This is a genomic window from Streptomyces incanus (genome assembly GCF_042656345.1).
Classification (GTDB): domain Bacteria; phylum Actinomycetota; class Actinomycetes; order Streptomycetales; family Streptomycetaceae; genus Streptomyces; species Streptomyces incanus.
Map to the genome: position 1 here is coordinate 102,369 of NZ_JBHSPC010000073.1, position 55,280 is coordinate 157,648.

Sequence of the window (55,280 nt, forward strand, 5' to 3'; positions counted from 1 at the left end):
CACACCCGTGGGGACCGGGCCGTCTGTGTGTTCCGGCAGGCGTCGCCCGGCAGCGCTTCACCCGGCAGGCATGACCCCCACCCGCGATCTTGCGCCAGCTACCCTCACCCCGTGACCAGCCACCCCGCCCCCGCTTCCCCTCCTTCCCTCCTCCCTCCTGCTTCTTCCTCTCCCCCTTCCGCTCCCTCCTCCGTCCTGCCGGCCGGCGCTCGGGCGTACCGACTCCGCACCTCTCGTGGGGAGTTCGCCGTCGTCGACGTTCCGCCGGCCGGCGGGGTCGAGCCGAAGGGGGTCGCGCTGTCGTTGCCCGGGTTCACGGGGAGCAAGGAGGACTTCACGCTGGTGCACGGGCCGCTCGCCGCACGCGGGTACCGCAGCGTCGCCGTGGACGGGCGGGGGCAGTACGAGTCGGACGGGCCCGTGGACAACGAGTCCGCTTACGCGCGGGCCCGGTTGGCGCGGGACGTGCTCGCCCAGGCGGAGGCGCTCGGCACGGACCTACCGCTGCACCTGGTCGGACACTCGCTGGGCGGCCAGATCGCCCGTGCGGCGGTGCTCGAGGACCACTCCCCCTTCCGTTCGCTCACCCTGATCTCGTCCGGCCCCGCCCGGATCTCCGTCTCCCAGGAGCAGCGTGTGAAGCTGCTGCGGGACGCGCTCTCCCGGATGACGATGGCGCAGTGCTGGGAGGCGATCCTGGCCATGGGCCCACCGGAGGAGGTCGGCGGCCCCGCGCGCGGGCCAGGCAGTCAAGATCATTTGCGCCGCCGCTGGTTGGGCACCAGCCCAGCTCAACTACTGGCTACTGGGCGGCAGTTGTGCACAGAGCCGGACCTGGTCACCGAACTCGCCGCCGTACCGCTGGCATTCCACGTGCTGTCGGGTGCGCACGACGACACCTGGCCGGTGCCGGACCTCGACGCCATGGCCGTACGCCTGAACGCGCACCGCACGGTCGTCGCCGGTGCCGAGCACTCCCCCACCGTCGACCGGCCCGAACCCACCGCACACGCGCTCGCCACCTTCTGGGACGGCCTCCAGGCCCACCACAACGGCACCGGCACCGGCCCTGGCACCGGCCCCCGCCCCCTCGCCTAGTACTGCGCCTGGAGGTGGGCCCAGAAGCCGTCGCGCAGGGCACGTCGCAGGTCGGCCTGGCCGCGCAGGGAGTACTGCAGCAGGCCCTCGGCCTCCACCAGCAGGTCCTGGTCGACCGAGCCGGGCAGATAGGGATGGCCGGGCAGCAGTTCCACCAGCGAGTCCCGGCCGCGTTCGGCGAGCCACTTCGCGGCGATCTGCGCACCGACGAAGCGGACGTCCTCGCGGGCGGGCCGGCCCGTCGTCGGCTCGTACCCGGGGGCCGTGCGCCGGGAGACGTACGGCTTGAAGAAGTCGAGGTCGAAGGTGCGCTGGCTGTCGACTTCCCAGAGCAGGGGCTCGGCCTGGTTGCGGCCCTCGGGTGCCTCGATGCCCCAGAGGTGGACGCGGGCGCCGTACCCCTGGGCGGCCTCGACCGCCGAGACCAGGTCCTCGTCGCCGCCCAGCAGGGCCGCGTCGCTGATGGCGCGGTGGCGGGCCAGTGACTCCAGGTCGGAGCGGATCAGGGAGTCGACGCCCTTCTGCTGGTTGTTGGCGTTGAGGTTGCCGAGGCGGACCTTGACGTCGGGGAGCTCTGCGATGGTCTGCTGCTCGGCGGTGTGGATGCGGCGCCTGGCGCCGTCGTACCAGTAGACGCGCAGCAGTCTGCTGTCCGCGAAGATGGTGCGGGCCCGGTCGATGAGCGCGTCGATGAGTCCCTCGGCGTCGAGGTCGAAGGCCCGGCGGTCTTCCGTCCCGGCCACCAGCCGCCCCGCCGCCGCGTACAGATAGCCCGCGTCAACGAAGATCGCGTGCGTGGAGGGCGTCTTCGCCACCTCGGCGAGCATGCGCTGGAGCAGCTCGTTCGTGCGGTCGATGCGGGAGTTCAGGTCCGCCAGGTCGTCGTTCATCTCCTCCATTGTCCCGGCGGTCACTGTGCGAATACAACCGGTCCCGATCGGTCTCCTTCGAAACATTCGACCGTCAGCATCCCGTCAGTATCCCGTCAGTGATTAGCCAATCGAAGAATTTCCTTAGCATAGGGAATGTTTGCAGCAGGCAAACCGTTGACCGTTGATGGAACACGGGTCGGACCGGCCCGTGGCCGTCCACCCAGTAGTTCTCCTCCAGGAGGATGACCAGACGAAGGGAGAAGCCCTTGCGCTTCGAAATCATGCGACTCGACGACGTCGACGGCACCGCCGTGGACACGACCGTCGTGGACGCCGCCTCCGTCAACCGCATGGTGCAGCAGGCCGCCGCCATCGGGCAGCGCCTGTGGATCCGCCCGGCCGACACACCGGCCTCGTAACGCAGGACGCCGGGTCCCGTACCGCTTGTTCCGAAGCCCTCGTACCGCCTCGACGGGTGCGGGGGCTCCGTGCGTCCTGTGTGGTGCGTGGCGGCGTGGTCAGCTGCCCCGGATCACCTGCGTAACCCCGTTGATGATCTGCTGCACGGCGATCGCGGAGAGCATCATGCCCGCGAGCCGCGTCACCAGGACCACCCCGCCGTCCTTGATGACCCGGATGATCAGCAGCGAGTACCGCATCACCAGCCACAGCACCACATGGACGGCGAGGATCGCCACCCACACCGACACCTGGGCCGAGGTGCTGTCGGCCTTCTGCACCGCGAGGATGACCGACACGATCGCGCCGGGCCCGGCCAGCAGCGGCATGCCGAGCGGGACCAGAGCGACGTTGACGTCCTTGGTCTGCTGGGGCTCGTCGGTCTTGCCGGTGAGCAGGTCGAGCGCGATCAGCAGGAGCAGCAGCCCGCCCGCGATCATCAGCGCGGGCATGGACACATGCAGGTAGTCGAGGATCTGCTGCCCGATCAGCCCGAACAGGACGATCACGCCACCGGCCACGCAGACGGCCTGGAAGGCCATTTGCTTCTGCACCTTGGCGGGCCGGCCCGCGGTCAGGGCCAGGAAGATCGGGGTGATCCCGGGGGGATCCATGATGACGAAGAGGGTCAGGAAGAGGGAGCCGAAGACGGCGACGTCGAACATGTCTGCCTTGCTGGGAAACGAAACAAAACGAAACGAGCGGAGAGGGGTGGGGGGAGTGGGGGAGAGCAGTGAGCAGGCGGCACCGGGGAAGGCGCGTGCTCAGGAGTGCTCGACGAGCAGGCTCAGGGAGAAAGCGGGCGACGCCCCGGCACGGGGCGGGCCCGAGGAGGTACGGGCCCCAGGAGGTACGGGCCCGAGGAGGTACGGGCGGCTCAGGCGCCGCCGGCCCCCGGCACCGGGAACGCGCCGGTCGCACGGCGCGTGATCTCGCCGTACACCTCGGGGTCCGTGGTGAACTCGCCGGGCACGCAGCTTTTCCGGCTGCCGTGGTAGTCGCTGGACCCGGTCACGAGCAGTCCCAGTTCCTTCGCGAGGCCCCGCAGCCGCGCCCGGGTCTCGGGGTCGTGGTCCATGTGGTCGACCTCGATGCCGTCGAGACCGGCCTCGGCCAGTTCCGCGATGCCCGACTCCGGTACGGTCCGGCCGCGCTTGCTCGCGGCCGGATGGGCGAACACCGCCACCCCGCCCGCGCCCTTGATCAGCCGGAGCGCTTCGAAGGGGTCGGTCTCGTGCTTCGCCATGTGGGCTCGGCCGCCGTCCGCCAGCCACTCCCGGGTGAAGGCGTCGTTCACTGTCTCCACCACACCCAGCTCGACGAGTGCCGTGGCGATGTGCGGGCGGCCCACCGAACCGTCGCCGGCGATCCGGGCGACCTGCTCCCAGGCGACGGGCACGCCCAGGCCGTTCAGCTTGGCGACCATGCCCCGGGCCCGCGGCACGCGGTCGTCCCGGACCAGTTCGCGCTCGGCGAGCAGCGCCGGTTCCTCGGGGTCGAAGAGGTAGGCCAGCATGTGCATGCTGATGCCGTCGTACCGGCAGGAGAGCTCGGCGCCGGTCACCAGTGTGAGCCCCGCGGGGAGTGCGGCGAGGGCCTCGGCGTGGCCGCGGGTGGTGTCGTGGTCGGTCAGCGCGACGACGTCGAGACCGGCAGCGCCGGCCGCGCGGACCAGGTCGGCCGGGGAGTCCGTACCGTCGGACGCGGTGGAGTGGGTGTGCAGATCGATACGCACGACGCGTTGCTCCAAGCGGTGACGGGCGGACGGGGGCCGGGAGGGACACTTCAGGATAACCGCACTTCCGTGCGCTTCCGTCACACCCGAACCCGCCCGGCGCCCCCTACACGCGCATCCCGTGCCTCTCCACGCGCACTCCGCACCGGCGCTCCGCGCCGGCCCTCCCTCCGCCACCCGTCACGGCGTCTCCATCAGCCGCGGCGACAGCGCCCCGCAGGGCACCAGCTCCACCTCGGCCCCGGCGTCCCGGAGGTCGGTGAGGACCAGCTCGTCGTACATCAGGAGCCCGGACTGCTCGGGCCACACCACCGCCCACAGCCACATCCCGAGCGCCTCGCCCGCGAAGACGGCCCGGTCGTCCGGTGTCCCGGAGACGTGCCAGAGCGGGGTCGGGCGACCGGCGGCCAGCACCTTGGTGTCGGCGGGCTTCTCCACGTCCAGGTAAGGCCCCGGGTCCGGGCCGTCGACGCCCGCGTACCGCGCGCCGAGCCCGACGCCGAGTTCCTCGGCCACGAGGATCAGCTCGCCCATGCCGCCGAGCGGTCCGGGTCCGGTGCACGCGACGGCGGTGGCACGACCGCCGCTGCGGTCGTCACCCGCGCTGGCCACACCGGTGAACAGCCAGCCCACCGGCAGCGGCCACGGCATCCACACCGGCACCCGGGTACGGTGCACGACGACGTCGAGAGCCTCGACGCTCGGCGGTATCACGGGCTGGACCGGATGCACGGGGCCGTGCGCATCGCACTGCCAGGCATCGGAGAAGAGGCCGGGAGCCCTGACCCGGCCACCACACTTCGGGCAACTGGGTTCGCCCCTCATAGGGCCCCACGGTCCTACCCTCGACCCGCCACGTCAAGGACGATCACCCGTCCGGACCGAACCGGTCACCCGGGAACCGGAAACGGCGCACACCGATCGGTTCGGGCTACGGCACCGTGCGTCCGAGGCCGCATCCGGTGCCCGCATCCGTGGCGCGCGCCCCGCCACGACCGACCCGGCCGCCCCCGGTCGGCACCCGGCCGCCGTCACCCTCACCGGTAGCCCTCGCCAACTGAGGCGCCACGGCTCACCGTTGACGGCCCGGTGCAGGTGAGCTTGCTCACTTCGGCGAGCGGCCGCCCATCCCGGCGGGGAACACGTCAGTCCAGCGCGACGGAGGCGCGGGTGGGGTGCCTCAGATCCGTTCCCCGGGTCAGCCAGCGCTCCTGCAGTGCCTGGGCGCCGTGCACCCGCTTCCAGGCGGCCTCGTTCGGCGTCATGGGCAGCAGCGGCAGGAACCGTACGGACTCCATGGGCTCGTCGAGCTCCAGGTCCTCCACCAGGCCGCCCGGCTCGGCGACCAGCACCGAGGTGAACGGGGCTCCGGGCCACAGCGGTTCACCGACGTCGAGGGAGGCGCCGGGGGCCACGACCACGCCCTCGACCTGCGGGGACGCGGCGAGCACGGCGAGCGGCCGGAGCACCTTGTCGGTGTCGGCGAGACCGCTCCGTACCGACAGCACCAGTTCCGCGCGCGGGCCCGCGACCGGATCCGCGATCACCGCCGTGGGGTCGGCCATGGGCTGCGCGGACATGCCAAGGGTGGCGTAGCGCACGATGTCGCCCTCCTGGAAGCGCAGCACCTCGACGCGGTCCGTACCCAGAAAGGTGACCGCCGCGCGCGCGTCCGGCTCACCCAGAGCCGTAACCAACCGGGCTTCGACCAAAGGAAGAACATCTGCCATGCGGCGAGCATAGAACTCGTCGGTAGCAGGCGAAGCGGCGCCTTGACACACGGTCGGCTGCTAGTGTGGCCCGGTGGTTCGGGGTAGCACGCAGTAGGCCCCCCAGGCAACGCCCAGGCCCGGCAGGGCATTTTCAGGGCACTGGGAGAGTCCGCCGGAGCCCCGGGACCGCTGTGACACTCCCCCTACGGGGGAATCCCCTCAGGGGATGAGGATCGTCCCTTACGAGGGACCGGCCGGAGGAGGTGGGGCTGGCATGGACCGAAGTCGACCGTGCAGTAGCACCCGCTCTTCCACCCGTTGAGGTAGCTGCTCCGTTCCGGCTGTCACCTCGCATCATCGCGTCTTCATCGGAAGAGCGTTTCGTTTCGTTCCGACTGATCTGCCCCAGTAGCTGCATCAGCGACGAGACTCGCCACCGCGACGGTGCGGTGCTCCCCGCTTTGTGGACGTGCCAAACATCCCTTGCCCGGGCTTTTCCCGGAGGCCGGGTCATCTCTGGTCAGGACGTCCTCATTCCGGGTGGTTCCACCCGTCGCACCGGCGCCTTTCGTTGCCCGTTTCGCGAAGGAGCCCGCCATGTCGATGATCCGCGACCTGCGCGCCGTGGTCCGTCCCTCCCGTGTCTCGCTGCGCAAGGAGAGCAGCGCCCCGTACGACACCACCCGTGACTCGGCGACGACCACCGCGGTCGTCGACTGCGCCGTCTACCGCGACGGCCGCCGTGTGGAGACCGAGAGCCCCCTGACCCCTCAGGAGGCGATGCGCCTGGTGCGCCGGGACTCGGGCTTCGTGTGGATCGGCCTGCACGAGCCGACCGAGGACGAGTTCGCCGGTATCGCCCGCGAGTTCGGGCTGCACCCGCTGGCCGTGGAGGACGCCGTCCAGGCCCATCAGCGGCCCAAGCTGGAACGTTACGACGACTCGCTCTTCACGGTCTTCAAGACCATCCACTATCTCGACCACGACCGGCTCAACTCCAGCAGCGAGGTCGTCGAGACCGGTGAGGTGATGTGCTTCACCGGCCGGGACTTCTTCATCACCGTCCGGCACGGCGGCCAGGGCTCCCTGCGGGGCCTGCGGCACCGCCTCGAGGAGGACCCCGAGCTGCTGGCCAAGGGGCCCTCGGCGGTCCTGCACGCCATCGCCGACCACGTCGTCGACGGTTACATCGCGGTCGCCGACGCGGTGCAGGACGACATCGACGAGGTGGAGACGGAGGTGTTCTCGCCGGGCCGCGGGGGCACCCCGCGCGGCACCGACGCCGGGCGGATCTACCAGCTCAAGCGGGAGGTGCTGGAGTTCAAGCGGGCAGTGTCGCCGCTGCTGCGTCCCATGCAGTTGCTGAGCGAGCGGCCGATGCGGCTGATCGACCCGGAGATCCAGAAGTACTTCCGTGACGTCGCCGACCACGTGGCCCGGGTGCACGAGCAGGTGATCGGCTTCGACGAGCTGCTCAACTCCATCCTCCAGGCCAATCTCGCGCAGGCCTCCGTAGCGCAGAACGAGGACATGCGCAAGATCACCTCGTGGGCCGCGATCATCGCCGTACCGACGATGGTCTGCGGGGTGTACGGCATGAACTTCGACTACATGCCGGAGACGGAATGGAAGTACGGCTACCCGGTGATCCTCAGCGCGATCGTGGCCCTCTGCCTGGGCATCCACCGCATGCTGAAGCGCAACGGCTGGCTCTGACACCAGCTCCGGGATCGGCTCCGGAATGGGCCCCGGGATCCGGAATCCGGCTCGGAGGCCCTGGATAGGCTGGGCCCATGACAAGTGCGACCAGTGCGGCGCTGTTCGACCGGGCCCTCGTCGAGGAGGCCACCAAGAAGTCCGGCCTCGTCTGGGTCCGGGGGCCCGGTGGCCCGGCCCGGCCGCTGTGGCACGTGTGGCACGAGGGTGCGATGTGCCTGGTCGGCGACGGGCCCGGGGAGCAGCCGCTGCCGGGGCTGGCGGACGGCGGGCCGGCCGAGGTGACGGTGCGCAGCAAGGACAAGGGCGGCCGGCTGGTCTCCTGGGCCGCGACGGTCGTGGAACTGCCGTCCGGGTCCGAGCAGTGGGACGCCGCGGTCGCCGTGCTCAAGGGCAAGCGGCTCAACGCGCCCGACGGCGAGGCGATGACGGAGCGCTGGGCGCGTGAGTGCCGGGTGCTGCGCCTGGAGCCGACCGGGGCGACGGCACCGCTGCCCGAAGGTTCCCTGGCCGAGCCCCCGCTGCCGACCCCGGTGACGACCCGGCACCCGGCCCCCGCGGGCCTGCCCCGACTGCTGGCGGGGCGCAGGAAGCGCCGCTGACCGGTCGCCCCGCCCGCTCCTCCTACGACGTCGGAAGCTGCCCCTCGTAGTCCAGCGTCTCGTCCTCGGCCGGTTTCTCCAGGGCGAAGTCGGCGCCCCAGGCCGAGAAGGAGAGGGTGCCCGCCTTGCCGGCGCGCACCAGGCGCAGTGGATACGGCTTGCCCTCGAGGGAGACGTCCAGGGTGCCGCCGGAGCCCTTGTCGCCGGTGATGCGGATGCTGCGGACGCCGCCCTGCTCGTGGTGGCCGTCCGTGGCGAGGGTGCCGTGCAGGGTCAGCAGACCGTTGAGGAGGACGTCCTTGTCCGCGAACCCGATGAACTTCTTGTACGACGGGTCGCCTTCCGGCACCTTCACGTACTTCTCGGCGAGCTTGCCGGCCGCCGCCGCGTCCGACGCACTCTCACCCTCGCCTTCGCCCTTCGCGCCGTCCTCGCCGGCCCTGCCGTTCGCCTGGCCCCAGAACTTGGCGTCGGCCTTCAGGAAGAGCTCGTCGTCGACCTTCAGCAACCGGAACGTCTGCCCCCCGGCGGTGACCGATCCGATGCCGCCCTCGGGCTTGAGCCGCATGTCGAGCGTGTACGTACGCCCACTGGTGACGACGTTTCCGTGCAGCCGCACGGTGTCGACCGACTTGGCGGCCGTCCGCGTTCTGTTCTGGATCTCGGCGGCGGACAGCTTGCCGACGCCGTTGGTGCCCTCGTTCGGGTCTACTTCCTCGGAGCATCCCGTGAGCGCCATTCCGGTCACGAGCAGCACGCACACGGCACCCGCCAGCGTGGCTGTGCGGGAACGGCCCGGGGAGATCGGAGTCACAGGTTGCGCTGCCTCTCTGATGGGGACCTGAACGGAGTACCGCAGATTACCGGGGCCGTACCGGCCGGCCGGAGGCAGTCCGTCCGGACCGACCGCGGGAGCACCGCTGATCGGGACGGGCTAGCCTGAAGTCGCCCGAACGGGCCATCCGGACAACCGAGGCAGCAGGCAGGACAGGACAGCAGGAGCTGAGCAAGCAGCAGCACACACGCACGGCAGCACCGACCCGTACGAAAAGGAGCCGCCGCCATGGCAGCGGGCGCCCCCCGGTTCTTCGTCTCGCACATCTCCGGCGTCGCCGCCTTCGATCCGGCCGGTGATCAGGTGGGGCGTGTGCGTGATCTGGTCGTCATGCTGCGGGTGGGCGGGCGCCCGCCGAGGCTGCTCGGTCTGGTGGTCGAACTCCCCAACCGGCGCCGCATCTTCCTGCCCATGAACCGGGTGACCGCCGTGCAGTCCGGCCAGGTCATCACCACCGGGGTGCTCAACGTCCGCCGCTTCGAGCAGCGGCCCACCGAGCGGCTCGTCTTCGGCGAGCTCCTGGACCGCAGGGTGACGCTCGTGGAGACCGGTGAGGAGGTCACCGTCCTCGACCTGTCGGTGCATCAGCTGCCGGCCCGCCGGGGATGGGTGATCGACCGGGTGTTCGTCCGCAAGGGCAAGAAGGGTGGAACGTTTCGGCGGGGCAAGGGGGAGGCGCTGACCGTGGAGTGGTCGGCGGTCACCGGGTTCTCGCTGGAGGAGCAGGGGCAGGGCGCCGAGAGTCTGCTCGCCACGTTCGAGCAGCTGCGTCCCGCCGACCTGGCCAACGTCCTGCACCACCTCTCCCCCAAGCGTCGCGCCGAGGTGGCCGCCGCGCTGGACGACGACCGCCTCGCGGACGTGCTGGAGGAGCTGCCCGAGGACGATCAGGTGGAGATCCTCGGCAAGCTGAAGGAGGAGCGCGCCGCCGACGTCCTGGAGGCGATGGACCCGGACGACGCCGCCGACCTGCTCTCCGAGCTGCCGGAGGAGGACAAGGAACGGCTGCTGAGCCTGATGCAGCCCGGTGACGCGGCCGACATGCGGCGCCTGATGGCGTACGAGGAGCACACCGCGGGCGGTCTGATGACGACCGAGCCGATCGTGCTCAGGCCCGACGCGACCGTCGCCGACGCCCTGGCCCGCATCCGCAACCCGGACCTGTCCCCGGCGCACGCGGCCCAGGTCTACGTGTGCCGTCCGCCGGAGGAGACCCCGACCGGCAAGTACCTGGGTACGGTCCACTTCCAGCGGTTGCTGCGCGACCCTCCGTACACCCTGGTCGGCTCGATCCTCGACGACGATCTGCAGCCGCTGGAACCGCAGGCGGCACTGCCCGTGGTCGCCGGGTTCTTCGCCACGTACGACATGGTGGCGGCGCCCGTGGTCGACGAGGTGGGCGCGCTGCTGGGCGCGGTGACGGTGGACGACGTACTGGACCACATGCTGCCCGACGACTGGCGGGAGACCGAGTTCCATCTGAACGACGACGTCCCGGACGGCACCGGGGGCCCGGAGGACACGACGGGCGCGGACCGTACCGATGACGCGGACGGCAGGGACGTCAGGGACGACGACGAGGGGGTGGTGACCGATGGCGCCTGAGCGCGACGGAGTGCGCGAGCAGCGGCTTCCGGCGGGTGCCACGGCCGCCGGCCGCCCGCGTACGCCCCGGCTGGACCAGCCGCGCCCGCCCAGGCGCCGGCTGCTGCCCGAGTGGGACCCGGAGGCCTTCGGGCGCTTGTCGGAGCGGATCGCCCGTTTCCTGGGGACCGGCCGGTTCATCGTCTGGATGACGGTCGTCATCATCGTGTGGCTGGTGTGGAACGTGTCCGCGCCGCAGGAACTGCGGTTCGACGAGTACCCGTTCATCTTCCTGACCCTGATGCTGTCCCTCCAGGCCTCGTACGCCGCGCCGCTGATCCTGCTCGCGCAGAACAGGCAGGACGACCGCGACCGGGTCAACCTGGAGCAGGACCGCAAGCAGGACGAGCGGGTGATCGCGGACACCGAGTACCTGACCCGGGAGATCGCCGCCCTGCGGGTCGGGCTCGGGGAGGTCGCGACGCGCGACTGGATCCGCTCGGAGCTCCAGGACGTGATGAAGGAGCTCGAGGAACGGCAGAACGGACACCGGGACCATCACGGCTCCATCGCGGCAATGCGGGCGCAGCGGTCTCCGGGACGTGACGCAGACGACCAGTAGCGGGCTTACCCGGGGACGCACCAGGCGCCGTACCATCGACACCATGGCTACGGACGACGCGGTGCGCGAGGCACTGGCGACAGTGAACGACCCCGAGATCAACCGGCCCATCACCGAACTCGGGATGGTCAAGTCGGTCGAGATCGGGGCGGACGGGGCGGTCGCGGTCACCGTGTACCTGACGGTCTCCGGCTGCCCGATGCGGGACACGATCACACAGCGGGTGACGGACGCGGTCTCCCGGCTCGAGGGCGTCACCCGGGTCGACGTCACGCTGGACGTGATGAGCGACGAGCAGCGCAAGGAGCTGGCGAACGCCCTGCGCGGCGGCCAGGCCGAGCGCGAGGTGCCCTTCGCGAAGCCGGGCAGCCTGACCCGGGTGTACGCGGTCGCCTCCGGCAAGGGCGGTGTCGGCAAGTCGTCGGTGACGGTGAACCTGGCGGCGGCCATGGCGGCCGACGGCCTGAAGGTGGGCGTCGTGGACGCCGACATCTACGGTCACTCGGTGCCGCGCATGCTGGGCGCCGACGGGCGTCCGACCCAGGTCGAGAACATGATCATGCCGCCGTCCGCACACGGCGTGAAGGTCATCTCCATCGGCATGTTCACCCCGGGCAACGCCCCGGTGGTGTGGCGCGGCCCGATGCTGCACCGCGCGCTGCAGCAGTTCCTGGCGGACGTGTACTGGGGCGACCTGGACGTGCTGCTGCTCGACCTGCCGCCGGGCACCGGCGACATCGCGATCTCGGTCGCGCAGCTCGTGCCGAACGCCGAGATCCTGGTCGTCACCACGCCTCAGCAGGCGGCGGCCGAGGTGGCCGAGCGGGCGGGCTCCATCGCCGTGCAGACCCACCAGAAGATCGTCGGCGTGGTCGAGAACATGTCCGGTCTGCCCTGCCCGCACTGCGGCGAGATGGTCGATGTCTTCGGGACCGGTGGCGGCCAGTCGGTGGCCGACGGGCTGACCCGGACCACGGGCGCCGGCGTCCCGGTGCTCGGTTCCATCCCCATCGACATGCGCCTGCGCGAGGGCGGCGACGAGGGCAGGCCGGTCGTCCTGTCCGATCCGGAGTCCCCCGCGGGTTCGGCACTCCGCTCGATCGCCGGCAAGCTCGGCGGGCGCCAGCGCGGCCTGGCGGGCCTGGCGTTGGGCATCACGCCCCGGAACAAGTTCTGAGCGCTCCAGGCGCCCGTACGGGGCCCTGAGAGCCGCCGTGCCGCGTCCGGCCGGGGCGCCGTCCTTCGGGGCGGCGCCCTTCTCCGTACGGGGACGGCGGTGCGCTCCGCGGCTCGGGCCGGGTCGCCTGCTCCCCCCGAGCCGTACGCTCCCCGCTCAGGACACGTAGGCGGTGATGTCCTTGACCACGGCGAAGCCCAGGCCGTACGCGCTCATGCCCCGGCCGTACGCGCCGACGTGCACGCCCGCCCGCGTCGATCCCGCGAGCACCCAGCCGAACTCGGACTCCCGGTAGTGGAACGGTGTCGGTACCCCGTCCACGGGGAGGGACAGCGTCGACCAGTCCGGTCCGTCGAGGTCGTCCGCCAGCACCCAGGCCGTCTCCGTCTGCTGCTCCAGCCAGTCGTCGCGCAGGGAGTGGTCCATCTGGCCCGGCCAGGTGAACGACAGCAGCCCCACTCCGGCGAGCCAGGCCGCGGAGGACACGGAGGTGGCCTCCAGCAGGCCGGTGCCGTCCGCGCTGCGGCGCACCGGGTTGGCGGCCACCGTCACGGCGACCGCGAACTTCTCCTTGGCCTCCTGGCCGCTCTGGGCCGTGTACTCGCTGCGCACCGAGGGCTCGTCACCGTGCCCGATCGATCCGTGCTCGACGGCCCCGTCCGCCGCGGTGCCGACCTGCATCAGCCAGCGCCGCCCCGTGAACGCCTCGTCGAGGCCGTACCACGGGAAGGGCGCGCTCAGGTAGCCGTCGACCGTACGCCGGACGGAGGGGACCGGTCGTCCGTCCTCCGCGGCCGGCGTCTGCCCGACTGCCCGACTCGTCGTCTCCATGCCCGGACGCCTCCTCGCTCTCGTCGGACCGGGGGCGGCCCGCCCCCCTTCGGGCGTACTCGTCCGGACCGCACAACAACTGGGGCAGCATAGCCACCTCGTGGGCGCGCACCCGGGAAACCGCCCGGCGCGCGGTCGCGTGAACGTCCGGTTCGGGCTGTACGGGGCTCTGACGGAGTATGAAACGCGTCACGTACACGGGGGCGTACACCCCCCGTGCACCCGACTGCGGCTGCGCCGGGCGAGGCTCAGGTGGCGTCCGCGTCGAAGGGCGGACGGTCGTCGACGGCCGCCTTCTCGGGCTTCTTCGTCATGTCGAGGCGACCGCCCGAGGGGGCCGCGGAGGAAGCCGAGGAAGCCGCGGAGGACTCGGGGTCGCGGCCATGGACGGCGTCCGTGACCTCGGCCATCTCCTTCTTCAGGTCGAAGCCGCTGCGGATCTCCTTGAGCCCCAGGTCGTCGTTGTCCAGCTGCTTGCGGAGGAACGTCTTGGGGTTGAGGTCCTCGAACTCGAAGTCCTTGAACTCCGGGCCGAGTTCCTCGCGGATGTCCTGCTTGGCACTGTCCGAGAATTCACGGATCTTCCGGATCGTCCTGGTCACGTCCTGGATGACCTTGGGGAGCTTGTCCGGACCGAAGACGAGCACGGCGAGGATGACGAGCGTCACCAGCTCGAGCGGTCCTATGTCATTGAACACCTGAAGCTCCTTGCGATGTCCTCGGCCCTCGGCCCTCGGTGGTCAGTGCGTCGACGTGTCCGTACGTCCGTGCGGTCTTCCGTGGTCCGGGCCGGGTCCACGGTACCCGGCCTCCCCGTACGACCGGTACTGTGCCGACGCCTTTGGCTGCGCGGCGGGTACGGTCTTCGCCGGCTGTTCGCCTTCCCGTGCCCGCCGCGCCTCCCGCGCCTCCCGTGTCCCCCGCGTCTCCGTGCCTTCGTGCCTTCGTGCCGCCCTCTGTCTAGTCTCCGCCGGAGGAGCCGAGGACCAGCGAGATCTCCCGCTCCTCGCCGTTCCGCTCCAGGGTGAGCTCCAGTCGGTCTCCGGGGCGGTGCGCGCGGGTCTTGACGATGAGTTCCTCACCGGAATGGACACGCTGCCCGTCGACCTTCGTGATGACATCGCCGGCCTTGATCCCGGCCTTGTCCCCGGGCCCGCCGGAGCTGACCGGGGGCCCGCCGTCGCTGCCCCCGGTGCCGACGCGTGCGCCGTCGCCGGCGTAGTCCATGTCCAGGGTGATGCCGATCACCGGGTGGGTCGCGCTGCCGGTGTTGATCAGTTCCTCGGCGACGCGCTTGCCCTGGTTGACCGGGATGGCGAAGCCGAGGCCTATGGAGCCGGCCTGGCCGCCCTCGGCCTCGCCGCCGCTGTCGCTGCCGGCGGAGCGGATGGCGGAGTTGATGCCGATCACACGGCCCTCGGCGTCGAGCAGGGGGCCGCCGGAGTTGCCGGGGTTGATCGGCGCGTCGGTCTGCAGGGCGTCGACGTACGACACGTCGCTGCCGTCGCCCTGTCCACCGCCCGCCGTGATGGGGCGTTCGCGCGCGCTGATGATGCCGGCGGTGACCGTGCCGGCCAGGTCGAAGGGGGCGCCGATGGCGACGACGGGATCGCCCACCTGCACGTTGTCCGAGTTGCCGAGGGGCAGGGGAGTCAGCCCGCTGACCCCCTTGACCTTCACCACGGCGAGGTCGTAGCCGCTGTCCCGGCCGACGACCGTGGCCTCGGCGGTGTCGCCGCTGTGGAAGGTCACAGTGATCTCGCCGTCACGTCCGGCGGGTTGCACGACGTGGTCGTTGGTGAGGATGTGTCCGCGGCCGTCGAGCACGAATCCGGTACCAGTGCCCGCCGACGCCGCCCCGCTGACGTGCAGGGTGACAACGCTGGGCAGGGCCTGCGCGGCGATCCCGGCGATGCTTCCGGGTTCCCGCCCGGCGGGCTCCTTCTCGGCCTGCGGGAGTTTCACCACGGCACCCACACCGCCGTCGCGCTCCAGCTGGGTGCCGACGATCCCGCCGACGCTGCCCGAGAGGAGCGCGACCAGCAGCATGAGGCCGACGAGCTTCCTCCTGGCCCGCTTGCGCCGCCGGTCCTCCGTGGCGACCGCGCCCCCGGTCTGCTGCCACGGGGCACTCGCCGCGGCGACGGCCCAGGGGTCGTAACGCTGCCAGGGGTCGGCCGGCGCCTGGGCATCCACTGCCGGAGAACCCGGGGCCGGGAGGACGGGTGCGGATGCAGCCGCGGGCGCGAGTTCGACCGCGGGTGCGGGTGCGGGGTGGCTCGCGTCCGGGACGTCGGGTCCAGGGACGCCGGGTGTGGGTACGGCCGGGACGGGGGCAGCGGCAGCGGGTTTCGAAGCGTCGTGAACAGGGGCGCCGGGCACGGGCATGCCGTGCGGCAGTGTGCCCGGCGCCGGAGGCGGTGCCGAGGCTGGAGCCGACGCGCCCTGCGCGGGTGTTGCCGCCGGATGCTGAACCGGGGGCGCGGGCGCCCAGGGTCCCGGCTCACCGTACGGCGGGGTGCTGTAGGGATCGGGGTCATGCAGCGGCCGGGGCTGCTCGGACCGGTCTCCGAAGGAACCGGGTACGACGGACTCAAAGGACTCGGCAGGCCTGACGGACTCGACGGACTCAGCGGGCCTGGCGGACTCCGTAGTCATGCCGGACCCGCGAAACTCGGCGGCTCCTGCGGGTTCGACGCCCTCCGCGGGCACGCCGCTCCCCGTCCCCTCGGTGCTCAGGGGCCGGTGCAGTTCGTAGTCGCCCCCCGTCTCGGCCGGGGCCGCGGCGGGCCGGGCGAGTTCGAAGTCGGCGTCCTCGGGTGCGTCCACCGGAGCGGGAGCCGGACCGGTACCGTCGGTGAGGTCCGCGCCGCCGGGGCCGTCGAAACCGGCCGTGTCACCCGACGGCACCGGGCGCTCCAGCTCGAAGTCCCCGTTCCCCTCCCAGCCCGGCTCGGCCGGCTGTTCCTGCTCCTCCGATGGGCTCGCCTTCGGGGGCTTCCCCTCGTTCATGCTCTCCCCACAGCTGGCCGCAGATCCTCGACTCCGTGGCTCCGTACGCCTTTGCGCCTCGGAGCTCTTGGTCCGGCACCCGGCTCCATGGGCCTGGGCGCGCCACCTGGATTCAATCAGGTTCGCACGCCCGTGCGCAGCGGACGGGGTCGGTGCACCGGCCGGTGCACCGATCAGCGGATCATGCGGGAGGAAGCGGCGGGGCGGGAGCCGCGGTCGCGTCGACGGAGGGCGCGGAGGCCGGGGACGGCGAGACGGTGGCGGTGGGAAAGCCGCCGGGGGTCCTGAGCCCCGGTGTCGTCTCCCACTCCGTCAAGGACAACGGCGGTATCAGCGGGGCCAGGCCGGCCATGACGGGGGTGACCGCCAGAGGGCTGTGGTGGCGGGGGGCGGGCGGAGGGACCCCGGGGAGCAGCGGTGCGGACGCCTGGGTCGGGGCGACCGGGGCGTCACCCCGCGCGCTCTGGCCCTGCGGGGGGGTGGAGCCCCGGCGGCGCTGGGAATCGGGCGTCGTCGCCGCCGTGCTGCCCTGGGTGCGCAGCGGGGTCACACTGCTGCCGCTGCCCGAGCCTCGGACCTCCGTGTCGGTGAGTGTGACGGTGGCGACACCACCGAGGGCGATCGCCGCGAGGGACACCGCCCCCGCCGCCGCGGCGGCGAACCGCATCCCGCGCGAGGAGGACCGGTCCTGCTCGTGCCGCCTGACGTCATGGACACGGAAGCCCCGGTCCGCCGGGGACGGGAACGGAGGGGGGGAGGGGCGCCGGGCGGGCGTGTAGGCGAACTCGAACCGCTCACCGCGCCTGCCGGTCCCGAAGGCGCCGGGCATCCCGCCGAGCCGCACGGGCGGGTCGCCCGGCAGCCCTCCGCCGCCCAGTGGCGAGCCGCCGCCGAGGTCACCGTCCGCCGGAAGGCCCTGAAGGCGGGCCAGGAAGCTCTCGGACGGGGGCGGGGGCGCGGCTTTCGCGAAGACGCTCTTCAGGCGGCGCTGCGCGTCCAGCTCCGACTTGCACTTCGCACAGGTGGCGATGTGCGCCAGTACGCGCTCACGCGCGTCATGACCGAGCTCTCCGTCCACCAGGGCGGAAAGCCGGTCTCCCAGGTGCTGCTCTGCGAGGTGTCCCTCGGCAGGTTTCGGACGTGAACCACTCACGTGCTCGCGCCCCCTCCTCCCAGTGCGGGAACACGCGGCGCGAAGGAGCGGCGCTCCGTGCGCGCCTGGGGCGAGCGGTGAGCGAGGGCCTTGCGCAGCTGGGAGCGCCCGCGGTGGATCCGGGACCGGACCGTGCCGAGCTTGACGCCGAGGGTCGCGGCGATCTCCTCGTACGACAGTCCCTCGATGTCACAGAGGACGACCGCGGCGCGGAACTCGGGCGCGAGCGTGTCGAGGGCCTGCTGGACGTCCGCGTCGAAGTGGGTGTCGTTGAAGACCTGCTGGGGGGTGGGCTCCTTGCTGGGGAGCCGCTCGGCCGCGTCGTCGCCCAGCGAGTCGAAACGGATGCGCTGCTTGCGGCGCACCATGTCCAGGAAGAGGTTGGTCGTGATGCGGTGCAGCCAGCCCTCGAAGGTGCCCGGCGTGTACGTCGACAGCGAGCGGAAGACGCGGACGAAGACCTCCTGGGTGAGGTCCTCCGCGTCGTGCTGGTTACCGGTGAGGCGGTAGGCGAGCCGGTAGACCCGGCCGCTGTGCATGCTGACGATCTCCTCCCACGTGGGCGGAGTCCACGCTGGCCCGTCCGCGTCGGTGGAGAAGCTCGCGGTCTGGGCCGGCTCAGCGGCGTGGCTGTGGTCAGCAGCGGTGTCGTTCACAGATTTCGGCCTACCCGCCGATCCAAGGAAGCGCCTCAGCACTCCTCCCCGATCCCCAGGCGCAGCCGCACCTCCCCTATCGGCTCTGGTGGTGTCCAGTGGAGCCCCTACCATAGCCACCTCGCCCGTTAGCTCCGGATAAGCGGTTTTGCGAGAAAATGATGCGGGCTGCCACGGCTCGTGGGCCTGCGTCAGCACTTGCTCGGTGTCCTCGCCCATACGCCCACCCCCTTCACGGCACACGCCGTTCGCTCTTCCCTGTAAACGACCGGTCCCATCAGTGGGTTCCCGGTGTCAACGGATAAAGTCACGCCGAGGCAACCACGGGGACAGGAGAGGGTCATTACCGCCAACCGGCAGACGAGCTGGGCGTTCGCGGACGCCTATGTCGCCGAGGACGAGGCGCTGCACTGGGCCCGGGACCGGGCCCAGGAGGCAGGGCTGCGCTCGGTGTCGCCCGGTACGGGTGCGGCCCTGCGGTTGCTCGCGGCCACCGTGGACGCCAAGGCGGTCGCGGAGATCGGCACCGGCTGCGGCATCTCCGGGATCCACCTGCTGCACGGCATGCGGCCGGACGGTGTGCTGACCACGGTCGACCAGGAGCCGGAGCACCAGCAGTCCGCCCGCCAGGCCTTCCGTACGGCGGGCTTCGCCGCCAACAGGGCCCGCTTCATCCCCGGGCGGGCACTGGACGTCCTGCCCCGCCTCGCGGACTCCGGCTACGATCTCGTCTTCTGCGACGGGGACCGGCTCGAGTACCAGGACTATCTCGCGGAATCGTTGCGTCTGCTGCGCCCGGGAGGCCTGGTCGCCTTCGAAGGGGTCTTCGCGAACGGCCGGACGGTGGACTCCGGCCCGCAGCCCACCGAGGTGCTGCGGCTGCGGGAACTGGTGCGGGCGCTGCGCGAGAGCCAGGAGCTGGTGTCGTCCCTGCTGCCCGTGGGTGACGGGCTGCTCTGCGTGGTGAAGCGGTAGTGGGCGCCTCCGGGCACCGCTCTGACCTGGACAAACAGTCGCCCCGGTGCCGTATGCGGCACCGGGGCGACTGAAAGGGTATGGTCGCTTGCGCGTCAGCCGACGACCTTCTTGAGGGCGTCGCCGAGCGCGTCGGCCTCATCCGGGGTCAGCTCGACGACGAGCCGACCGCCGCCTTCGAGCGGAACGCGCATGACGATGCCCCGCCCCTCCTTGGTCACCTCGAGCGGGCCATCACCCGTCCGCGGCTTCATGGCCGCCATGCTCGTTCCCCTTCCTGAAACCCAGCTCAACCGTCTAGCCGACGGCCCACTGAAGGGCACCTGCGGTCCTTGAAGCAGGACACACGCCACCGGCATCGAACACATTGCTTCCAAGCCATTATCCCGCATCCCAGGACCCGATGACCAACATCAGTCGGCATCGCTTGGGCAACGCGCGCGAGCAAAACCACTCAATTCGGCGATGTGGCTGCGATACTGCGCCCCCTTACACCACTCCATCGTTGAAAATCGGACCGGAATTCTTTGACGCAGGTCACACGCAGGCTCCGCTCCAGCGCCGGGGATCTCCGTCATGCTGTCCTGCACAGGGACGTACTGACGAGTAGGTCCACGAGCCGCGACGCGGAGGGATACACCATGGCCGACACCGTGCTCTACGAGGTGGGCGACGGACTCGCGACGATCACGCTGAACCGCCCGGAGGCGATGAACGCGCTGAACGTGGCGGCGAAGGTCGCTCTCCGGGACGCGGTCCGGGCCGCCGCGGACGACGAGGGCGTGCGGGCCGTACTGCTGACCGCCGCCGGTGACCGGGCGTTCTGCGTCGGGCAGGACCTCAAGGAACACATCGGGCTGCTGGTCGCCGACCGGGAGGGCGGTGGCGAGCGCACGATGAGCACGGTGCGCGAGCACTACAACCCGATCGTGAAGGCGCTCGCCGGGGCTGCGAAGCCGGTGGTCGCCGCGGTGAACGGGGTGGCGGCCGGGGCGGGCTTCGGCTTCGCGCTGGCGGCGGACTACCGGATCGTGGCCGACACGGCGGCGTTCAACACGTCCTTCGCCGGGGTCGCGTTGACCGCGGACTCCGGGATCTCCTGGACGCTGCCACGGGTCGTCGGCCCGGGCCGCGCCACCGACCTGCTGCTCTTCCCCCGCAGCATCACGGCCCAGGAGGCGTACGACCTCGGGATCGCGAACCGGCTGGTCCCGGCCGCCGAGCTGCGCGCGGAGGCGGAGAAGACGGCGCGGGCGCTGGCCGCGGGGCCGACGGTGGCGTACGCGGCGCTGAAGGAGTCGGTGGCGTACGGACTCACCCACTCCCTGGAGGAGGCCCTGGAGAAGGAGGACGAGCTCCAGACCCGGGCGGGTGCCTCCGAGGACCACATGATCGCCGTGCAGGCCTTCGTCAACAAGGAGAAGCCGAAGTACCGGGGCCGCTGACTCCGGGACAGCGGGTCCGCAGCGGCCCGCTCGCCTTCGAGGGTTCAGGCCCGTCGGGCCGCGCAGTCCTTCAGGTGGTCGTCGACCAGGCCGCAGGCCTGCATCAGCGCGTAGGCCGTGGTCGGGCCGACGAAGCGCAGGCCCTGCTTCTTCAGGGCCTTGGACAGTGCCGTCGACTCGGGGGTGATCGCGGGGACGTCGGCGAGGGTCACCGGCGCCGGGCGGCCGGCCGGGTCGGGTGCGTGCGACCAGATCAGGGCGTCCAGGTCGCCGGGCGCCCACCCGGCCAGCACGCGCGCGTTGCCCAGGGTCGCGTCGACCTTGGCGCGGTTGCGGATGATGCCGGCGTCGGCCAGCAGGCGCTCCCGGTCGGCGTCGGTGAACTCCGCGACGGCCGCGATCCGGAAGCCGGCGAAGGCGGTACGGAAGCCCGGACGGCGGCGCAGGATCGTGATCCACGACAGGCCGGACTGGAAGGCCTCCAGGCTGAGGCGCTCGAACAGGGCGTCGTCCCCGTGGACCGGGCGGCCCCACTCCTCGTCGTGGTACGCGATGTAGTCCTCGGTGGACAGGGCCCAGGGGCAGCGCGGGGCGCCGTCCGGACCTGCGAGGGCGGCTGTCCCGGTCACAGCTGGTCGCCCTCCCGACGCGCGGCGGGCTTGTCCAGGGCGATGTGGGCCGCGACGGCACGGGCACCGGCCAGCGCGGACTCCAGGTCGGCGATCCGGGCGTCGCGCTCGGCGAGCTCGGCGCCGAGGCGGCTCAGCACGTCGTCCACGTCGGCCATGCGGTAGCCGCGGGCGGCGAGGGGGAAGCGAAGGCCGTCCACGTCCGCGCGGTGGACCGGGCGGTCCAGCGGCAGGGCGTCCCTCAGCCGGTCGGGGGCCGCGTCGGGCAGCGGGCCGCTCTCACCGCCGCCCACCACGGCGAGGGTCACCGCGGCGACCACGACGGCGAGCGCGACGACCAGGAACAAGAACATAACCATCGCTGAGGTCCCCAGGGTTGGATCGAGCCGGAGTCGGATGTGTGGCTCCGATCGTGCCATGCGAGTCTGACGGTCAGGGTCACAGGCGGCCGGGGACGGCCGGTGGACCGCACCGACGAGGAGAGGTCTTTGGGGATGCTCAGGCTGGGCAGGCGGGAATTCGCACCGCACGAGTCGGTGATCATGGCGATCGTGAACCGGACCCCGGACTCCTTCTACGACCAGGGCGCGACCTTCCGCGACGAACCGGCACTCACGCGCGTGGAGCAGGCGGTGGCCGAGGGCGCCGCGATCATCGACATCGGCGGGGTGAAGGCCGGGCCGGGCGAGGAGGTGTCCGCCGAGGAGGAGGCGCGGCGCACGGTCGGTTTCGTCGCCGAGGTGCGGCGGCGCTTCCCGGACGTCGTGATCAGCGTGGACACCTGGCGGCACGAGGTCGGCGAGGCCGTGTGCGAGGCGGGGGCGGATGTACTGAACGATGCCTGGGGCGGGGTCGATCCGCGGCTCGCGGAGGTCGCCGCACGGTACGGCGCCGGGCTGGTGTGCACCCACGCGGGAGGCGCACTGCCGCGGACCCGTCCGCACCGGGTGGAGTACGAGGACGTGATGGCCGACATCCTCGACCGGACGCTGGGGCTGGCGGAGCGTGCCGTGTCCCTGGGCGTGCCGCGGGAGTCGGTGATGATCGATCCCGGGCACGACTTCGGCAAGAACACCCGGCACAGTCTCGAGGCGACGCGGCGGCTGGACGAGATGGTCGCCACCGGGTGGCCGGTGCTGGTGTCGCTGTCCAACAAGGACTTCGTCGGGGAGACGTTGGACCGGCCGGTCAAGGAGCGGGTGCTGGGGACGTTGGCGACCACTGCGGTGTCGGCGTGGCTGGGGGCGCGGGTGTACCGGGTGCACGAGGTGGCGGAGACGCGGCAGGTCTTGGACATGGTGGCGTCGATCGCGGGCCACCGTGCCCCTGCGGTGGCCCGGCGGGGGCTGGCGTAGGGCTCCGCCCCGGGGTGACGGTTCTGCCCCTACGCCGATTGCATGGGCGCCGCCCCTGAGCCCCGGGCATGGGGCTCCGCCCCAGACCCCGCCAGGGGCTCCGCCCCTGGACCCCGGCCTATGCCCACCCACCACCCGACTCGGTACGTCAGACAGTGACCCCAGAGCCCAGCCGGTCACCCGGTGCGACGGAAAGGCCCCAGCCCGCGCACCACTCGGTACGTCAAGAAGCGACCTCACACCCCACATGGCCACTCGACGCGGCGAAAGGGCCCCAACTCACGCACCACTCGGTGGATCGGTGGATCAGAGGCGCCCCACACGGCCCGGACCGCCACTCGTTGGATCACAGGCGCCTCACGGCCCGGGCCGCCCCTCGTCGGGCCGAGAAGCCCCCGGCCCGCACGCTCCTCGTCGGGCCGGGAAGGATCCGCCGACAAGGATCCCGGCCTGTGTGCCGCTTGGTGGGGTGTGGGGGTGGGGCGCAGGGGGCTCGTCGGGTCAGCGGCCCGCTTCCTTCGACACCAGGGCCACCGCTTCGTCCACGTCGTCCGTGACGTGGATGAGGAGGAGGTCCTTCTCGGCTGCCTTGCCCTGGGCGATGACCGTGCTGCGCAGCCAGTCGACCAGGCCGCCCCAGTACTCGGTGCCGAACAGGACGATGGGGAACTGGGTGATCTTCTGCGTCTGGACCAGGGTCAGCGCCTCGAAGAGTTCGTCGAGGGTGCCGAGGCCGCCGGGCAGGACGACGAAGCCCTGCGAGTACTTGACGAACATCAGCTTGCGGACGAAGAAGTACCGGAAGTTCAGGCCGATGTCGACGTAGCTGTTGAGCCCCTGCTCGAAGGGCAGCTCGATGCCGAGGCCGACCGAGACGCCGCTGGCCTCGCAGGCGCCCTTGTTGGCCGCCTCCATCGCGCCGGGGCCGCCGCCGGTGATGACGGCGAAGTTCGCCTCGACCAGGCCCCTGCCCAGCCGGACGCCGACGTCGTACTCCGGCGAGTCCACCGGTGTGCGTGCCGAGCCGAAGACGCTGATGGCGGGCGGCAGCTCGGCGAGCGTGCCGAAGCCCTCGATGAACTCCGACTGGATGCGCAGCACCCGCCACGGGTCGGTGTGCACCCAGTCCGAGGGAGCACGCCCGTCCAGCAGCCGCTGGTCCGTGGTGCTCGCCTGGACCTGGTCCCGTCTGCGGAGCACCGGGCCCAGCCGCTGCTCCTCCGGTGGGATCTGCTTGCCCTCGGGGTTGCCAGTAGCCATATGCGCTCCCTCCGTTCGCGGTCTCCCCTGCTCGGAAGATCGCCGAGATCCAGGGGAGAGGTCGTTCCACCTCAGCGTAGATCCACGCGGGTTACGTCTGGGGGACGTCAGCATGTCCGCGGGGCAGCGTTCCAAACGCCCCACAGGGGTGGCGCGCTCACGCGGTCAGCCAGGACCGCAGCCGCTCCTCCCCCGCGAGGACCTTCGCCGTCTCGACGCGTTCGTCCCGCTTGTGCGCCAGGTGCGGGTTGCCGGGGCCGTAGTTGACCGCCGGGACGCCGAGTGCCGAGAAGCGGGAGACGTCCGTCCAGCCGTACTTGGGCTGGGGAGTGCCGCCGACCGCCTCGATGAAGGCGGCCGCGGCCGGGTGGGACAGCCCGGGCAGGGCCGCGCCGCTGTGGTCGTCGACGACGAACTCGCTCACGCCGCAGTCCGCGAAGACCTCGCGGACATGGGCGAGGGCTTCGGCCTCGGAGCGATCAGGGGCGTAGCGGAAGTTGACGGTGACGACGCACTCGTCGGGGATGACGTTGCCGGCGACGCCCCCGGAGATGCCCACCGCGTTCAGGCCCTCGCGGTACTCCAGGCCGTCGATCACCGGGTAGCGCGGCTCGTAGGAGGCGAGGCGGGCGAGGATGGGGGACGCCGCGTGGATGGCGTTGGAGCCCATCCAGCTCCGCGCGGAGTGGGCGCGCTCGCCGGTGGTCTTCAGCAGCACCCGGAGCGTGCCCTGGCAGCCGCCCTCGACCTGGCCGTCGGAGGGCTCGAGGAGCACCGCGAAGTCGCCCTCCAGCCAGTCGGGGTGCTGTTCGGCGACGTGCTTGAGGCCGTTGAGGTCCGCGTCGACCTCCTCGTTGTCGTAGAAGACGAAGGTGAGGTCCCGGTTGGGGGCGGGGACGGTGGCCGCGAGGCGCAGCTGGACGGCCACGCCCGCCTTCATGTCGCAGGTGCCGCAGCCCCACAGCACGCCGTCCGCGTCGAGCCGGGAGGGGACGTTGTCCGCGATCGGGACCGTGTCGATGTGACCGGCGAGGATCACGCGCTCCTCGCGCCCCAGGTGCGTACGGGCCACGACGTTGTTGCCGTACCGGTCGACCGTGAGGTGCGGCAGGGTGCGCAGGACGGATTCGATCGCGTCCGCGAGCGGCTTCTCGGTGCCGCTGACGGAGGGGAAGTCGACGAGCTGCGCGGTCAGGCGTGCCGCGTCCAGAGTGAGGTCAAGCGGGGTGTCGGCCATGCCCACGACCCTAACGCGCTGGTCCGGGCCCACTGTCCACACCCGGCACACACACCTCCTACTCTCCAGTACCTTGTTACGCGTGTCAGAGCCACCACTTCCTTCCAAGCGTCGGGGCCGCTTCTTCCGCTTCGGAGCGGCCTCCGTGGTACTTCTCGGGGTCGCCGGCTACCTGGTGGTCCAGTACGACACGGGCGGCGGGACGAGCGGGCCGGGCTGCCGGGTCGTGTCCGGCAAGGACGACGGGGCCACGTACGAGTTCACGCCCGAGCAGGCGGTGAACGCGGCGACGATCGCCGCCGCGGGCACCACGCGCGACCTGCCTGAGCGGGCCGTGACGATCGCGCTGGCGACGGCCCTCCAGGAGTCGGCGCTGCGCAACATCGACTACGGGGACCGTGACTCGCTCGGCCTCTTCCAGCAGCGGCCCTCGCAGGGCTGGGGCACGCCGAAGGAGATCATGGACCCGGCGTACTCGGCGGGGAAGTTCTACGACGGCCTGAAGGAGGTGCCGGGGTACACCCGGCTTCCGCTCACCGTCGCCGCCCAGCGGGTGCAGCTCAGCGGCTTCCCGCAGGCGTACGCCAAGCACGAGCCGGACGCCACCCTGCTGGCCGCCGCTCTCACCGGCGCCTCGGAGGCCACGCTGACCTGTGACGGTCGTCCGGTTGCGACCCGCGCGTCGGGGACGGACGCGGTACGTGACGCGCTGGCCCGGGACTTCGGGCGGGACGCCCTGGAACCGGCCGGAGCCGAGGTCGGCGACGCGGCGAGTCCCCCGCCCTCCGCTCCCGGAAACGGCGACCCCGGCTCCGACGCCGACGCCGTCGGGCGGACCATGACGCTGCCGGTGTCCACCGAGGCGGACCCGGGCCGGAAGGCCAGGGCCCAGGGCTGGCAACTGGCGCACTGGGCCGTGGCCAACGCCTCCGAGCTGCACATAGAGCGGGTGTCGTACGCGGGGCAGGAGTGGGCCGCCGGGGACGACGGCGGCCGGTGGACCCCGCTCGACGGTGGGGGCGACGAGGACGGCAAGAACTCCGAAGGCGCGGACGGCGGTGCGGGCGCGGTCCGGATCACGACCGCGCGGTAGACCGCACAGCCACCCGCACGGTTGCCCGATGACCCACCCTCAGGGGTTGCCCTGAGGGTGGGTTCGTTGACGGTGTGAGCGGGTTCACGCGTCCTCGCCCCCAGTTCGGCGTACTCCTTGGGGCTGAGGCGCTGTAACCGTTCCGCAGCCCGTCGAGCGGCGTACCGTTCGTCCGCTTTTCGGCGCAGTCGATAATGCGACGCGTTGCCAACTCTTTACGTCGTCCCACCGCAACCTTCCCGGCCTTCGAGCGGTAGTCACTGCGTCCGGACCCGGAGACCGATCACCGGAGACCAACCAGATCGACGTGAGACCAGCCACCGGGTCCGGCTGGACGTTCACCGTTCTCTCCCGCCGAAGGAGCACCATGTCCCTCCCCCTGACCCGTCGGATCGCCCGTGCCGCGCTGCTCGTCGCCGCCGGAGCGGCCGCCGGGGTCGGTGCGACCGGTTCCGCCACTGCGGCCCCCGAGCTGCCGGCCACTCCGAACGTCGGCGGCCTGACCGCCCTGGACCAGGCCGGCGCGCCCGGCACCGTGGACGACGCGACGCACGCCGTCACCAAGACCGCGGGCGGCACCCGCGGCCGGGCACTCGGGCAGGCCGCGCCGGTGGCGGTCCAGGCCGCCGAGGGCACGCTGCCGACCGACGCCGTCCACCTGGACGGCGTGCCGACCGCCCGGACCCTCCCGGCCACGGCCCTGCCGCTCGGCTGACCCGCCCGGATCCGGGTCCACGGGGATCCAGGTCCACCCGGGCCGGCCCGGACCGGACCGTACGTACGCCGACGGGGCCCAGGAAGAACCTGGGCCCCGTCGGCGTACGCGCGGCTGCCCCGCGTCACGCCTTCAGGCGTTCCACCGCCGCCCGTACCCGCTCGTCCGTGGCGGTGAGGGCGACGCGTACGAACCGCTCGCCGGCCGGGCCGTAGAAGTCGCCCGGTGCGACCAGAATGCCGAGCTCGGCGAGGCGGGCGACGGTGTCCCAGCAGGACTCGTCGCGGGTGGCCCACAGGTAGAGCCCGCCCTCGCTGTGCTCGATGCGGAAGCCGTGCCCCAGGAGGGCCATCCGCAGCGCGGTGCGGCGGGCCGTGTAGCGCTCGCGCTGGACCCGGACGTGCTCGTCGTCGCCCAGGGCCGCCACCACGGCCGCCTGGGTGGGCGCCGAGGTCATCATGCCGCCGTGCTTGCGGATCTGCAGCAGCGGGCCGAGGACGGCCGGGTCGCCGGCCAGGAAGGCGGCGCGGTAGCCCGCGAGGTTGGACCGCTTGGACAGCGAGTGCACGGCGACGATGCCGTCGTACGAGCCGCCGTTGACGTCCGGGTGCAGCACCGAGACCGGGTCGGCGTCCCAGCCCAGTTCGAGGTAGCACTCGTCGGAGAAGACCAGGACGCCGTGCTCGCGGGCCCAGGCGACGATGCGGGTCAGCTCCGCCTTGGGGAGCACCCGGCCCGTGGGGTTGGACGGGGAGTTCAGCCAGAGGAGCTTCAGGCCCGTCGGGTCCAGCTCAGTCGGGTCGTCGTACGCCTCGTACTCCGCGCGGGCCAGGCGGGCGCCGACCTCGTACGTCGGATAGGCCAGGCGCGGGTAGGCCACCCGGTCGCCGGGGCCGAGCCCCAGCTGGGTGGGCAGCCAGGCGACCAGTTCCTTGGAGCCGACGACCGGCAACACATGGCGGTGGGTGACCTCGCGGGCGCCCAGGCGGCGCTCCACCCAGCGGGTGAGCGCGTCACGCAGTTCCGGGGTACCCCAGACCGTGGGATAGCCCGGGGAGTCCGCGGCGGCGATCAGGGCCTTCCGGATCGGCTCGGGGACCGGGTCGACGGGGGTGCCGACGGAGAGGTCGACGATGCCGTCGGGGTGCGCGGCGGCTGTCTTCTTGTACGGCTCGAGCTTGTCCCAGGGGAAGGTGGGAAGGCGGTCGGAGACTGCGGACACGGGTTCTCGCTCACTTTCTGGTACGGCAAACGCCTCGGTCCCGTGCGGCTCCGATCAGGGGGGATCAGGCCGTACGGGACCGAGGCGGCGCGGGCGCGGGCCGCTTCCGGGCCGCCCGGGTGCTTACGCCTGCGGCGGCAGCGCGGCGATGAACGGGTGGTCGCGCTCGATCAGCCCGAGCTTGCTGGCACCGCCGGGTGAGCCTAGGTCGTCGAAGAACTCGACGTTGGCCTTGTAGTAGTCCTTCCACTCCTCGGGAGTGTCGTCCTCGTAGAAGATGGCCTCGACCGGGCAGACCGGTTCACAGGCGCCGCAGTCGACGCATTCGTCCGGGTGGATGTACAAGGACCGCTGGCCCTCGTAGATGCAGTCGACCGGGCACTCCTCGATGCACGCCTTGTCCTTCACGTCGACACAAGGCTGCGCGATGACGTAGGTCACGCTGTCGTTCCTCCTCGGTAGGGCGCCGGCGGGCCTCCTCAGGCTCCGCCGCCTGGCGCGCGGGAGCGCGGCGTCGTCGATGCCCGCCCCTAGTATCTCCGTTCTTGGGCATGATCCGAACAGGAGGGGTGTACCGACCTGTGGAAATCTCCGCCGCCGGGCGTCTCGAGGTCCGCATCACCACTGCTGACGTGGGTAAACGGGTCTCCGTACGGAGCTTGATCGAACATGGCTCCCCGGGTGGGAAGTTCACCGACGTGGTCGGAGTTCTCACATCATGGGACAGCGGTGTGCTGCGGATCACACGGAAGAACGGCGAGAGCGTCCTCGTCCGGGAATCCGCGCTGGTCGCGGGCAAGGTGATTCCGGCCGCACCGGCCCGCCGGCGCGGTCCGGCCGCCTCCTACGAGGAGCTGGCGCGGGTCGCCGCGCGGGCGTGGCAGCCCGTGGAGAGCGAGCGGCTGGGCGAGTGGGAGCTGAGGGCGGCAGCCGGGGAGGGGCCGCGCGATGGGGGTCCCCCCGGGCGTTCGGCTCCGGGGGAGCGTCCGTGGGGGGCGGTGGCCGGGCCGCGGGTGGGCTTCACCCGCCGGGCCAACTCGGTGCTGCCGCTCGGCGACCCGGGCGTGCCGCTGGACGAGGCGCTGACGGCCGTACGCCGTTGGTACGCCGAGCGCGGGCTGCCCGCCTACGTGCAGACGGCGACCGGCGCCGAGGGCACGCAGGAGGTGCTGGGCGCGGAGCTGGAGCGGCGGGGCTGGGTGCGGGAGGTGACCGCCGAACTGTGGGTCGGCGGGCTCGCGTCGATCGCCGACGCGGGACCGGAGCCGTCCGGCGGCGAACCGGCCGGGGTGGACGTCCTGCTGTCCCGGGAGGCCGACGAGGCGTGGCTCGCGCGCTACCGGCGCCGGGGCGTGAGCGAGGTCGCCTTGAAGGTGCTGGGCAGCGGCCCGTCGGTGTGGTTCGCGACCGTGCGGGCGGGGGACGGTGGACCCGAGGGCGGTGCTCCGGCAGACGCCGCTCCTGCCGCGATCGGGCGGTGTGTCGTGGACGGCCGGTGGGCCGGTTTCGCCGCCGTCGAGGTGGATCCGGCGCTGCGGCGGCGCGGGCTCGCGACCGCCGTGATGGCCGCGCTGGCCCGGCGGGCGCTCGACGAGGGTGCGTCGGCCGCCTGGCTCCAGGTCGAGGAGGACAACGCGGCGGCACGTGCCCTGTACGACAGGATGGGCTTCGCCGCGCACCACGCGTACCACCACTACCGCGCGCCCCGGTCATCGGCTCCGGCCGGTGACGGGTCGCCGTGAGAGGGCACGAACCGGTCATGCGCTCCCCCCAGCCCCCGCCCCCGGAACGCTCCGCCGAGCTGCGGCGGCGGTTCTCCGAGGAGGCCCGGTCCGAGCGGCCGGATCTGGCCACGCTGTGCCTGCTGATCGGTGCGGCGGCGGACGGCACGCTGGACGAGGCCGGCATCGACGCCGCGCAGATCGAGCTGGACGCGCTGGCCGGCCGCCTCCCCTACCGGCCCGGGACCCCGCGCGCGTGGGCGTCGGCGCTGCGGGAGCTGCTGGGCGAGCGGTGCGGCTTCCACGGCACCCCGGGCGACTACCAGCGCCTGGAGTCGTCGCTGCTGCACGAGGTGCTGCGGCGCCGGCGCGGGCTGCCGATCCTGCTGTCGGTGGTGTGGCTGGAGGTCGCCCGACGGGCGGGGGCGCCGGTGTTCGGGGTCGGGCTGCCCGGCCACTTCGTGGTCGGCCTCGGCGAGGCCGGCGCGACGGCGGACGCGAAGCAGGCGGCGAAGCCGGACCCGCGGGACGAGGCGACCCCGGAGCGGCAGGTGCTCGTCGATCCCTTCGAGGGCGGCCGGGTGCTGACCGGGGCCGATACGGAGCTGCTGGTCGCCGGGGCGACGGGGGCGCCGCTGAACCCGTCGATGCTGGCACCGGCCGATCCGCTGGACGTCGTGCTGCGCATCCTGAACAACATCCGGGCGTGGGCCGAGGTGCGCCCGGAGCGGTCGGACGTGGCGCTGTGGGCGCTGGACCTGTCCCTGCTGCTCCCCTCCCGGCCGGCGAAGCTGCGGTACGAACGGGCCCGGTTGCTGGTGCGGCGCGGCGAGTTCCTCGACGGCGCGGACGAGCTGGAGGCGTACGCCGAGGTGGTGGCCGCGGTGGACGAGCCGGCGGCGGACCGGATCCGCGGCGAGGCCCGAGCGGCACGGGCACTGCTCAACTGAGGCTCGCCCCGCAAGCCCCGCCGGCCCCGTCGCGCCCCCGCAAGCCCCGCCGCACCGCCGAAAGCCCCGCCGTGCACTCTCGGTGAGGCCCACTCCACACCTTGCTTGACATGGGTATCTTTAGATACCTAATATCCACGGGTGTCCACCAGCAGTGCCTCCGAACAGCGCGTCGCACACGTGAGCTCCGAGCTCGCGGCGTGCCTTCCCGTGCTGCACCGGGCCCTGGAGCGGCGGGTGGCGAGCGAGTACCCGCACCCGAAGCCGCCCGAGGGGCAGCTGGCACTGCTGCGGTTCGTCGCTCGGCGCGAGGGCGCCACGGTCCGTGAGGCGGCCGAGGCGCTGCTGATGAAGCCGAACAACGTCAGCGCACTGGTCTCCCAGCTCACCGAGCGGGGAGAGCTGGAGCGCCGGCAGGACGGCGTCGACAAGCGGATCGCCCATCTCCACCTCACGGAGTCCTCGCGGCAGCGGATCGCCGAGGTCACCGCCCTCGAGGAGAGCCACCTCGGCCGGGCGATGCTGTCCCTCACCGACGGCGAGCTGGACGCGCTCGGTTCCGCTGTCGGCGCGCTGAAACTGCTGACCCGGCACCTTCACCCGGCAGCTCTCTGACGAGAGCGTCACGGGCCGGCGCATCGCGCGGGCTCCCGCGGTGAGCGCTCGTTCGGCGTTCCGCGCATCCGCCCCCTCCCCCTTTTCCGAAGGCAGTCCTTCCCGGGCAGCCCTGTGCACGGCCCCGTGCGTCCCGCCCTGCCCTTGACCGGCCGGGCGGACGTTGCGGGCCGGCTGCCGCATCCCGGCCCCGCCGTGCGGTTCGTTCGTCCCCCTTGAGAAAGAAACGGCTCCTTTCATGGCGTCCACACCCGTGGATCACTCCGCTCCCGACACGGCCGCCCGGTCGAAGTTCGAGCGTTTCCGGGCCAATCCCTGGCTGGCGCTGGTCGCCGTGTCGTTCGGCCTGCTCATGGTGCAGCTCGACGGCTCCGTCGTCGCCATCGCCAACCCGGCGATCGGCAAGGACCTCGGTGCCAGCACCGCGGAACTGCAGTGGGTCACCAACTCCTACCTGATCGCACTCGCCGCCTCGATGATCCTCGGCGGCAAGCTCGGTGACCGGTTCGGCCGACGCTTCCACTACCTCGTCGGCATCGGCGGGTTCATCGTCACCTCGGTCGCCATCGGCCTGGTCGGCAGCATCGAGGGCGTCATCGTCTTCCGTGCCCTGCAGGGTCTGGCGGGCGGCATCCTGATGCCCAACACCCTGGGCATCCTGCGCGCCGTCTTCCCGCCGAAGAGGTTCGCCCTCGCGGTGGGCATCTGGGGCATGGTCTCGGCCGTGTCGACGTCGCTGGGCCCGATCATCGGCGGTCTGCTCGTCGAGCGCGTCAACTGGGAGTCGGTCTTCTACCTGAACGTGCCGATCGGCCTCGTCGCGCTGGTGTTCAGCGCGGTGGTCCTCGCCGAGTCCAAGAACTCCACCGGCCGCCACCGCTTCGACATCCCCGGCGTCGTCCTGCTGGCGGCGGGCATGGTCGCGCTCGTCTTCGGCATCGTCAAGGGCGAGACGTGGGGCTGGACCTCCGCCGGAACCCTCGGCGCCATCGTCCTGGGTCTGGCGCTGCTGGTCGTCTTCGGCTGGTACGAGACCCGGCAGGAGCACCCGCTGCTGCCGATGCGTCTGTTCCGCAACCGCTCGCTGACCACCGGTGCGGTCATGACCCTGCTGAACTTCTTCGTGATGCTCGGCGGCATCTTCTTCATCATGCTGTACCTGCAGAACGTGCGGGGTTACACGCCGGTCGAGGCCGGTATCAGCACGCTTCCGATGTCGCTCGCGTCGCTGTTCGCCTCTCCGGCCGGTTCCCAGCTGACCGCCCGCTTCGGCGCGCGCGTCACGATTCCGCTGGGCCTGGCCCTCTCGGGCGCCGCCATGTTCGGCATGCTGTCGTGGAGCGTCGACTCGTCCTACGCGACGATGTGGCCGCCGTTCCTCGCGATGGGCCTGGGCGTCGGCATCGTGCTGCCCGCCACCGCCGCCACGATCATCGGCAACGCGCCCGTCAGGGACGGCGGTGTGGCCTCCGGCCTGCAGTCCACCATGCTGCAGATCGGTGGTGCCCTCGGTACCTCGGTGCTGGTCACCGTGATCGCCGGCAAGGTCGGTTCCTCGCTGTTCGGTGAGCTGACCCGCGCGGGTGTCCCGACGGGCATGGCGCACGGTCTGGAGCAGGCCGAGGACGCCGTCACGATGGGTATCGCCCCGGTCTCCGGCGACATGTCGGCGGAGATCAGGGCCGCCGTCATCGAGGGCAGCGGCCAGGCGTTCGTCAACGGTCTGCACGCCGCCGTCACCGTCACCGGCATCCTGTGCGTCGTCGGTGCCGTGGCCGCCTTCGTCTGCATCAAGAGCCGCGCCGAGGAAACGAAGGAGCTGAGCGCCCGGGCGGAGGGTGCCGACGAGCCCGTAGCGGTCGTCGCCGCTCACTGAGCGAGCCGCACACACGCGTACGCCTGCGCGGGAAGCGGCGCTGCCCGGACCTGGTCCGGTCCGGGCAGCGTCGCTTTCGTACGGCCGCGGAGGACGGCGTCCCGCCGGGTGGTGCGGCCGGTCAAGGCGCCGGAACGCGCGGGGCGGGGACGGCGGCTCCGCCGGACCGGGTGGTCACCCCGCCTCGACGGGGCGCTTCGCGGGCTTCCGCCTCCGCGGAGATCGCCGGGTGCCCCGGACCGGAACGTGAAGCCCGTGCTCGCTTGTGCACCCCTCGGCGGTACACGACCCCGCGGATGCCCCGGGCCGGTACCGCCGCGCCGCGCGGGACCGGGGGGAGGCTGGGATGCTGGTGGGGTGAAGCACTGCGCGTGACGCGGACGGCAGACGCGGACGGCGGACACGGACGGCGGACACGGACGGCGGGCGGTGAGCGCGGTGACCATCGGCAACGTCCCGGAGCCGGAGCCGGAATCGGGCGGCGCTTCCGGGCATTCCGGGGTCGATCCCCGGGGGGACCCGTTCCTGCGGACCCGGTACGCCATTCCCCCGAGGCCCGTCACCTTCCTGCGGCGGGAGCGCCTGACCCGGCATCTCGACAGCGCCCTCTCCACTCCCCTGACGATCGTCAACGGAGCGGCCGGCGCCGGGAAGACCCTGCTCGTCGCGGACTGGGCGGCCGGTCTCGAACGGCCCGTGGCCTGGTTCACCACCGACGCGGAGGAGCTGCGCCCCGGCGTGTTCTGGGCGTACGTCCTGCAGGCGCTGCGCGCCGCCGGGGTGCCGGTGCCCGCGGCGGTGGGCTCGCCCGCCGACCCGGGCCGGGTGGACGAGACGCTGCTGAACCGGCTGGCCGCGGAGCTGAGCGGCCCGATGACGGCGCGAGGGCCGGCCGTCCTCGTGCTCGACGAGTTCGACCGGGTCGCCGCGCCGGACACGGCCGCCCAGCTGGACTTCGTCCTGCGGCACGCGGGGCCGGGCCTGCGCCTGGTCGTGGCGTCCCGTACGGAACCGCTGCTTCCGCTGCACCGCTACCGGGCCGCCGGGGAGCTGACGGAGATCCGGGACGCGGAGCTGGCGTTCACCGCGCGGGAGGCCGGTGAACTCCTCGGCCGGCACGGTCTGTCCCTGCCCGCGACCGTCACGGACGCCCTCGTGGACCGTACCCGGGGATGGGCCGCCGGACTGCGGCTGTGCGCGCTGGCCGCGCGGGAGAGCCCCGACCCGGAGACGTATCTGAAGGAGTTCGAGGCCGGGCAGAGCACGGTGGCCGACTTCCTGCTGGCGGAGGTGCTGGACATCCAGCCGCCCGGTACGCAGGACCTGCTGCTGCGGGTCAGCGTCCTGGAGCGGTTCTGCCCCGGCCTGGCGAACGCGCTGACCGGGCGCTTCGACGCCGGGGCCGTGCTGGACTCGCTGCACCACCGCAACGCCTTCGTGCAGCATCTCGGGCACTCCTGGTACCGGCTGCACCCTCTCTTCGGGGAGATCCTGCGGGCGCATCTGGAGGTGCGGCGCCCCGGTCTGGCGCCGGAGCTCCACAGGCGGGCGGCGCGCTGGCTGAAGGCCGCGGGGTTCCTTCCGGAAACGCTCGTCCACGGCGCCGCCGCCGGTGACTGGGAGTTCGCCGCCGGCGCCCTGGTCGGCGATCTGGCCGTCGGCCAGCTGTTCGCCGGGTTGCGCTCGGCCGGTCTGGACGAGCTGTTCTCCCGCATGCCGCCCGGGGTCACCGGCCCCGCGCCGGAACTCGTACGGGCGGCTCGCGACCTCGCCCGCGGCGACCTGGAACGGGGCCCGGTCCGTCTGGAGCGGGCCGGAAAGCTGCTGGCCGGCGGCATCCCGGACCGGGAGGGCTACGAGAGCCCGGAGGACGACCGGGAGGCCGCGCGGCTGTGCTGGGCGCTGCTCGAGGTGTTCGCCGCCCGGCTGACAGGGGCGCCGGCGCGCGCGGAACGGGCCGTCCGGCTGACCGGGGAGCTGCGCGGTGCCGTGCCCGCCGAGCTGCTGGACCGGCATCCCGAGCTGACCGCGCTGCTGCTGGCGCATCTGGGCTCGGCCCGGCTGTGGGCAGGCCGTTTCGAGGACGCCCGGACGGTTCTGACCGCGGCCGTGGCGGGTCCCGGCGGGGCGTCGACGGCGCTGCCCAGGGAGGACGCTCTGGCCCAGCTCGCGCTGCTCGACCAGCTCAACGGCTGGCCGGGCCGGGCGGAGCGCAAGGCGTCCCAGGCGCTGGCCGAGATCGCGCGGTACAGCCTCCCCGGCCCGCCCGGAACCGGTCTGGAGCGGCTGGTGCTGGCGGCGGTGGCGGTCGACCGCGACGAGCTGGACCGGGCCCAGGGACTCCTCGACGAGGCGGCCGCGCCCGCGGAGTCCGGGCCGCGGTCGGCGCTGCCCTCGGCGTCGCGCCCCGCACCGGCTTCCGCCCCGCACGCCCCGCACGCCTCGGCCCCCTCGGTCGACCCGGTGGTCGTCGCGGTGCGGGCCGTCACCACGGCCCGGCTGATGCTGGCGCGGGGCGACGCGCACGCCGCGCTCCGGGCGGTCGCCGCCGCCCCGCCCCCCGGCGCCACCGCGGAGGCGCCCTCCCCCTGGCTGCGGGGCCACATGGCGCTGGTGACCGCCTCCGCGCGCCTGGCCGAGGGGCAGCCGGAGGAGGCCGTCGCAGTGCTCCGCGAGGTGCCCCTCGACCAGCCGGCCTGCGCCGTGGAGGCCGCCAGGATGCAGCTCGCGGCGGGCAGCGACCCCGGCGCGGCGGCCGACCTGCTCGACGCGCTGCACGGCGCGGGCCGGACCGGCCCCGGGGTGTCCGTGCGGGCCGCGCTCGTACGGGCCCAAAGCGGCCACCTGGCGGGAGACCCGGTCACCGCCCGCCGGTGGCTCGGGGTGGCGCTGCGCGTCGCCCGGCACCCGCGTCTGCGGCGCCCCTTCGTGGAGTCGGGGCCGTGGATCGGGCCGCTGCTGGACACGGACCCGCTGCGGGGCCTGGCCGCGGGCTGGCTCGTCACCGGGTCCGCGGACGTGCCGCCGCCCGGCGTGGAGGAGTCGGTGGAGGAACCGGTGGAGGAGCTGAGCGGCCGGGAGCGGGACGTGCTGCGGCGGCTGGCCCGGATGATGACGACCGAGGAGATCGCCGCCGACCTGTACGTGTCGGTCAACACGGTGAAGACCCACCTCAAGAACGTCTACCGGAAGCTCGACGTCAACCGCCGCGCCGACGCCGTACGCCGGGCCCACGCCCTGCGGCTGCTGTGAGCCCCGCCGCACCTCACCCGCGCCGCGCCGCCCCCGCCCTCCCTCACCTGCCCCGGGTGAGGGCATACGGCCGCCCGGGGTGGACGATCGCAGGGCAGGGGCGGTCTGCCGCCTGCACTCGAGCCGTGGGAGGGGAGGAGAGCCGCATGCACTACGAGATCCGCGTCGACGGGCACATGTCGGAGGCGCTGACCAAGACCTTCCCCGAGCTGGACCATGTCGTGATGTGGGGTCAGACCGTGCTGTTCGGTCATGTCGTCGACGAGGCGCATCTGTACGGGCTGCTGGCCCGCCTGCGCTCGCTGGGCCTGCGTGTGGTCGAGATGCGCCCGGCCCCCAGGTGAAGCCCGGCTCCCGGGGGTCGTGTCCCGCCGAGGGGCGCACAAGCGAGCACGGGCTTCACGTTCCGGTCCGGGGCACCCGGCGATCTCCGCGGAGGCGGAAGCCCGCGAAGCGCCCCGTCGAGGCGGGGTGACCACCCGGTCCGGCGGAGCCGCCGTCCCCGCCCCGCGCGTTCCGGCGCCTTGACCGGCCGCACCACCCGGCGGGACGCCGTCCTCCCGGGTGACACCCGACGCCCGGCACGCCGGTGAGCGGCCTGACGACGTCAGAGGCTCTCCGCGGTGATCCGCCCCGAGCGTACGGCGGCCTTGAGCTTCTTGAAGTCCCGTTCGTTGCGGTCGGCGTAGGCCTGGGCGAAGCCGGGGAGGGCGCGATCGAAACGGTCGCCGGTGCCCAGGTAGGCGGAGATCGCGACGGGATCGCCGGAGCGGGCGTGGGCGCGGGCGAGGCTGCCTCCGCACCAGCCCCCGAAGAGGGCGAGCATGCGGGGGTCCATGGTCTCCGGGCGGGCGATGCCCTTCCAGTCCCGGAGCTGGCGCACGTAGAAGTCCCGTTCCCTGCCGTCCAGGCCCAGGACGTGGGTCCAGCCGAGGAAGATGTCGCTGGATGTCTGGATCAGGCGCTGCCCGGTCACCACGCGGCGGCCCTGGTTGTCGAAGCGTTCGCCGTCCGTGTACGGCGCGAGCACCGACTCCTGCGCCTCCTTGGCCTGGAGCAGCAGCGGATCGTCGTCGTCGCGGCCGAGCAGGAGCAGGATCCAGCAGCGGGTGCCGACGCTGCCGACGCCGACCACCTTGCGTGCCGTGTCCGCGATCCGGTAGCGGCGGAACAGGTGCCGGCGCTCGGAGGAGAGGGTGCCCACGTAGCTCTCGACGATGGTGCGCAGTTCGGTCTCCTCGTTGCGGCCGGGCGTGTCGGCCAGCAGGTCCCGTAGGGGAATGATCAGGGGCGGGTCCGGGGTGATCCGCCGGCCTTCGGGGGTGACCCGGGTGAGCCGGTCGATGGCCTGGAGGTAGGTGTGGGTGCGGGCCTTCGCGGCGGCCCATTCGGTGCGGCGCCGGACGGACGGGTCCACGGAGGAGTCGAGGAGTTCGCGCATCCGGTCGACGTCGTCCTGGGCGTACCAGACGTCCAGGGTGCGCATGCCGGCGAAGCTCCGCATCCGTGCGCGGTACGCGCGGACGCAGGCGATGACCGCCTTGTTCTGCTCCCGCGCGGAGAAGCCGTTGGCACGGCCCGCGATGACGAGACTGGCGGCGAGCCGTTTGACGTCCCATTCGAAGGGGCCGGGGAAGGTCTCGTCGAAGTCGTTGATGTCGAAGACGAGGTGCCGTTCCGGCGAGGCCAGCAGCCGGAAGTTCAGCAGATGGGCGTCGCCGCACAGCTGCACCTCGAGTCCGGTGTGCGGCAGCGTCGCCAGGTCCGCGGCCATGATCGAGGCGGCGCCCCGGTAGAACCGGAACGGCGACTCCAGCATGCGCCCGTACCGGATCGGGACCAGTTCGGGCACCCGCGTGGCCGACTGGCGCGCGAGCACGTCGACCGGGTCGAAGCGGCCGGAGCCGGGGGCGAACAGTCCGTGCACCGAACGGGGGACGCGTTTGCGGGTCGCCCGGCCGTGGTCGATCCGCTCGGCCGGTGAGAGGGCCGCGGTGGCGGCGCTCGGTGCGGTCATGATCCACCCTCCTGGCTTCGGCGTACGTCCGCTCTCCAGCTCACCGCGCCCCGGCCCGTCCGGGATCACCCGTCAGGGGTGAGGCCGTACGGACGCGGCCGGGGCAGCCTGGTACGGCACGCGCCACCCGCGCCGAACGGAGGAGAGCCATGAGCTCCGTGACCTCCCTCGCGTACGACTATCCGCTGCTCGGGGCCTTCTGGACGATGCTGCTGCTGTTCCTGTGGGTCATGTGGTTCGTACTGCTGTTCCGGGTCGTCGCCGACCTCTTCCGGGACGACGAGCTGGGCGGCTGGGCCAAGACCGGGTGGCTGGTCTTCGTCATCGTGCTGCCGTTCGTCGGCGTGTTCGTCTACGTCGTGGCCCGCGGCCGGAACATGGGCCGGCGGGAGATCGCGCAGGCCCGTGCGCGGCAGGAGGCGTTCGACAGCTACATCAGGGAGACCGCGACGGGGCACGGCGGCCAGGCCGGCACCGCCGACGAACTGCACCGGCTGTCCGAGATCCGCTCGCGCGGCGACCTCACCGACGAGGAGTTCGACCGGGCCAAGGAACTAATGCTGAGCGGCCACGGCGCGGGGCACACCCATTGACCGCACACACCGGTACGACGAACCTCTACGACGAACGAAAGGGGCAGCGCGATGGCTTCGGCTCACGCTCATCACACACAGGCACAGGCACATGCGCACCCGTCCTCCGCCAAGCGCGAGTGGGCCGGCGGACTGACCGTCTTCGGCGGCGTCATGCTGGTGCTCGCCGGAATCCTGAACATCGTCCGGGGCATCTCGGGGATCGCCGAGGACAGCGTCTTCGTCGCCACGCAGAACTACGTCTTCAAGTTCGACCTCACGTCCTGGGGCTGGATCCATCTGGTCCTGGGCGTGGTGGCCGTGGTCATCGGCGTGGGGCTGTTCCAGGCCGGTATGTGGGCACGGGCGGCCGGTGTGGCGATCGGTGGGCTCATCATGGTCGCCAACTTCATGTCCCTGCCGTACTTCCCGGTCTGGTCGGTCGTGATGATCGCCCTCTCCGGCGTCATGATCTGGGCGCTGTGCACGGTGCGGCAGGGGGACATCTGAGCCGGACGCCTTGACATCCCGGGCGAACGGAGCACGGCCGCGCCGACCCGGTCCGGGCCGGCGCGGCCCTGACCCGGGCCCGGCTCCCGGACTGCGGCCGGCCCTTCTCACGGGCCGCCCGGGCCGCCTCCGTGCGGTCGTGCGGGTGCGGACGGCCGGTTCCTGGATGGCGGTGGAGAGGCGGTCGCGGGCGGCCGGTTCCTGGATGGCGGTGGGTGGCTGCGGACCGTGCCCTGGGAGAGGCGCGGGGAGAGGGCCGGTCCCGCGTCGGTGGAGCCGCCGGCGGCGCGCAGGTTCTCGCGTTCGCGGTCGGTGAGGGGGTTGGCGCCGTCGGCGAGAGCCGCGGCGGCGAGCGTGGGGCCGATGCCCCGCTCCCCTTCCGGCGCCGTGCGGACCGCGGCGGCGAGTCGGGCGACGGGGCGACGGGCGACGGGGGCGTCCTTGACCCGGAAGGCGTCGGCACCGGCTTCCACGGCGCCCCGCGGATGGCCTGGGCGGCCGAAGATGGTGAGGAGGACCGGCTGCACGCCGGGCAGTTCACGGCGCGGGGCGGCAGCCGTCTCGACGACGGGCGCGCTCGGACGGACCGGCCGGAGGCCGGCCCACAGGATCTTGATCACCTGTCGCCCGACGTTCTCCGGGCGCTTCCCCCCGGCCGACGCCTCCCCCGTCGTCGACCGGGGCGACGGAGGCGTAGACGGCTTTCGTCGCTGTACTCATGGGGCCCTCGTGACCCGTACGGCGTCCGAAGGGCCGTGCGGACCGTCCTGACCCCCGCGTAACGGATGTCATGCGGGGGTCAGGACGACAGGCCGGCCCCGGTTCAGCTCGGGTTCGTCTCGATGACCGCGACCCGGTTGGTCGTGCTTGTCAGAACCTGGCGGAGGGCGCCGTAGACGTCCTGGGGAGTGACAGGTGTCTTCTCACCGTTGCCCCGGGTGATGAGCACACCGTCGAATGCCTGGCCGTAAAGCTCCTCCAGGGCCTTCAGGTCGGGCTTGTCGACCAGCTTGCCGTCGACGGCCTCCACCCTGAGGAACTTCCACAGCGAATTCTGCGGACTCATCGGCACCGAGTGCTCCGCGTCGGTCTGCACGGTCACGTTGGCCGACATCGCCGGCTCGGCGTACTCCTTCATCATCCGGTCGACCTCGGCCTTGGACACCGAGGGTTCCTGAGCGGTGGTCGGGACCGTCACCGTGGACGAGGAGCCGGTCTCCACCTGGGTCCTGTACGCCGCCTCGACCACCTTGGCCGACTTGTCGACGTCGATGCCCGCGCCGGGCTTGCCGTAGACGGCGACGGCCTTGCCGGACTCGAACGTGATCGTGCCGTCGTTGCCCGAGCCGCCGCCCGCGGCCTCCAGGGCGGCGTGCAGCTTCTCCTCGTCGACGGGGATGACGGGGTCGACGACGCGGCTGTCGCCGAAGAGGGAGCCGATGACGGAGACCGGGTTGTAGTCGCTCCGGGCCGCCGCGCCGATGGTGGCGTCGGTGTCGAGCTGGAGTCCGGCCTTGTCCGGCTCCAGCTCGACGGTCTTGTCGCCGACGGCCAGCTTGAGCGGCTTCTCCAGCCGGTCGGCGAGGGCCCTGTCGAGCGTCTTCACGGCCTCGTCGCGGGTGCCGCCGCCGATGTCGACGCCGAGCACGGTGGTGCCCTTGGGCACGTCGGAGTGGTTCATCAGCAGGCCGGCGCCGTAGGCGACACCGACGAGCAGGATCACGGCGCCGCCGAGCAGGGGCAGCTTGCTGCGGCCCTTCTTCTTCGGCGCCTTCGAGGAGGCCGCCGGGGACGGGGTGGCCGGTTCGGGCGGCCTGAGCGGCGTGCGCGTGCCGGAGCCGGCGGCCGCGAAGTCCGCGTCGAAGGAGGCGCTCGCCGGTACGACCGGGATGCCGCTGGTGACGGTGTGCCCGGAGACGTTGTCGTGGCGGGCTCCGTAGCCCGGGGAGCCGGGTTCCGGGGCGGGGAACTGCGGGGTGAGGCTCGCGGTGTCATCGCTCAGCCCGCCACCGGGGTGGGGGCCGCCGCCGGGGCCGCGCGGGCCACCGCCGGGCGGCAGGCCCAGCGGGCCGGTCCGACCGGTGACCGGTCCGGTCGTGGGACCACCGGGACCGGCAGGACCACCGGGTCCGCGCTGATCGCCGTACGGCGACTGGCTGGGCGGACCGGGCCGACCGGGGTGCTCCGCCTGGCCGTTCCGCGCTTCGAGGTCTCCGTCCGTGAAGAACGGCAGGTCGTCGAAGCGCGGCTCGCCGCCACCGCTCCCACCCGCACCCGGGCCCGCGCCCGGACGCGTACCGCCACTGCCGAGCGGGCCGGCGGCCAGCGCCTCGGTCACGTCGAAGGAACCGGTGCCACCGCCGTGTCCGGGCGCGACCGGCCCGCCGGTCGCGCCGGAGAGCCCGGAGCCGTTGCCGCCGCCCGGTGCGGAACCGTTCGTGCCACCGGGACCACCAGGAGCACCGGAGCCGCCGGGCCGGGAGCCGCCGCCCGTCACGCTCATACCGCCGACCACACCGGCCGGACGTCCGCCCCCCGGACGCGCACCGCCACCGGAAGCACCGGGCGGGCCGGAAGCTCCCGAGGCGCCGCCCGCGGGACCCGAACCACCCGCCGCACCCGCCCCGTTGCCGGAGCCGCCGCCCGTAGCGCCCTTGCCCGCACCGGACTTGCGCGGCGCGAACCAGTCGCTGGCCGGCTTCTCCGCCGGGGCCGCCTGCTGCGGAACCGGCTGCTGCGGGGCGGGCCGCGGGCCCCCCGGAGCGGCCGCGGCGGAAGGCTCGACGGCACCGGGACCGGAAGCGGTGCCGGGGCCGGCACCCAGTGCCCTGGGGGCACCCGGCGCCGGGGCCGGAGCCTGGGCCTTGGCCCCGCCCTGGGTGTCGCTGTCGCCCGTCCCCTCGCCGTCCTTGACGGTCTTGCGCACGACGACCGGCGGAATGGGCCGGGAACCGGGGATGTTGATCCGGATTCTGGTCGTCAGTGTGGTCTCGGTCTTGCGTTCGTCCGAACGCGGGCCGCCCGAACGCGGGCCGCCCGGGCGCTGTTCGTCCGGCCGCGCGGCAGGTCGGCCCGCGGCCGCCGCCTCACCCGGAACCGCCGGAATTCCGTAGGGCGGGGTGCCCGACGGGTATGCGGCTCCGCCGCGCCCGTTGGGCCCGGTGGACGGGGTGTCAGTTTCACGACTCAAGGCAGGTTCTCCCGGTTGGCTCCGCCGCCCGTCACGACCTCACGGTGGGGTCTCCCCCAACTCGACCGGAGCCGAGAGTTCGGGGAGGCTCAGCGGCGCGCGCACCACCATACTGGCCGCATCCGACCCGTATCGCCGGACCGTGGCGGAAACCCGCACCGGACCCGCACGCGCGCACCGCGGCGAAGTAGTACGTCACTTCCCAAGTCGGACAGGAGCACCGTCCGGTTGCCGCCCCGGTGCGAGGGTGGCGCACATCACAGCGACGGCGATGCCGCCGAGCAGGAAGAGGTACGAGCCGGCTCCCGCGGCGAACAAGAAGTCGCCTTCCGGACGGCTGGCGGTGAGCAGGATGACGACGAGCACCCAGCCACCGGCGGCCGACGCGGCCCCGGCGCGGCTGCGCAGCGCGAGCGCCCCACCCAGGCAGAGTCCGGCCTCGGCGGCGAGGGCGAGCAGCAGCCCGCCCGGGAACCACGCGGGCTGCACCAGCGTCCCGGCCACACCCACCACGGCGCCGAGCAGGAACAGCCCCCCACAGGCGGCGATCCGTCCGCCGGAGGGCAGCCGCAGCGGCTGAGCCAGCGTCGGCGTCGGCCCCCTCCCGGTCGTCCGCCTGCTCATGGCGCCTCCCCCGCTCCACCCTCGGCCCCGGTCTCGGCCCCCACCCCGGCGAAGAGGTCGCCCTCCCGGCTGCCGGGGGCCCGCGTACCGCGCACCAACTCGTAGTACTCGGTCGTGAACAGCGGCTGCGCGAGCTCGTTGGAGAGCGCGAAGTACGGCGCGTACGGCTCGGCCACGGTGATCTGGGTGGCGTGGGCGCGCATCGCGGCGGCTTTGGCGGCGGCGTGGGCGGTGCCGTCGATCTCGGTGGTGACCAGGTCGTCGTCGACGACTCCGGGTACGTCACCCACCTCGCCCGCCTTGTCGAACGGCAGCCCGGACAGGTCGTCGTCCAGTCGCGCGAAGGCGGCCTCGGCGACGGAGCGGGGCACCCGGTTCCAGTAGACCTTGGGGATGTCCCACCCGTCCCGGGCGGCGAGTTCGACGGCACGCATGGCGACGCGGTGCGCCTGGATGTGGTCGGGGTGCCCGTAGCCGCCGCCGTCGTCGTACGTGACGAGCACCTGGGGCCGCACCTCGACGATCACCTCGGCGAGCAGGCCGGCGGCCCGGTCGACGTCGGCCTGCCAGAAGCAGCCGGGGTCGTCGTTGTCGGGCAGGCCCGTCATCCCGGAGTCGCTGTAGCGCCCGGCGCCGCCGAGCAGCCGGAAGTCGTCGACGCCGAGGGCGCGCATCGCCTCGGCCAGCTCACCCATCCGGTGCTGCCCGAGGGCGGCACCGCTCAGGTGGGCCAGCTCGGGCGGGATGACCTCGCCGCGCTCACCGAGCGTGCAGGTGACCAGGGTCACATGCGCGCCCTCGGCCGCGTAGCGGGCCATGGTGGCGCCGTTGTTGATCGACTCGTCGTCCGGGTGGGCGTGCACCAGCAGCAGCCGCCGGGCGGAGCGAGAGGGGGGGTCCCCCGGCCGAGAGCTGGGGGAGGGCAGTTCCGTCATGGGTTCCACCCTATGAGGCGTCCGGCCTTCCTCGCCCCTGTCCAGGGCGTCCGTCACCCGGTCCCGTGGTCCGGGCCGGTGGCCCCCTCCCTCCCTCCGCCGGCGGAGCCGGGGGGCCGCTGCCCTACCCGGCGCGGGGCCGGCAGGCGCGGAGAAGGCGAACCCGCGGGCCATCCGGATTATGCGGCCTTCCCTCGTCGAACGCCCCACCACGGCCCGCATCCCCTCCCCGGGGCACCCGGACGGCGTCGCCCGACGCGCCGCGGGCACGATTTTCTGCCTCAATGGTTCTCCTGACCCCGCACGGACGGGCCAACGCTCCGGTGCAAGGAGTTCCCTCGGATGAAACCCAGCGCGGAGCTTGCCGGGAAAGCCGCTGTCGTGGCAGTGGTCGGGCTGTTCGCCGACACCGCCAGAGGCTGCTCGAACAGCAGCGGGGGCTCTTCCTCGTCCCCGTCGCAGTCCATCGGCGGCTCCCCGCCGGCGCCGGGTACGGCGGGAACCGTGGCCGGCGCCTCCTCCCCTCCGGGTACCGGCCTCGTCGACGGTCGGGGCCGCGCCCTTTACCTCTTCGAGTCCGACACCTCCACCAAGTCCACCTGCACCGGTACCTGTGCCGCCGCGTGGCCGCCCGTGACCGTGACCGGTACGCCGACCGCCAAAAGGGCGCGAAGGCGGATCTGCTGGGGACCACCGGCCGGAGCGGCGGCGAGAAGCAGATCACGTACAACGGGCACACCCTGTACTACTTCGCGGGCGCCACAAAGGCCGGTGACACGAACGGTCAGGGCTCCACCGCCTTCGGTGGAGCCCGGTACGTACTCGACACGTCCGGCAGCGGCGTCACCGGCAAGGCCAAGCAGAGCGGCGGCGGGTACTGACGCCGCGCTCCCGCCCGGCAGGGGTCGGGAGTACCGTGAAGACATCGAGAGAATCGTCGCCGTCGGCTCGTGTGTCGTGGCCGCTCCCGATCGACGACAGGGCCGGAGGTGATCGCCTGTGATCACGAGACGTATGCCCGGCGAGAGGGCCCATGCCCAGCGCTGACGAGTCCTCCCAGAGTCCGGTCGGAGCGATCGGAAGAATCACCGTGGGCATTCCTCCGGACGGACCGGGTGAGGTCTTGGTGGCTGTGCGCGGGGGCTCGGAGACCTACGCGGCGTGGTCGCGCACCAACACCCCCCTCGCAAGAGACGCACGGGTCCTCGTCGTCGACTCCATCTCGGCGCGCTCGGTGATCGTCGAGCCGCTGCCGTCCTGAACGGTCCTGCAAAGGGCTGGAAAAAGCGCGTTGCGTCCCGCTGCTCGACGGGAGTTCCCTCATGCTGTTCTGGCAGGTCCCCGCACCCAATGAGGCCATGCTCATATCCGGTACGAAACGGCAGGCGCAGGCGACGCAGTTCCGTATCGTCACAGGTCACGGCAGTTTCGTACTGCCTGTGAAGCAGAAGGCCCGCATGCTGTCCCTGGCACTGCGGGAAGCGGAGATCGCGGAGGACTGCGTCACCCAGCAGGGCATCCGGCTGAGCGTGCGCGCGGTCTGCGTGTTCAAGGTCGGTGACGACGCGGTCTCGATCGCCAACGCGGCCCGCCGCTTCCTCTCCGAACAGGAACGGATGGAGGAGCTCGTCGGCCGGATCTTCGCCGGACACCTCAGGTCCATCGTCGGCGGACTGACCGTCGAACAGATCATCCGGGAACGCAACCGGGTCGCCCAGGAAGTGATGGCGGGCAGTCACAGCGAGATGGAGAAACTCGGCATCGTCGTCGACGCGCTCCAGATCCAGGAGATCGAGGACGCCACCGGATACATCAACAATCTCTCCGCTCCGCACGCCGCCGCGGTCGCCAGCCAGGCGCGCATCGCCCGGGCCAAGGCCGACCAGGAGGCGACCGAACGCGAACAGCAGGCGGCCGCCCTCAAGGCGGAGTACGAGCGGGACACCGCGATCAAGCGGGCCGGTTTCCTCGCCGAGACCGAGCAGTCCAACGCCCGCGCCGCCCAGGCCGGCCCGCTCGCTCAGGCCACGGCGTCCCATGAGGTCATCGAGGAACAGACCGCGCTCGCCAAGCGCCAGGCCGAACTGGCGGCCCAGCGCCTCGAAGGAGAGGTCAGGCGCCCGGCGGACGCCGAGGCGTACCGCCAGCGCACCCTGGCCGAAGCCGCCCGGGACAGGGCCAAGTTCGAGGCGGACGGCAACGCCTACACCGAGCGCACCCTCGCGCAGGCCCAGGCCGACGCGAACACCGCCCGCGCCCTCTCGCTGCGCGACGGCAACCAGGAACTGATCGCCGCCAACCGTGTGGTGGAGAACCTGCCGACCCTCGCCGAAGCGGCCGCCCGCGGTATGTCGGGCGCCAGCCTCACCGTCCTCAACGGCACCGAGGGCGTCAATCAGATGGCTGCGGGCCTGGTGAGCCAGGGCTTGGCCATTCTCGACGCGCTCCAGAACACGAAGGATCCCACCGTCAACGGAAAGAGCAGCCTGCGGATTCCCGGCCCCACCCCGTAGCGGCAGTCCTGTGGCCGGACCCGTTCACGGGCCGTGGCCGGGAGGCTTCGCTCACGCACGACGCGTGCCCGCCCCCGCCGCACACCGGCAGGGGCGGGCCGCCCGTTCGCCAGGGGCCCGTCACTCCTCGTCGTCGAGCACACGGGCGATGGCCAGGACGGCTCCGCGTACTCGCTCTCTTCCCTGCCAGGGTCCACTCCGTGATCATGTCACCGGTCCGTGACAGCGTTGTCCTGGAACGAAGACGCCGGGATCCCTTCGGCCCGCAGCCCCTTCATAGTGATTGAGCGAGCACCGAGAAGCCGAAACCGCTTCGGCCTCAACCACTGATCACCAAGGGGATCTCATGTCCGGCAACCGTCGCAAGGCCTTACTCGTCTCCGCAGCCCTCGTGGCCGGCACCATGCTGATGACGGCGTGCCAGGAATCGGCCACGGACACCGGCGCCGCGCAGGGTTCTTCGTCCGCCACTCCGGCCGGCGATGCGGCCACCCCGTCCGGCTCGTCGACCGCGGGCAGCGGTCAGGGCACCGACAAGGGCTCCGACGAGACGGGCAAGGGAACCGAGGACGGAGCCGGCTCCGGCGCCGACACCGGCAACGGCGAGCGGGAGCCGGTCGGGCAGAGCTGCGGCGCCAACGACATCTCCTGGAGCACCAAGTCCGAGACCCAGGCCGGCGGATACATCCTGATCATCGCGAAGGCGAAGTCGGGGATCACCTGTGTCCTGCCGGCCGCGCTTCCGACCGTGGCGTTCGGTTCCGACGGCACCCAGGCGGGTCCCGCGGAGCAGTCCGTCGGCGAGCAGATCACGCTGAGTGGCAGTACCACCGCCTACGCCGGGGTGAACCCGAAGAGCACCAACGGAAACGGTGGCAAGGAACTGGACAGCATCATCGTCGGCGTCGGTGACGACGACCCCAACCCGGTGTCCCTGCCGGTCGGCACCATTACTGTCGAGGACCCGATCGTCACCAACTGGCACACCTCCCCGACGGACGCCGTTCCCTTCAGCTGAACGGCCCCGCAGCTCGTGATCCATGCGTGAACGGCTCGGTGCAGGCAGCGGCCGGGCCCGGCCTCGGGTACCGGCCGGAGAGCGGTGACCGGACGGCTGACCGGCCCCCGCTTCCCCGGGCCGGTCACCGTCCGTCGTCAGCCGCGCAGCCCACGGACAGCACGCCCTTGCCGAACAGTGCGTTCATCGGGTGAGGACCGCTCAGCGGACCCACACCTCCCAGTACGGGGCGTTCCAACGGCACTGGAACTCCCTGTACAACCCCTCGTCGAGGAGGGCCTTCCCCTCCACCTGACATATGTGGTGATCCCTGAACCCACCGACCAGGTTGAAGCCGTCGGGATCGGCGGCGGACGCCGAGCCCGCGGTCAGCGGAATGGTGACGACTGCGGTGCCGACCACGACAGCGGCGGCGATACGGGAACGCCAGGACTTCATGTATGTCTCCTTACGGACTGAGCCGGGTCCTACGGGCCGGCCATCGGCCCTGGGCGGCTTGCAGCGGGTAAGACGGCTCCCCCACGGCAAGAGTTCCAGGCATGTGGGGAGATTCCGGTGAACGCGGGACCAACAACGGCCCGGGACCTCAAGACTGCACTCGACAACTGGACCAAGGTCTGGAACGACGAGGCCCGGCCCCTCAAGTGGACCGAGACGGCCGACCAGATCCTCGACCGGATCTGCCGCTCCTGCTCACGCATCTCCGACCTCATGCAGGCCGGCTCCCTCCTCCACGAGCTCTCGCGCATCGAACGCGATGCGATGCGGGCACTCAGCCTGCTCTAGGCAGTGTTGGAGATGTGCGGTCCCAGTCCGCTCAGTCCGCCGGCTGCTTATCCGGGTCTTCGAATTTAGTGGGGGTGCGCCTCCCGTCGGCTCCGGCGAGTTGTTGCACAGCGTGAGCGCAGGCGTTGGTTCTCGCGGTTCCTGAAGCCGAAGGCGTTGCGCGCTTCGAGCTTGATGAGGCGGTTGTTGCCTTCGGAGGCGGCGTTGGTGATTCCGGTGACCAGGTAGGTCTCGATGCCGTCCCACCACTGCTCGACGGTCTCGGCGAGGGTGACGATTTCGGGCAGGTGGGCGTGGTCGGCGACGTGGGCGAGGAAGCGGTGGCGGGCGGCGGAGATCGCGGAGCGGTCGGGGGTGACGTGGGTGCGGCTGACGGCCAGATGGAGGAGGCCACGCAGGAGTTCCTTGGCCTGCCAGGCTGCGTAGATCTGCCGGCCGTAGGTGCCCATGTACTCCAACTCGGCCTTGAGGAGGGAGAGTTGTTCTTCGGTGGGGTTTTCCTTGTTGCGGCGCAGGAGTTTGCGGACGGTGTAGATGCCGTCGCCCTTGCGGGCCCGGCGGCCGTGCTGTTTCCAGGTGAGGCGGCGGCGCAGGTCGGCGAGGTGGCGCTGGGCGAGTTGCACGATGTGGAAGCAGTCGACGACCACGGCCGCGTGCGGCAGGGCGCGGTGAACGGCGGCGCGGAAGGTGGAGCACAGGTCGATGGCGACGTGGCGGACCTGCTCACGCCAGGCGGCGGGCTGGGCGCTGAGCCAGTCGGCGACCGACGCCGAGTTACGGCCCTCGACCTGGCCGAACAGGCCGCGTCCGCCGATCGCGTCGACGAAGCCGATGTGCCAGGCGTCCGCGACGAGTTCCCACTTCTCCGTGTCCGGGTTCTGTTTCCATACCGGTTTGCCCCGCCGGGTTTCGTCGATCCCGATCGCCGAGGTCGCGGGCGGGGTCTCGGGCAGGACCTTCGCGGCGTGGTCCTCGAAGCATCGCTGCACGATGGGCCAGCTCAGGTGCAGGTCGCGGCCGGCCTGCACGACGGTGCGAGAGCCGTCGCAGACCGCGGCCCCCGCCGCCTGGCGCAGGGCGGCAGTGGTCCGCATCCCGGCCGGCACCGCGCGTATCGCCTCGGTGAACGAACCGCGCCCGCAGGCGGGTTCGGTGCAGTGCCAGCGTGCTTTCCGCCACTGGATACTCACCGGGCGCCCACCGCAGGGCAGGTGCCTGGGCCGGGTGGTGCGGTAGTCCTTCAGCCTGGTGGCGAAGACCCCGCACGAGGGGCAGGCCCGGGCGGAGTCCTCGGCCGTGACGACGTACACCGCCGAACCGCCCGATCCGTCGTCCTTGACCTTGATCACACTCACCCCCTCCAGCCCCAGAAGTCGCGTCGCCGCCTCGTTGATCCCGGTATCGTCGATGTCCAAGCCCGTGGGGTTTCGTGATCGGTTGCCTAGAGAACAACCATGATCACGAAGGCCCGCGGGCGACTTGCGTCCGGGACGCCCGCACCCCCACTGCCTCACACAGCGTGACCGGCGAGCCCGACCGTCACCGCCGCACCCCCATCAAATTCGAAGACCCTCTTATCCTTGCGGCCATGACTACCCAGCCTCCGGAGCCTTTTCCGCGCCCTGCTCCGTCAGGAGAGCTCCGCGCCTCTCACGACGACCGGGAAGCAGTGGTGGAGCAGCTGCGCGATGCGGCAGCCGAGGGGCGAATCGACCTCGATGAGCTGGATTCGCGCCTGGAGCAGGCGCTGAAGTCCAAGACTTACGCCGAGTTGGCCGTCCTGACCGCCGACTTGCCGAGGCTGAATTCCGCTGAGAACCTGCCGCCGCTGGTACTCAAGGGCGGCATGTACGGCGCGTCTCGAGGCCCCGGGCGCTGGGAGGTTCCCGGGCACGTGATCGCTCACGGAGGCCTGGGGGGTGTGAAGGTTGACTTCACCCGGGTCGAGTGCCGCCTCACGGAGGTCGCGGTGGAGGCGTACGGGGAGACAGCTGGTGTCACGATCATCATCCCCGACGGCTGGGCCGCAGACACCAGCGGCATGGATCCCGGCGTCGGCGACCTGACGGACAAGACCACTCCCGACCGGCTCCCGGGAACTCCACTGATCCGGCTCACTGGATCCGGCGGCATGGCGGGAGTGGTCATCCGCCACCCCAACCGCCGGGAACGGCGCAAGCTGCACAGCAACCCGACGCAGGGTTAGGACGCGTGCCGAGGCGTTGAGCAAGATCTGAAACGATCTCGGAATGGCTCGTGGCGATCTGACGGTCGAACAGTGGGTGCGGCTGGAGCGACTGTTGCCGCCGATACCGACGATGGGGCGACCGTCACGGGATCGTACGAAAAACTCGCCGTCCGCTACGGAGCTACCGTCCAACTCACCCTGATACGTCAGGCGTTGTAGCCACATCTCACATACGTCCTAGGCGGTCTCCTCGCGATCGGCTCGGCAGTCGCGGCAGCGGTCGGGGCCCGGAAGCCGCGCTCGCAGCCGTTGCAGTTACGCACCTTGGTGACGACGGGTTCCGGTGAGACTGTCGACGGTGCGCGGAACGGGGGCGGGTGTGGGAGCCGGGCGGTCAGGCGGCGGGCCAGGAAGGCGGCGGGCCGCCGTAGTCCCTCGGGCGGCAGGTCGGTGGTCAGGGCGTGGCGTACGGCGGCGGGGCTGACGTCCCGCTCCAGCCAGGCGGCGACGCCGGGGGCCAGGTGGGCCGTGTCGCGGGCGGAGAGGAACAGCAAGGGGTCGTGGCGGCACAAGCCCGCGAGGAGGCCGGCGGCGGCCCGGAGCAACTCGGGGGCGGGGAAGGCGGGGCGCGGCACGGCGGGCAGCGGCTTGGGCGCCCGCTTCTCCCGCGTCCCGCCCACCCCGCCCCCGATACCCTCCACGTCCGCGACTCGAAGGACGTCGCGCGCCCCGCCTGAGCTTCGCACCCGCCGCGTGGGCCGACTTCGTCCCGTACGCGGTCGAGGGCTGACCGGGCGGCCTCTGCTCGACCTCGCCCTCCGGTACGTCCACCTCACTGCCCAGGGAACGAGCGAGGGCGGGGGTCCTTCAGCCACGTGATGTCGGGTTTTGACCGGGAGTTCCGCACACGACCGTCGCCCCACCTGCCGGTTCCGGTGTCCGCCGAGAGGCCCCACCGTGTGCGGGCGTCGGCCCCGACCGCAGAATGATCGCCGAATCTCTGATCACTACGGCGAGGAGCACGGCTCATGGCAGGACCCACCGCACAGCAGGTCCCCTGGCAGACGACAGCCCCTGAGGCGGCGCCCCCGGGCACCGAATGCCTTGGGCAGTTGCGGGAGACGTTCCTGCCGAAGCGCATCGGCACGGTGCGGATGGTCGGCCTCCTGTTCATGGGAACCGTCTCCCTGCTCCTTCCTCCCCTGGGCGCCTACTTCTTCTGGCTCGCCTTCAAAACGCCCAATCTCTCGCGCAAGCAGGCTGCCCGCCGGCTGCACCTTTTCGAGCACGGCCTGGCCGAGGTGGGAAAGAACGGCGAGGTATCCGTCTTCCGCTGGGACTCGATGACGGCGCTTCAGGAGATCACCGAGCGGTACGCGAACGGCATCTACGTCGGGACCACCTACGTCTACACGCTCTACCGCGAGCACGGTACGACGCTCAAGGTGACCGACTTCTACGCCCAGCCCGAGCGCTGGGGCCCGGCGCTCCAGCAGGAGATCACCCGGACGCAGCTGCCCGGGCTGCTCGCCGGGCTGGAGCAGGGCCGGACCCTGACCTACGGGGGCCTCTCGGTGAACCTGAACGGTGTGGCCACGGCAAAGGGCAGCCTGACCTGGCCGGAGATCGAGAAGGTCGAGATCGCCCAGGGAACGCTGGTGCTGCGCAAGCACGGCAAGAAGCTGTTCTGGGCGAGGATGCCGGTCAAGGAGATCCCGAACCTCTTCCTCTTCCTCGCCCTCGTCGAGCGGCTCCGATACGGCGGCCCGCGCCAGGACGCCTGACCCGCCGGAGTACGGGCAGCGCCCGGGGGGGCCGGGCAGGACAGAGCCGGCCACGCGGGGCGCGAGCCGCCCGGGGTACGGGCGAGTCCGTCAGCTCTCGTCGTCGAGGACGTGGGCGAGGGCCAGGGCGATCCGCTCGATCCAGTCGATGGCGTCCGTGACATCGGCCTCGTCGATGGAGCGGCGCTGCTTCAGGTCGCCGTCGATGAGGTCGGCGTCGTGGGCGATCTTGTTGCGGCGCTGGGTGATCTCCAGGTAACGGCTGCGGAGCGTCTTCTCGTTGAGCGACGTACGCCCCTGGAAGAACTCCTTGTTGATGCACCCCGCCGCCTCGTACCAGACCTTCTTCTCCGTGACGAGCCTGAGCACTTCGGCGATTTTCCCGGGGTGCTGGAGCGCCTGTGCGGCGAGCTTGTCGCGCAGGTGCTCCACGACGGCCTCGGAGAGGGTGACCTCGCCCCGCCGTACCGCTTCGACCCGGTGCAGCGGGAGTTCGTACACCCTGAGCTGGTACGGCGTCTCGGGGCTGTCCCTGGCGGCCAGTTCGGCGACCCGGCGCAGGACCTCCTCGTGCAGCCAGTGATCGATGGCGGCGACGGCCTGGACCCAGGCGGCCCGGTAGAAGTCGTCGATGTCGACCGTGGGCGACCGGAAGGGCGTCAGCATCCCGCCCGCCTTGACCATGCGCCTGGCGTACGACAGGTTCGTCATGAACGCCTCGAACTGACGCGTCTCCGGTCTGGACACAGCCATGTGCAACCTCACGATCACTCTTCGCCACGATCTGTACGAGCACGATCGCGGAGACGCCGGGGGGGCGGGTCAAGCCGGGAGGGGTGGACCGGACGAAGGTGACCGAAAGCGATTCCTCCGTTTCCGGATCACGCCTCTGAGGACTCGGCGGCCCCAGCAGCTCCGGCGGCCTCAGCGGCCCCGGTCTCTTCCGCACCGTCGTCCTGGTAGCGCGGCAGGCCGCTCGTGGCGATGGTCCATTCCCCGATGGTGACGTCCTCGCCGTAGACGAAGTCCTTGCGCGTGGCGTAACGGGGGCCGTCCGGAGTGGGGTGGATGTCGGTGAGGACAGCGCCACTGCCGGTACGGGGGTCGAAGATCGCGTAGACGGGAATGCCGAGCAGCGGGTAGTCGCGCATCTTGCCCACCCAGTCGTTCCGCGGATTGGACCGGGAGACGACTTCGATGGCCGCGATGAGCGTACGGGCGTCGAAGGTTCCCTCGATGTCCATGTCCTCTTCGGCGATCACCATGACGTCGGGTCGGCGCATGACGCCTTCGGGCTCGTCTTCCACATCGGGCTCACCCGTATGGGCCACGAGCTCCTCCGGCATGACCTTCTCCAGGCGTTTCCGGAGCCGCAGTGTGGTCAGCTCGTGCCGACCGCTGGGCGACGTCAGGTCGTGGACGATCCCCTCCTTGGTGATCTCGAATGTGCCCGGCAGCGTGTCGCCCGTGGACTGAACGAAGTCGCGCATGGCCCGGTACGGGTGAGAGGCGCCCTGGTACGTGTCGTCAGGTGCGATGGTCATGGCGCTCGCTCCTCGTCGTCTGTGCCCAGGGGCAAGGATCGTCACGTTCATGCTAGGCGGCCTCCTGAGGATTGGTTCGGCAGTCGCGGCAGCGGGCTTCGGATTCGGGGGCGCGGAAGCCGCGCTCGCAGCCGTCGCAGTTGCGCATCCCGTAGTGGGCGGGCGGGTCCTCGGCCGGGGCGCGGAAGGGGGCGGGGGCGGGAGCTGGGCGGTGAGGCGGTGTGCCAGGAGGGCGGCGGACGCCTTCGGGCGGCAGGTCGGTGGTCAGGGCGTGGCGTACGGCGGTGGGGGTGACGTCCCGCTCCAGCCAGGCGGCGACTCCGGGTGCCAGGTGGGCCGTGTCGGCGGCGGAGAGCAGCAGGTGGGAGCCGTGGCGGCGCAGGTCCGCGAGGAGATCGGTGGCGGCCTGGAGGAGCGCGGGGGCGGGGTACGCGGGGCGCGGCACGTCCGGGAGCGGCTTGCGGCTCGCGGGGCTCCCGCTTCCGGCGGGTCCCGTGCTGCGCGCCCTCCCCGCCCGCGCACGCCTTCTGCCGCTCCTGCCGCTGCGGTTCCGGCACCGCCGGACGGTTGGTGGGGGCCGGGGCGAGTTCCTCGGTGCGATGGCGGGCGCAGCCGGCTGGTTGCACGAGGTCGTGCGGGTGACGATCCGGCCCGCGGGGGTACGGACGCGTTCGCGGCGCAGGTAGCCGTGGGCCTCCAGCTCGCACAGGGCGACGGCGATACGGGCGACCCCCTCGGGGAACCGGGCGGTGAGGGTCTTGATGTCGGCCGGCGCGCCCTTCGGCAGCGACTGGAGGCGGGTGCCGAGCCCGATGGCGAGCAGCGAGAGTTCGCCGTGCTGGGCGAGGTGGTTGCCGATCACCGTGAAACGGGCGGTGTGTGGCGGGAGTTGTCGTGGAGCAGCCCGCCGGTGCGGTGGCCCCGGTTCGGGTGCTTGTTGCCCGCAATACGGGCCTGGACGTGCGGGCGCACGTTAGGGTTCTGGGTACCCATCGGGAAGTCCTGGTCTCTTCCTCGGTGGTCAGGACCTCGCCCTGGGATTGCCGTCCCGGCGGGGGCCGTCGCATGTCTGCTGTTGTCCTGCGCTGAGCGTCGGGCCTGGAGGGCCATGCAATCCAGCCGAACCGGGGATGTTCACCTGCCCGAGTGAGTATGCGTCACGGGCGGGAGGGGTGGGGCTTGGTGGGGTT

At 71.9% G+C, this 55,280-nt stretch carries 53 protein-coding genes and 4 pseudogenes; 28 read left to right on the forward strand and 29 right to left on the reverse strand.

The features are described from left to right. The first annotated feature begins 195 nt into the window (after window positions 1-195). On the forward strand, window positions 196-1,098 hold the full coding sequence (locus ACFP2V_RS22585; protein WP_381215548.1) for an alpha/beta fold hydrolase: 903 nt from the start codon (window positions 196-198) through the stop codon (window positions 1,096-1,098). Here ACFP2V_RS22585 and ACFP2V_RS22590 read toward each other — a convergent pair. Continuing rightward, the gene (locus tag ACFP2V_RS22590; RefSeq protein ID WP_381215376.1) at window positions 1,095-1,988 is read right to left on the reverse strand and encodes an NYN domain-containing protein; all 894 of its coding nucleotides are present in this window, start codon (window positions 1,986-1,988) and stop codon (window positions 1,095-1,097) included. The two genes, ACFP2V_RS22585 and ACFP2V_RS22590, sit on opposite strands and share 4 nt — an antisense overlap. A 248-nt stretch (window positions 1,989-2,236) precedes the next feature. Here ACFP2V_RS22590 and ACFP2V_RS22595 point away from each other — a divergent pair, with 248 nt between their 5' ends. Beyond that, a complete protein-coding gene (locus ACFP2V_RS22595; RefSeq protein ID WP_381215379.1) occupies window positions 2,237-2,389 on the forward strand; it encodes a hypothetical protein in 153 nt (50 codons plus the stop codon). Between the two features lie 99 nt (window positions 2,390-2,488). On the opposite strand, the gene ACFP2V_RS22600 is transcribed toward ACFP2V_RS22595, so the two are convergent. The 4 genes from ACFP2V_RS22600 to ACFP2V_RS22615 form a co-directional block, all read right to left on the reverse strand. Then, complete coding sequence (locus ACFP2V_RS22600; RefSeq protein WP_381215382.1) at window positions 2,489-3,094, reverse strand: MarC family protein; 606 nt, start codon at window positions 3,092-3,094, stop codon at window positions 2,489-2,491. A gap of 212 nt (window positions 3,095-3,306) precedes the next feature. Further along, entirely contained in the window at window positions 3,307-4,164 is an 858-nt protein-coding gene (locus ACFP2V_RS22605) for a PHP domain-containing protein (RefSeq protein WP_381215385.1), read from the reverse strand. Between the two features lie 180 nt (window positions 4,165-4,344). Next, entirely contained in the window at window positions 4,345-4,989 is a 645-nt protein-coding gene (locus tag ACFP2V_RS22610) for a DUF6758 family protein (RefSeq protein WP_381215388.1), read from the reverse strand. Window positions 4,990-5,309: 320 nt separating this feature from the next. Beyond that, window positions 5,310-5,894, reverse strand: a complete 585-nt coding sequence (locus ACFP2V_RS22615) for a suppressor of fused domain protein (protein WP_381215391.1) — start codon at window positions 5,892-5,894, stop codon at window positions 5,310-5,312. Between the two features lie 579 nt (window positions 5,895-6,473). Between ACFP2V_RS22615 and ACFP2V_RS22620 the strand changes: the two genes are divergently transcribed. Both ACFP2V_RS22620 and ACFP2V_RS22625 read left to right on the forward strand, forming a co-directional pair. Next, entirely contained in the window at window positions 6,474-7,592 is a 1,119-nt protein-coding gene (locus ACFP2V_RS22620; protein WP_381215394.1) for a magnesium and cobalt transport protein CorA, read from the forward strand. A 77-nt stretch (window positions 7,593-7,669) separates the two neighbouring features. Then, entirely contained in the window at window positions 7,670-8,194 is a 525-nt protein-coding gene (locus ACFP2V_RS22625; protein ID WP_381215397.1) for a hypothetical protein, read from the forward strand. Between the two features lie 22 nt (window positions 8,195-8,216). Here ACFP2V_RS22625 and ACFP2V_RS22630 read toward each other — a convergent pair whose 3' ends face one another. Continuing rightward, window positions 8,217-9,008: a hypothetical protein gene (locus ACFP2V_RS22630; RefSeq protein WP_381215400.1), complete on the reverse strand. Its 792-nt coding sequence runs from the start codon at window positions 9,006-9,008 to the stop codon at window positions 8,217-8,219. Window positions 9,009-9,257: 249 nt separating this feature from the next. On the opposite strand from ACFP2V_RS22630, the gene ACFP2V_RS22635 reads away from it, so the two are divergent. Genes ACFP2V_RS22635 through ACFP2V_RS22645 form a run of 3 tightly spaced genes read left to right on the forward strand, consistent with a single transcriptional unit; the run spans window position 9,258 to window position 12,412 of the window. Next, a complete protein-coding gene (locus ACFP2V_RS22635; RefSeq protein WP_381215403.1) occupies window positions 9,258-10,634 on the forward strand; it encodes a magnesium transporter MgtE N-terminal domain-containing protein in 1,377 nt (458 codons plus the stop codon). Further along, window positions 10,624-11,235: a DUF1003 domain-containing protein gene (locus ACFP2V_RS22640; protein WP_381215406.1), complete on the forward strand. Its 612-nt coding sequence runs from the start codon at window positions 10,624-10,626 to the stop codon at window positions 11,233-11,235. The genes ACFP2V_RS22635 and ACFP2V_RS22640 overlap by 11 nt, the downstream gene beginning before the upstream one ends. Window positions 11,236-11,278: 43 nt before the next feature. Next, window positions 11,279-12,412, forward strand: coding sequence for an Mrp/NBP35 family ATP-binding protein (locus ACFP2V_RS22645; RefSeq protein ID WP_381215409.1), 1,134 nt, complete (start codon window positions 11,279-11,281; stop codon window positions 12,410-12,412). A 156-nt stretch (window positions 12,413-12,568) separates the two neighbouring features. Here the strand turns inward: ACFP2V_RS22645 and ACFP2V_RS22650 are convergent, their stop codons facing one another. The 5 genes from ACFP2V_RS22650 to sigE all read right to left on the reverse strand — a co-directional run bounded on the left by ACFP2V_RS22650 (window position 12,569) and on the right by sigE (window position 18,064). Further along, complete coding sequence (locus ACFP2V_RS22650) at window positions 12,569-13,243, reverse strand: hypothetical protein (protein WP_381215411.1); 675 nt, start codon at window positions 13,241-13,243, stop codon at window positions 12,569-12,571. A 248-nt stretch (window positions 13,244-13,491) separates the two neighbouring features. Continuing rightward, window positions 13,492-13,941, reverse strand: coding sequence for a sec-independent translocase (locus ACFP2V_RS22655; RefSeq protein ID WP_381215414.1), 450 nt, complete (start codon window positions 13,939-13,941; stop codon window positions 13,492-13,494). Window positions 13,942-14,203: 262 nt separating this feature from the next. Continuing rightward, a complete protein-coding gene (locus tag ACFP2V_RS22660) occupies window positions 14,204-16,255 on the reverse strand; it encodes a S1C family serine protease (protein ID WP_381215417.1) in 2,052 nt (683 codons plus the stop codon). Between the two features lie 181 nt (window positions 16,256-16,436). After that, window positions 16,437-17,408: an anti-sigma factor family protein gene (locus ACFP2V_RS22665; RefSeq protein WP_381215420.1), complete on the reverse strand. Its 972-nt coding sequence runs from the start codon at window positions 17,406-17,408 to the stop codon at window positions 16,437-16,439. Further along, window positions 17,405-18,064, reverse strand: coding sequence for an RNA polymerase sigma factor SigE (gene sigE, locus ACFP2V_RS22670; protein ID WP_381215422.1), 660 nt, complete (start codon window positions 18,062-18,064; stop codon window positions 17,405-17,407). The genes ACFP2V_RS22665 and sigE overlap by 4 nt, the downstream gene beginning before the upstream one ends. A gap of 291 nt (window positions 18,065-18,355) precedes the next feature. Between sigE and ACFP2V_RS22675 the strand changes: the two genes are divergently transcribed. Further along, on the forward strand, window positions 18,356-19,039 hold the full coding sequence (locus ACFP2V_RS22675; RefSeq protein ID WP_381215425.1) for an O-methyltransferase: 684 nt from the start codon (window positions 18,356-18,358) through the stop codon (window positions 19,037-19,039). Window positions 19,040-19,134: 95 nt separating this feature from the next. Here ACFP2V_RS22675 and ACFP2V_RS22680 read toward each other — a convergent pair whose 3' ends face one another. Then, a complete protein-coding gene (locus ACFP2V_RS22680; protein WP_003966491.1) occupies window positions 19,135-19,302 on the reverse strand; it encodes a DUF3117 domain-containing protein in 168 nt (55 codons plus the stop codon). A 378-nt stretch (window positions 19,303-19,680) separates the two neighbouring features. Between ACFP2V_RS22680 and chcB the strand changes: the two genes are divergently transcribed. After that, the gene (gene chcB, locus ACFP2V_RS22685) at window positions 19,681-20,484 is read left to right on the forward strand and encodes a 2-cyclohexenylcarbonyl CoA isomerase (protein WP_381215429.1); all 804 of its coding nucleotides are present in this window, start codon (window positions 19,681-19,683) and stop codon (window positions 20,482-20,484) included. Between the two features lie 44 nt (window positions 20,485-20,528). On the opposite strand, the gene ACFP2V_RS22690 is transcribed toward chcB, so the two are convergent. Both ACFP2V_RS22690 and ACFP2V_RS22695 read right to left on the reverse strand, forming a co-directional pair. After that, on the reverse strand, window positions 20,529-21,113 hold the full coding sequence (locus ACFP2V_RS22690; protein WP_381215432.1) for a DNA-3-methyladenine glycosylase I: 585 nt from the start codon (window positions 21,111-21,113) through the stop codon (window positions 20,529-20,531). Next, window positions 21,110-21,472: a DivIVA domain-containing protein gene (locus tag ACFP2V_RS22695; RefSeq protein WP_381215435.1), complete on the reverse strand. Its 363-nt coding sequence runs from the start codon at window positions 21,470-21,472 to the stop codon at window positions 21,110-21,112. The genes ACFP2V_RS22690 and ACFP2V_RS22695 overlap by 4 nt, the downstream gene beginning before the upstream one ends. A 135-nt stretch (window positions 21,473-21,607) precedes the next feature. Between ACFP2V_RS22695 and folP the strand changes: the two genes are divergently transcribed. After that, the gene (folP, locus tag ACFP2V_RS22700; RefSeq protein WP_381215550.1) at window positions 21,608-22,468 is read left to right on the forward strand and encodes a dihydropteroate synthase; all 861 of its coding nucleotides are present in this window, start codon (window positions 21,608-21,610) and stop codon (window positions 22,466-22,468) included. Window positions 22,469-22,969: 501 nt separating this feature from the next. Here the strand turns inward: folP and ACFP2V_RS22705 are convergent. Together ACFP2V_RS22705 and dapE are read right to left on the reverse strand one after the other, a co-directional pair. Further along, window positions 22,970-23,728 carry an LOG family protein gene (locus ACFP2V_RS22705; RefSeq protein WP_381215438.1) on the reverse strand — a complete coding sequence of 253 codons (759 nt, stop codon included), beginning with the start codon at window positions 23,726-23,728 and terminating at the stop codon, window positions 22,970-22,972. A 157-nt stretch (window positions 23,729-23,885) separates the two neighbouring features. Further along, on the reverse strand, window positions 23,886-24,965 hold the full coding sequence (gene dapE, locus ACFP2V_RS22710; protein ID WP_381215441.1) for a succinyl-diaminopimelate desuccinylase: 1,080 nt from the start codon (window positions 24,963-24,965) through the stop codon (window positions 23,886-23,888). A gap of 82 nt (window positions 24,966-25,047) precedes the next feature. Here dapE and ACFP2V_RS22715 point away from each other — a divergent pair, with 82 nt between their 5' ends. Then, window positions 25,048-26,058, forward strand: coding sequence for a VldE C-terminal domain-containing protein (locus ACFP2V_RS22715; protein WP_381215445.1), 1,011 nt, complete (start codon window positions 25,048-25,050; stop codon window positions 26,056-26,058). A gap of 367 nt (window positions 26,059-26,425) precedes the next feature. Further along, the gene (locus ACFP2V_RS22720) at window positions 26,426-26,773 is read left to right on the forward strand and encodes an ATP-binding protein (protein WP_381215448.1); all 348 of its coding nucleotides are present in this window, start codon (window positions 26,426-26,428) and stop codon (window positions 26,771-26,773) included. A gap of 124 nt (window positions 26,774-26,897) precedes the next feature. Here ACFP2V_RS22720 and ACFP2V_RS22725 read toward each other — a convergent pair whose 3' ends face one another. Beyond that, window positions 26,898-27,995, reverse strand: coding sequence for a bifunctional succinyldiaminopimelate transaminase/glutamate-prephenate aminotransferase (locus ACFP2V_RS22725; RefSeq protein WP_381215451.1), 1,098 nt, complete (start codon window positions 27,993-27,995; stop codon window positions 26,898-26,900). Between the two features lie 123 nt (window positions 27,996-28,118). Then, window positions 28,119-28,436 carry a ferredoxin gene (gene fdxA, locus ACFP2V_RS22730; protein WP_055572727.1) on the reverse strand — a complete coding sequence of 106 codons (318 nt, stop codon included), beginning with the start codon at window positions 28,434-28,436 and terminating at the stop codon, window positions 28,119-28,121. 140 nt (window positions 28,437-28,576) lie between these two features. On the opposite strand from fdxA, the gene ACFP2V_RS22735 reads away from it, so the two are divergent. From ACFP2V_RS22735 to ACFP2V_RS22760, 6 genes are all read left to right on the forward strand, one after another. Continuing rightward, a complete protein-coding gene (locus tag ACFP2V_RS22735; protein WP_381215455.1) occupies window positions 28,577-29,737 on the forward strand; it encodes a GNAT family N-acetyltransferase in 1,161 nt (386 codons plus the stop codon). Window positions 29,738-29,754: 17 nt separating this feature from the next. Further along, window positions 29,755-30,666 (forward strand): transglutaminase-like domain-containing protein, encoded by a 912-nt coding sequence (locus ACFP2V_RS22740; protein ID WP_381215458.1) that lies wholly within the window; start codon window positions 29,755-29,757, stop codon window positions 30,664-30,666. Between the two features lie 141 nt (window positions 30,667-30,807). Next, on the forward strand, window positions 30,808-31,281 hold the full coding sequence (locus ACFP2V_RS22745; protein ID WP_381215461.1) for a MarR family winged helix-turn-helix transcriptional regulator: 474 nt from the start codon (window positions 30,808-30,810) through the stop codon (window positions 31,279-31,281). A gap of 238 nt (window positions 31,282-31,519) precedes the next feature. Beyond that, a complete protein-coding gene (locus tag ACFP2V_RS22750) occupies window positions 31,520-33,157 on the forward strand; it encodes an MFS transporter (RefSeq protein WP_381215463.1) in 1,638 nt (545 codons plus the stop codon). 438 nt (window positions 33,158-33,595) lie between these two features. Next, the gene (locus tag ACFP2V_RS22755; RefSeq protein ID WP_381215553.1) at window positions 33,596-36,409 is read left to right on the forward strand and encodes a winged helix-turn-helix domain-containing protein; all 2,814 of its coding nucleotides are present in this window, start codon (window positions 33,596-33,598) and stop codon (window positions 36,407-36,409) included. Between the two features lie 146 nt (window positions 36,410-36,555). After that, window positions 36,556-36,753 (forward strand): hypothetical protein, encoded by a 198-nt coding sequence (locus tag ACFP2V_RS22760; protein ID WP_381215467.1) that lies wholly within the window; start codon window positions 36,556-36,558, stop codon window positions 36,751-36,753. 263 nt (window positions 36,754-37,016) lie between these two features. Here ACFP2V_RS22760 and ACFP2V_RS22765 read toward each other — a convergent pair whose 3' ends face one another. Next, window positions 37,017-38,426: a DUF2252 domain-containing protein gene (locus ACFP2V_RS22765; protein ID WP_381215469.1), complete on the reverse strand. Its 1,410-nt coding sequence runs from the start codon at window positions 38,424-38,426 to the stop codon at window positions 37,017-37,019. Between the two features lie 149 nt (window positions 38,427-38,575). On the opposite strand from ACFP2V_RS22765, the gene ACFP2V_RS22770 reads away from it, so the two are divergent. Beyond that, window positions 38,576-39,019, forward strand: a complete 444-nt coding sequence (locus ACFP2V_RS22770; protein ID WP_381215472.1) for an SHOCT domain-containing protein — start codon at window positions 38,576-38,578, stop codon at window positions 39,017-39,019. Window positions 39,020-39,070: 51 nt separating this feature from the next. After that, entirely contained in the window at window positions 39,071-39,508 is a 438-nt protein-coding gene (locus ACFP2V_RS22775; protein ID WP_381215474.1) for a DUF7144 family membrane protein, read from the forward strand. A gap of 126 nt (window positions 39,509-39,634) precedes the next feature. Here the strand turns inward: ACFP2V_RS22775 and ACFP2V_RS22780 are convergent. The 4 genes and pseudogenes from ACFP2V_RS22780 to mshB all read right to left on the reverse strand — a co-directional run. Then, window positions 39,635-40,089: pseudogene (locus ACFP2V_RS22780) on the reverse strand (response regulator); the annotation flags it as partial. Between the two features lie 242 nt (window positions 40,090-40,331). Beyond that, on the reverse strand, window positions 40,332-42,698 hold the full coding sequence (locus ACFP2V_RS22785) for a hypothetical protein (protein ID WP_381215477.1): 2,367 nt from the start codon (window positions 42,696-42,698) through the stop codon (window positions 40,332-40,334). Between the two features lie 195 nt (window positions 42,699-42,893). Continuing rightward, window positions 42,894-43,322, reverse strand: a complete 429-nt coding sequence (locus tag ACFP2V_RS22790; RefSeq protein ID WP_381215480.1) for a DUF6113 family protein — start codon at window positions 43,320-43,322, stop codon at window positions 42,894-42,896. Beyond that, complete coding sequence (mshB, locus tag ACFP2V_RS22795) at window positions 43,319-44,257, reverse strand: N-acetyl-1-D-myo-inositol-2-amino-2-deoxy-alpha-D-glucopyranoside deacetylase (protein WP_381215483.1); 939 nt, start codon at window positions 44,255-44,257, stop codon at window positions 43,319-43,321. The genes ACFP2V_RS22790 and mshB overlap by 4 nt, the downstream gene beginning before the upstream one ends. A gap of 342 nt (window positions 44,258-44,599) precedes the next feature. On the opposite strand from mshB, the pseudogene ACFP2V_RS22800 reads away from it, so the two are divergent. The 5 genes and pseudogenes from ACFP2V_RS22800 to ACFP2V_RS22820 all read left to right on the forward strand — a co-directional run. Further along, window positions 44,600-44,842: pseudogene (locus tag ACFP2V_RS22800) on the forward strand (hypothetical protein); the annotation flags it as partial. Window positions 44,843-44,880: 38 nt separating this feature from the next. Further along, a complete protein-coding gene (locus ACFP2V_RS22805) occupies window positions 44,881-45,138 on the forward strand; it encodes a COG4315 family predicted lipoprotein (protein WP_381215486.1) in 258 nt (85 codons plus the stop codon). Window positions 45,139-45,383: 245 nt separating this feature from the next. Continuing rightward, window positions 45,384-45,518: a hypothetical protein gene (locus tag ACFP2V_RS22810; protein WP_381215489.1), complete on the forward strand. Its 135-nt coding sequence runs from the start codon at window positions 45,384-45,386 to the stop codon at window positions 45,516-45,518. A gap of 61 nt (window positions 45,519-45,579) precedes the next feature. Further along, complete coding sequence (locus ACFP2V_RS22815) at window positions 45,580-46,770, forward strand: SPFH domain-containing protein (protein WP_381215492.1); 1,191 nt, start codon at window positions 45,580-45,582, stop codon at window positions 46,768-46,770. Window positions 46,771-47,116: 346 nt separating this feature from the next. Further along, window positions 47,117-47,788: a DUF4232 domain-containing protein gene (locus ACFP2V_RS22820; RefSeq protein WP_381215495.1), complete on the forward strand. Its 672-nt coding sequence runs from the start codon at window positions 47,117-47,119 to the stop codon at window positions 47,786-47,788. Between the two features lie 201 nt (window positions 47,789-47,989). Here the strand turns inward: ACFP2V_RS22820 and ACFP2V_RS22825 are convergent, their stop codons facing one another. Beyond that, a complete protein-coding gene (locus ACFP2V_RS22825) occupies window positions 47,990-48,226 on the reverse strand; it encodes a hypothetical protein (RefSeq protein ID WP_381215498.1) in 237 nt (78 codons plus the stop codon). Window positions 48,227-48,343: 117 nt separating this feature from the next. Between ACFP2V_RS22825 and ACFP2V_RS38655 the strand changes: the two genes are divergently transcribed. Further along, window positions 48,344-48,574: a hypothetical protein gene (locus tag ACFP2V_RS38655; protein ID WP_417801239.1), complete on the forward strand. Its 231-nt coding sequence runs from the start codon at window positions 48,344-48,346 to the stop codon at window positions 48,572-48,574. Window positions 48,575-48,639: 65 nt separating this feature from the next. Here ACFP2V_RS38655 and ACFP2V_RS22835 read toward each other — a convergent pair whose 3' ends face one another. Then, window positions 48,640-49,989, reverse strand: coding sequence for an ISL3 family transposase (locus tag ACFP2V_RS22835; RefSeq protein ID WP_381215501.1), 1,350 nt, complete (start codon window positions 49,987-49,989; stop codon window positions 48,640-48,642). A gap of 173 nt (window positions 49,990-50,162) precedes the next feature. Between ACFP2V_RS22835 and ACFP2V_RS22840 the strand changes: the two genes are divergently transcribed. Then, on the forward strand, window positions 50,163-50,780 hold the full coding sequence (locus ACFP2V_RS22840; RefSeq protein WP_381215504.1) for a DUF1707 SHOCT-like domain-containing protein: 618 nt from the start codon (window positions 50,163-50,165) through the stop codon (window positions 50,778-50,780). 219 nt (window positions 50,781-50,999) lie between these two features. On the opposite strand, the pseudogene ACFP2V_RS22845 reads toward ACFP2V_RS22840, so the two are convergent. Next, window positions 51,000-51,430: pseudogene (locus ACFP2V_RS22845) on the reverse strand (helix-turn-helix domain-containing protein); the annotation flags it as partial. A gap of 360 nt (window positions 51,431-51,790) precedes the next feature. On the opposite strand from ACFP2V_RS22845, the gene ACFP2V_RS22850 reads away from it, so the two are divergent. Further along, window positions 51,791-52,546 (forward strand): DUF6585 family protein, encoded by a 756-nt coding sequence (locus ACFP2V_RS22850; RefSeq protein WP_381215507.1) that lies wholly within the window; start codon window positions 51,791-51,793, stop codon window positions 52,544-52,546. A 90-nt stretch (window positions 52,547-52,636) separates the two neighbouring features. On the opposite strand, the gene ACFP2V_RS22855 is transcribed toward ACFP2V_RS22850, so the two are convergent. The 3 genes and pseudogenes from ACFP2V_RS22855 to ACFP2V_RS22865 form a co-directional block, all read right to left on the reverse strand. Then, window positions 52,637-53,299: a hypothetical protein gene (locus ACFP2V_RS22855; RefSeq protein ID WP_381215510.1), complete on the reverse strand. Its 663-nt coding sequence runs from the start codon at window positions 53,297-53,299 to the stop codon at window positions 52,637-52,639. Between the two features lie 128 nt (window positions 53,300-53,427). Then, window positions 53,428-54,090 (reverse strand): Uma2 family endonuclease, encoded by a 663-nt coding sequence (locus tag ACFP2V_RS22860; protein ID WP_381215513.1) that lies wholly within the window; start codon window positions 54,088-54,090, stop codon window positions 53,428-53,430. Between the two features lie 52 nt (window positions 54,091-54,142). Beyond that, window positions 54,143-55,083: pseudogene (locus ACFP2V_RS22865) on the reverse strand (helix-turn-helix domain-containing protein). Window positions 55,084-55,280 lie beyond the last annotated feature (197 nt).

What these genes read in the sequence shown, in the direction of transcription:
- ACFP2V_RS22680 (WP_003966491.1), bottom strand. Translation starts at nt 19,302, where the DNA reads ATGGCGGCCATGAAGCCGCGGACGGGTGATGGCCCGCTCGAGGTGACC.
- ACFP2V_RS22820 (WP_381215495.1), top strand. Translation starts at nt 47,117, where the DNA reads ATGTCCGGCAACCGTCGCAAGGCCTTACTCGTCTCCGCAGCCCTCGTG.
- ACFP2V_RS22790 (WP_381215480.1), bottom strand. Translation starts at nt 43,322, where the DNA reads ATGAGCAGGCGGACGACCGGGAGGGGGCCGACGCCGACGCTGGCTCAG.
- ACFP2V_RS22740 (WP_381215458.1), top strand. Translation starts at nt 29,755, where the DNA reads ATGCGCTCCCCCCAGCCCCCGCCCCCGGAACGCTCCGCCGAGCTGCGG.
- ACFP2V_RS22645 (WP_381215409.1), top strand. Translation starts at nt 11,279, where the DNA reads ATGGCTACGGACGACGCGGTGCGCGAGGCACTGGCGACAGTGAACGAC.
- ACFP2V_RS22760 (WP_381215467.1), top strand. Translation starts at nt 36,556, where the DNA reads ATGCACTACGAGATCCGCGTCGACGGGCACATGTCGGAGGCGCTGACC.
- ACFP2V_RS22860 (WP_381215513.1), bottom strand. Translation starts at nt 54,090, where the DNA reads ATGACCATCGCACCTGACGACACGTACCAGGGCGCCTCTCACCCGTAC.
- mshB (WP_381215483.1), bottom strand. Translation starts at nt 44,257, where the DNA reads ATGACGGAACTGCCCTCCCCCAGCTCTCGGCCGGGGGACCCCCCCTCT.
- folP (WP_381215550.1), top strand. Translation starts at nt 21,608, where the DNA reads ATGCTCAGGCTGGGCAGGCGGGAATTCGCACCGCACGAGTCGGTGATC.
- ACFP2V_RS22650 (WP_381215411.1), bottom strand. Translation starts at nt 13,243, where the DNA reads ATGGAGACGACGAGTCGGGCAGTCGGGCAGACGCCGGCCGCGGAGGAC.
- ACFP2V_RS22705 (WP_381215438.1), bottom strand. Translation starts at nt 23,728, where the DNA reads ATGGCTACTGGCAACCCCGAGGGCAAGCAGATCCCACCGGAGGAGCAG.
- ACFP2V_RS22855 (WP_381215510.1), bottom strand. Translation starts at nt 53,299, where the DNA reads ATGGCTGTGTCCAGACCGGAGACGCGTCAGTTCGAGGCGTTCATGACG.
- ACFP2V_RS22600 (WP_381215382.1), bottom strand. Translation starts at nt 3,094, where the DNA reads ATGTTCGACGTCGCCGTCTTCGGCTCCCTCTTCCTGACCCTCTTCGTC.
- ACFP2V_RS22590 (WP_381215376.1), bottom strand. Translation starts at nt 1,988, where the DNA reads ATGAACGACGACCTGGCGGACCTGAACTCCCGCATCGACCGCACGAAC.
- ACFP2V_RS22770 (WP_381215472.1), top strand. Translation starts at nt 38,576, where the DNA reads ATGAGCTCCGTGACCTCCCTCGCGTACGACTATCCGCTGCTCGGGGCC.
- ACFP2V_RS22775 (WP_381215474.1), top strand. Translation starts at nt 39,071, where the DNA reads ATGGCTTCGGCTCACGCTCATCACACACAGGCACAGGCACATGCGCAC.
- ACFP2V_RS22840 (WP_381215504.1), top strand. Translation starts at nt 50,163, where the DNA reads ATGACTACCCAGCCTCCGGAGCCTTTTCCGCGCCCTGCTCCGTCAGGA.
- ACFP2V_RS22615 (WP_381215391.1), bottom strand. Translation starts at nt 5,894, where the DNA reads ATGGCAGATGTTCTTCCTTTGGTCGAAGCCCGGTTGGTTACGGCTCTG.
- dapE (WP_381215441.1), bottom strand. Translation starts at nt 24,965, where the DNA reads ATGGCCGACACCCCGCTTGACCTCACTCTGGACGCGGCACGCCTGACC.
- ACFP2V_RS22765 (WP_381215469.1), bottom strand. Translation starts at nt 38,426, where the DNA reads ATGACCGCACCGAGCGCCGCCACCGCGGCCCTCTCACCGGCCGAGCGG.
- ACFP2V_RS22815 (WP_381215492.1), top strand. Translation starts at nt 45,580, where the DNA reads ATGCTGTTCTGGCAGGTCCCCGCACCCAATGAGGCCATGCTCATATCC.
- ACFP2V_RS22825 (WP_381215498.1), bottom strand. Translation starts at nt 48,226, where the DNA reads ATGAAGTCCTGGCGTTCCCGTATCGCCGCCGCTGTCGTGGTCGGCACC.
- ACFP2V_RS22850 (WP_381215507.1), top strand. Translation starts at nt 51,791, where the DNA reads ATGGCAGGACCCACCGCACAGCAGGTCCCCTGGCAGACGACAGCCCCT.
- ACFP2V_RS22610 (WP_381215388.1), bottom strand. Translation starts at nt 4,989, where the DNA reads ATGAGGGGCGAACCCAGTTGCCCGAAGTGTGGTGGCCGGGTCAGGGCT.
- ACFP2V_RS22635 (WP_381215403.1), top strand. Translation starts at nt 9,258, where the DNA reads ATGGCAGCGGGCGCCCCCCGGTTCTTCGTCTCGCACATCTCCGGCGTC.
- ACFP2V_RS22625 (WP_381215397.1), top strand. Translation starts at nt 7,670, where the DNA reads ATGACAAGTGCGACCAGTGCGGCGCTGTTCGACCGGGCCCTCGTCGAG.
- ACFP2V_RS22640 (WP_381215406.1), top strand. Translation starts at nt 10,624, where the DNA reads ATGGCGCCTGAGCGCGACGGAGTGCGCGAGCAGCGGCTTCCGGCGGGT.
- ACFP2V_RS22720 (WP_381215448.1), top strand. Translation starts at nt 26,426, where the DNA reads ATGTCCCTCCCCCTGACCCGTCGGATCGCCCGTGCCGCGCTGCTCGTC.
- ACFP2V_RS22695 (WP_381215435.1), bottom strand. Translation starts at nt 21,472, where the DNA reads ATGGTTATGTTCTTGTTCCTGGTCGTCGCGCTCGCCGTCGTGGTCGCC.
- ACFP2V_RS22620 (WP_381215394.1), top strand. Translation starts at nt 6,474, where the DNA reads ATGTCGATGATCCGCGACCTGCGCGCCGTGGTCCGTCCCTCCCGTGTC.
- ACFP2V_RS22750 (WP_381215463.1), top strand. Translation starts at nt 31,520, where the DNA reads ATGGCGTCCACACCCGTGGATCACTCCGCTCCCGACACGGCCGCCCGG.
- chcB (WP_381215429.1), top strand. Translation starts at nt 19,681, where the DNA reads ATGGCCGACACCGTGCTCTACGAGGTGGGCGACGGACTCGCGACGATC.
- ACFP2V_RS22660 (WP_381215417.1), bottom strand. Translation starts at nt 16,255, where the DNA reads ATGAACGAGGGGAAGCCCCCGAAGGCGAGCCCATCGGAGGAGCAGGAA.